The organism is Clostridium sp. AM34-9AC, assembly GCF_003480225.1.
In the GTDB taxonomy this organism is placed as follows: domain Bacteria; phylum Bacillota; class Clostridia; order Lachnospirales; family Lachnospiraceae; genus Acetatifactor; species Acetatifactor acetigignens.
Window position 1 is genome coordinate 1 of sequence record NZ_QUIU01000007.1, and the last position, 57,671, is coordinate 57,671.

General features: G+C 48.2%; 44 protein-coding genes (1 of these 44 running past the window's edge). 9 read left to right on the top strand and 35 right to left on the bottom strand.

Annotated features, from left to right (window positions below; translation table 11 throughout):
• Nucleotides 1-40: 40 nt before the first annotated feature.
• From DW835_RS05605 to DW835_RS05620, 3 genes are all read right to left on the bottom strand, one after another.
• Nucleotides 41-466 carry a hypothetical protein gene (locus DW835_RS05605; RefSeq protein ID WP_118668269.1) on the bottom strand — a complete coding sequence of 142 codons (426 nt, stop codon included), beginning with the start codon at nucleotides 464-466 and terminating at the stop codon, nucleotides 41-43.
• A 54-nt stretch (nucleotides 467-520) separates the two neighbouring features.
• A complete protein-coding gene (locus tag DW835_RS05610; RefSeq protein WP_118502844.1) occupies nucleotides 521-1,249 on the bottom strand; it encodes a 4Fe-4S binding protein in 729 nt (242 codons plus the stop codon).
• A 335-nt stretch (nucleotides 1,250-1,584) separates the two neighbouring features.
• Nucleotides 1,585-1,908: a cupin domain-containing protein gene (locus DW835_RS05620; RefSeq protein ID WP_118538123.1), complete on the bottom strand. Its 324-nt coding sequence runs from the start codon at nucleotides 1,906-1,908 to the stop codon at nucleotides 1,585-1,587.
• A gap of 141 nt (nucleotides 1,909-2,049) precedes the next feature.
• Between DW835_RS05620 and DW835_RS05625 the strand changes: the two genes are divergently transcribed.
• Nucleotides 2,050-2,697, top strand: coding sequence for a Crp/Fnr family transcriptional regulator (locus DW835_RS05625; RefSeq protein WP_118730814.1), 648 nt, complete (start codon nucleotides 2,050-2,052; stop codon nucleotides 2,695-2,697).
• Here the strand turns inward: DW835_RS05625 and DW835_RS05630 are convergent.
• The 3 genes from DW835_RS05630 to DW835_RS05640 form a co-directional block, all read right to left on the bottom strand.
• Entirely contained in the window at nucleotides 2,694-3,320 is a 627-nt protein-coding gene (locus tag DW835_RS05630) for a flavin reductase (RefSeq protein ID WP_117465071.1), read from the bottom strand. The two genes, DW835_RS05625 and DW835_RS05630, sit on opposite strands and share 4 nt — an antisense overlap.
• A 213-nt stretch (nucleotides 3,321-3,533) precedes the next feature.
• A complete protein-coding gene (locus DW835_RS05635) occupies nucleotides 3,534-5,192 on the bottom strand; it encodes a transglutaminase domain-containing protein (protein WP_118730815.1) in 1,659 nt (552 codons plus the stop codon).
• A 72-nt stretch (nucleotides 5,193-5,264) separates the two neighbouring features.
• The gene (locus DW835_RS05640; RefSeq protein WP_118502851.1) at nucleotides 5,265-6,545 is read right to left on the bottom strand and encodes a putative glycoside hydrolase; all 1,281 of its coding nucleotides are present in this window, start codon (nucleotides 6,543-6,545) and stop codon (nucleotides 5,265-5,267) included.
• A gap of 292 nt (nucleotides 6,546-6,837) precedes the next feature.
• Between DW835_RS05640 and DW835_RS05645 the strand changes: the two genes are divergently transcribed.
• Entirely contained in the window at nucleotides 6,838-7,569 is a 732-nt protein-coding gene (locus DW835_RS05645; protein ID WP_182427037.1) for an HAD family hydrolase, read from the top strand.
• 114 nt (nucleotides 7,570-7,683) lie between these two features.
• On the opposite strand, the gene DW835_RS05650 is transcribed toward DW835_RS05645, so the two are convergent.
• The 3 genes from DW835_RS05650 to DW835_RS05660 form a co-directional block, all read right to left on the bottom strand.
• On the bottom strand, nucleotides 7,684-8,670 hold the full coding sequence (locus tag DW835_RS05650; RefSeq protein ID WP_118730816.1) for a Gfo/Idh/MocA family oxidoreductase: 987 nt from the start codon (nucleotides 8,668-8,670) through the stop codon (nucleotides 7,684-7,686).
• A gap of 1 nt (nucleotide 8,671) precedes the next feature.
• On the bottom strand, nucleotides 8,672-9,823 hold the full coding sequence (locus tag DW835_RS05655) for a GGDEF domain-containing protein (protein ID WP_243037061.1): 1,152 nt from the start codon (nucleotides 9,821-9,823) through the stop codon (nucleotides 8,672-8,674).
• A 149-nt stretch (nucleotides 9,824-9,972) separates the two neighbouring features.
• Nucleotides 9,973-10,890, bottom strand: a complete 918-nt coding sequence (locus DW835_RS05660) for an AraC family transcriptional regulator (protein ID WP_182430254.1) — start codon at nucleotides 10,888-10,890, stop codon at nucleotides 9,973-9,975.
• 186 nt (nucleotides 10,891-11,076) lie between these two features.
• On the opposite strand from DW835_RS05660, the gene uxuA reads away from it, so the two are divergent.
• Together uxuA and DW835_RS05670 are read left to right on the top strand one after the other, a co-directional pair.
• Nucleotides 11,077-12,150: a mannonate dehydratase gene (gene uxuA / locus DW835_RS05665; RefSeq protein WP_022313440.1), complete on the top strand. Its 1,074-nt coding sequence runs from the start codon at nucleotides 11,077-11,079 to the stop codon at nucleotides 12,148-12,150.
• Between the two features lie 44 nt (nucleotides 12,151-12,194).
• On the top strand, nucleotides 12,195-13,826 hold the full coding sequence (locus tag DW835_RS05670; protein WP_118730817.1) for a mannitol dehydrogenase family protein: 1,632 nt from the start codon (nucleotides 12,195-12,197) through the stop codon (nucleotides 13,824-13,826).
• 9 nt (nucleotides 13,827-13,835) lie between these two features.
• Here DW835_RS05670 and DW835_RS05675 read toward each other — a convergent pair whose 3' ends face one another.
• The 9 genes from DW835_RS05675 to DW835_RS05715 all read right to left on the bottom strand — a co-directional run bounded on the left by DW835_RS05675 (nucleotide 13,836) and on the right by DW835_RS05715 (nucleotide 26,158).
• Nucleotides 13,836-14,108 (bottom strand): DUF6171 family protein, encoded by a 273-nt coding sequence (locus DW835_RS05675; RefSeq protein ID WP_022313442.1) that lies wholly within the window; start codon nucleotides 14,106-14,108, stop codon nucleotides 13,836-13,838.
• A 15-nt stretch (nucleotides 14,109-14,123) separates the two neighbouring features.
• A complete protein-coding gene (locus DW835_RS05680; protein WP_118730850.1) occupies nucleotides 14,124-15,632 on the bottom strand; it encodes an alpha-L-arabinofuranosidase C-terminal domain-containing protein in 1,509 nt (502 codons plus the stop codon).
• A gap of 519 nt (nucleotides 15,633-16,151) precedes the next feature.
• A complete protein-coding gene (locus DW835_RS05685; RefSeq protein ID WP_118502862.1) occupies nucleotides 16,152-17,462 on the bottom strand; it encodes a glycosyl hydrolase family 28 protein in 1,311 nt (436 codons plus the stop codon).
• A gap of 71 nt (nucleotides 17,463-17,533) precedes the next feature.
• Nucleotides 17,534-19,729: a 1,3-beta-galactosyl-N-acetylhexosamine phosphorylase gene (gnpA, locus tag DW835_RS05690; RefSeq protein ID WP_243037062.1), complete on the bottom strand. Its 2,196-nt coding sequence runs from the start codon at nucleotides 19,727-19,729 to the stop codon at nucleotides 17,534-17,536.
• A 37-nt stretch (nucleotides 19,730-19,766) separates the two neighbouring features.
• The gene (locus DW835_RS05695) at nucleotides 19,767-21,179 is read right to left on the bottom strand and encodes a rhamnogalacturonan acetylesterase (RefSeq protein WP_118730818.1); all 1,413 of its coding nucleotides are present in this window, start codon (nucleotides 21,177-21,179) and stop codon (nucleotides 19,767-19,769) included.
• Nucleotides 21,180-22,232 (bottom strand): glycoside hydrolase family 88 protein, encoded by a 1,053-nt coding sequence (locus DW835_RS05700; RefSeq protein ID WP_118502866.1) that lies wholly within the window; start codon nucleotides 22,230-22,232, stop codon nucleotides 21,180-21,182.
• 209 nt (nucleotides 22,233-22,441) lie between these two features.
• Complete coding sequence (locus tag DW835_RS05705) at nucleotides 22,442-24,169, bottom strand: sugar ABC transporter substrate-binding protein (RefSeq protein ID WP_118730819.1); 1,728 nt, start codon at nucleotides 24,167-24,169, stop codon at nucleotides 22,442-22,444.
• 93 nt (nucleotides 24,170-24,262) lie between these two features.
• Nucleotides 24,263-25,192 (bottom strand): carbohydrate ABC transporter permease, encoded by a 930-nt coding sequence (locus DW835_RS05710; RefSeq protein WP_117465061.1) that lies wholly within the window; start codon nucleotides 25,190-25,192, stop codon nucleotides 24,263-24,265.
• Between the two features lie 12 nt (nucleotides 25,193-25,204).
• Nucleotides 25,205-26,158 carry an ABC transporter permease subunit gene (locus tag DW835_RS05715; RefSeq protein WP_118502871.1) on the bottom strand — a complete coding sequence of 318 codons (954 nt, stop codon included), beginning with the start codon at nucleotides 26,156-26,158 and terminating at the stop codon, nucleotides 25,205-25,207.
• Between the two features lie 440 nt (nucleotides 26,159-26,598).
• On the opposite strand from DW835_RS05715, the gene DW835_RS05720 reads away from it, so the two are divergent.
• Nucleotides 26,599-27,597, top strand: coding sequence for a helix-turn-helix domain-containing protein (locus DW835_RS05720; RefSeq protein WP_118668251.1), 999 nt, complete (start codon nucleotides 26,599-26,601; stop codon nucleotides 27,595-27,597).
• A gap of 30 nt (nucleotides 27,598-27,627) precedes the next feature.
• On the opposite strand, the gene DW835_RS05725 is transcribed toward DW835_RS05720, so the two are convergent.
• The 4 genes from DW835_RS05725 to DW835_RS05740 form a co-directional block, all read right to left on the bottom strand.
• Nucleotides 27,628-28,962 (bottom strand): MATE family efflux transporter, encoded by a 1,335-nt coding sequence (locus DW835_RS05725; RefSeq protein ID WP_118730820.1) that lies wholly within the window; start codon nucleotides 28,960-28,962, stop codon nucleotides 27,628-27,630.
• Between the two features lie 61 nt (nucleotides 28,963-29,023).
• Nucleotides 29,024-31,045: a beta-galactosidase gene (locus DW835_RS05730; protein ID WP_118730821.1), complete on the bottom strand. Its 2,022-nt coding sequence runs from the start codon at nucleotides 31,043-31,045 to the stop codon at nucleotides 29,024-29,026.
• Nucleotides 31,046-31,095: 50 nt separating this feature from the next.
• On the bottom strand, nucleotides 31,096-34,425 hold the full coding sequence (locus DW835_RS05735; protein WP_118730822.1) for a DUF5107 domain-containing protein: 3,330 nt from the start codon (nucleotides 34,423-34,425) through the stop codon (nucleotides 31,096-31,098).
• A 52-nt stretch (nucleotides 34,426-34,477) separates the two neighbouring features.
• On the bottom strand, nucleotides 34,478-37,357 hold the full coding sequence (locus DW835_RS05740; protein WP_118730823.1) for a glycoside hydrolase family 2 TIM barrel-domain containing protein: 2,880 nt from the start codon (nucleotides 37,355-37,357) through the stop codon (nucleotides 34,478-34,480).
• 175 nt (nucleotides 37,358-37,532) lie between these two features.
• Between DW835_RS05740 and DW835_RS05745 the strand changes: the two genes are divergently transcribed.
• Nucleotides 37,533-38,351 carry an AraC family transcriptional regulator gene (locus tag DW835_RS05745; protein ID WP_118502883.1) on the top strand — a complete coding sequence of 273 codons (819 nt, stop codon included), beginning with the start codon at nucleotides 37,533-37,535 and terminating at the stop codon, nucleotides 38,349-38,351.
• Nucleotides 38,352-38,920: 569 nt separating this feature from the next.
• On the opposite strand, the gene DW835_RS05750 is transcribed toward DW835_RS05745, so the two are convergent.
• The 7 genes from DW835_RS05750 to DW835_RS05780 all read right to left on the bottom strand — a co-directional run bounded on the left by DW835_RS05750 (nucleotide 38,921) and on the right by DW835_RS05780 (nucleotide 48,815).
• Nucleotides 38,921-39,814, bottom strand: a complete 894-nt coding sequence (locus tag DW835_RS05750; RefSeq protein ID WP_118730824.1) for an ROK family protein — start codon at nucleotides 39,812-39,814, stop codon at nucleotides 38,921-38,923.
• Nucleotides 39,815-39,842: 28 nt separating this feature from the next.
• Complete coding sequence (locus DW835_RS05755) at nucleotides 39,843-41,021, bottom strand: MFS transporter (RefSeq protein ID WP_207665411.1); 1,179 nt, start codon at nucleotides 41,019-41,021, stop codon at nucleotides 39,843-39,845.
• Nucleotides 40,996-42,354 (bottom strand): glycosyl hydrolase family 28 protein, encoded by a 1,359-nt coding sequence (locus DW835_RS05760; protein ID WP_118730825.1) that lies wholly within the window; start codon nucleotides 42,352-42,354, stop codon nucleotides 40,996-40,998. The genes DW835_RS05755 and DW835_RS05760 overlap by 26 nt, the downstream gene beginning before the upstream one ends.
• A gap of 22 nt (nucleotides 42,355-42,376) precedes the next feature.
• Nucleotides 42,377-45,499, bottom strand: a complete 3,123-nt coding sequence (locus DW835_RS05765; RefSeq protein WP_118730826.1) for an alpha-mannosidase — start codon at nucleotides 45,497-45,499, stop codon at nucleotides 42,377-42,379.
• A gap of 76 nt (nucleotides 45,500-45,575) precedes the next feature.
• On the bottom strand, nucleotides 45,576-46,457 hold the full coding sequence (locus tag DW835_RS05770) for a carbohydrate ABC transporter permease (protein WP_227063484.1): 882 nt from the start codon (nucleotides 46,455-46,457) through the stop codon (nucleotides 45,576-45,578).
• Complete coding sequence (locus DW835_RS05775; protein WP_117465050.1) at nucleotides 46,441-47,355, bottom strand: sugar ABC transporter permease; 915 nt, start codon at nucleotides 47,353-47,355, stop codon at nucleotides 46,441-46,443. The genes DW835_RS05770 and DW835_RS05775 overlap by 17 nt, the downstream gene beginning before the upstream one ends.
• Before the next feature lie 125 nt (nucleotides 47,356-47,480).
• Complete coding sequence (locus DW835_RS05780; RefSeq protein WP_118668245.1) at nucleotides 47,481-48,815, bottom strand: ABC transporter substrate-binding protein; 1,335 nt, start codon at nucleotides 48,813-48,815, stop codon at nucleotides 47,481-47,483.
• 340 nt (nucleotides 48,816-49,155) lie between these two features.
• Here DW835_RS05780 and DW835_RS05785 point away from each other — a divergent pair, with 340 nt between their 5' ends.
• Together DW835_RS05785 and DW835_RS05790 are read left to right on the top strand one after the other, a co-directional pair.
• Nucleotides 49,156-50,946 (top strand): sensor histidine kinase, encoded by a 1,791-nt coding sequence (locus DW835_RS05785; RefSeq protein WP_118538095.1) that lies wholly within the window; start codon nucleotides 49,156-49,158, stop codon nucleotides 50,944-50,946.
• The gene (locus DW835_RS05790) at nucleotides 50,921-52,444 is read left to right on the top strand and encodes a response regulator (protein ID WP_182430255.1); all 1,524 of its coding nucleotides are present in this window, start codon (nucleotides 50,921-50,923) and stop codon (nucleotides 52,442-52,444) included. Before DW835_RS05785 ends, DW835_RS05790 begins: the two co-directional genes overlap by 26 nt.
• Before the next feature lie 25 nt (nucleotides 52,445-52,469).
• On the opposite strand, the gene DW835_RS05795 is transcribed toward DW835_RS05790, so the two are convergent.
• Both DW835_RS05795 and DW835_RS05800 read right to left on the bottom strand, forming a co-directional pair.
• Nucleotides 52,470-53,330, bottom strand: a complete 861-nt coding sequence (locus DW835_RS05795; RefSeq protein ID WP_117568627.1) for a sugar phosphate isomerase/epimerase family protein — start codon at nucleotides 53,328-53,330, stop codon at nucleotides 52,470-52,472.
• Between the two features lie 13 nt (nucleotides 53,331-53,343).
• A complete protein-coding gene (locus DW835_RS05800) occupies nucleotides 53,344-54,498 on the bottom strand; it encodes a Gfo/Idh/MocA family oxidoreductase (RefSeq protein WP_022311983.1) in 1,155 nt (384 codons plus the stop codon).
• Between the two features lie 125 nt (nucleotides 54,499-54,623).
• Between DW835_RS05800 and DW835_RS05805 the strand changes: the two genes are divergently transcribed.
• Nucleotides 54,624-55,526, top strand: coding sequence for an AraC family transcriptional regulator (locus tag DW835_RS05805; protein WP_022311982.1), 903 nt, complete (start codon nucleotides 54,624-54,626; stop codon nucleotides 55,524-55,526).
• Nucleotides 55,527-55,579: 53 nt separating this feature from the next.
• On the opposite strand, the gene DW835_RS18360 is transcribed toward DW835_RS05805, so the two are convergent.
• The 4 genes from DW835_RS18360 to DW835_RS05820 form a co-directional block, all read right to left on the bottom strand.
• The gene (locus DW835_RS18360) at nucleotides 55,580-55,750 is read right to left on the bottom strand and encodes a hypothetical protein (RefSeq protein WP_243037063.1); all 171 of its coding nucleotides are present in this window, start codon (nucleotides 55,748-55,750) and stop codon (nucleotides 55,580-55,582) included.
• The gene (locus DW835_RS18365; RefSeq protein WP_243037064.1) at nucleotides 55,722-56,015 is read right to left on the bottom strand and encodes a hypothetical protein; all 294 of its coding nucleotides are present in this window, start codon (nucleotides 56,013-56,015) and stop codon (nucleotides 55,722-55,724) included. The genes DW835_RS18360 and DW835_RS18365 overlap by 29 nt, the downstream gene beginning before the upstream one ends.
• A gap of 97 nt (nucleotides 56,016-56,112) precedes the next feature.
• On the bottom strand, nucleotides 56,113-56,400 hold the full coding sequence (locus DW835_RS05815; protein WP_243037065.1) for a hypothetical protein: 288 nt from the start codon (nucleotides 56,398-56,400) through the stop codon (nucleotides 56,113-56,115).
• 364 nt (nucleotides 56,401-56,764) lie between these two features.
• A protein-coding gene (locus DW835_RS05820) for an ATP-binding protein (protein WP_118730829.1) crosses the window boundary here: on the bottom strand, nucleotides 56,765-57,671 show its 3' portion. It continues 389 nt past the right edge of the window; only the last 907 of its 1,296 coding nucleotides appear in the window; its start codon lies off the right edge, out of view; it ends in the stop codon at nucleotides 56,765-56,767.

Sequence of the window (57,671 nt, forward strand, 5' to 3'; positions counted from 1 at the left end):
CCCTGCCAAGGGCTACGGGATTATTTCGCTAACTCTCAATTTATTGAATCAAATCATAGCACATAATCTTCTGCTGTATCTGCGCATAAGCCTTCGGCTCCAGATCATAGCCCAGATAGGCAATTCCCTGATACACTGTTTCCGGAATGAGCTCCGATGAACTCATTTTTTTACAAATAGCCTCAATCAGATCCCGCTTTGCCGCGATGATCTTCACATCTGCTGCGTAAAATTGCGCCATATCGTAATCTGAAGTATTGCCACAGGGGTTGAGACAGTTAGCGCAGTCCGGTGCAATGGCGAATTTCTCCGCATGAATCTTCTGGACTGTCTCTTCTTCGCTATCGCCGTCTGTCAACCGCAGAAATGCTTCCCGGACCACACTGTCCGTCCGCTCTGTTTTGCCATTATTAGACATGGCTCCCACCAGCCCGATCAGGGCGCTGATGATTCTGTCTCCCTGCATTTTCCTACAAACCTCCATTTTTCAGATGCCTGCTTTCCGTACAGGCAATCCTGATTATTCCATAATTTCTCCGTCAATGGAGATGGTCACTACCTGCCAGGGCAGGAACTTTCCGCTGTCCTGTATAGCCTTCTTTGCCGCCATTTCCAGTCCTCCGCAGCAGGGCACTTCCATGCGCACGATGGTCACGGACTGAATGTCGTTGTTCCGCAGAATCTCCGTCAGCTTCTCGCTGTAATTCACTGCATCCAGCTTCGGACAGCCGATCAGCGTCACTTTGCCGCGAATGAATTCCTTATGAAAATTCGCATATGCATAAGCGGTACAATCTGCCGCGATGAGCAGTTTTGCCCCGTCAAAATACGGTGCCTGCAAAGGTGCCAGTTTGATCTGGACCGGCCAGTTACACAACTGGGATTTCATTGTCGCACTACTCTCTGCCACAATTTCTGCGTTCTCCGTCCGGTTCATCTGACGCATTCTGCTTCCTGGGCATCCTCCATGGGGAATCTGCATACCTTCCCGTTGCATCTTTTCCTGTTGTTTCAGCTGCTGTGCCTGCTTTACTGCCGCCTCATCATAGGCCGGCGCCTCCCGCTCTTCGAAGGTGATGGCTCCCGTGGGACACCCCGGCAAGCAGTCACCGAAGCCGTCGCAGAAATGCTCCCTGACCAATTTTGCCTTGCCATCAATAATATCTATGGCACCTTCATGACATGCTGTGGCACAAATACCGCAGCCATTGCATTTTTCTTCATCAATATGAATGATTTTTCGAATCATGTTGCCTCCTTAATTTTGCTGTTCTCTTTGTCTCTTCGAATACCATAACAGACTTAAGCCGGTTGTTATGTTGTTTTTCCAACAAAATCATTATTTTCTTCGCATACAAAATCATCTTCTCCACCGCCCTGCGATTAATCGTAAGCAGCGCTTCTACTTCCAGCTTATGACCAATGGCCTCATAAAAAGAACCGATAGTGAACCAGTCCAACCTATGGGCACCATCATGTTCTCGCCTAGCTCCAGCGCTAAAATTCTGAACACAAAGGGCAAAAAAATACCGCCTGCATGAATATTAGTTCCACACAAGCGGTATATACAGCACGACTTATAATTTAGAAAGATACGGTCAGCTGCATCTTGAATCTCTCTTCACCGTATACTGCGTGAGGAATATCCTTGGGCATGATCAGTGTCTCGCCCTCTTCCACATAGAATACCTCATCGCCCACGGTAAATCTGCCCTTGCCTTCCAGAACGGTCACCATGGCATCTCCGCCTGCTGCATGGGTAGATATCTCCTCGCCCTTGTCAAAGGAAAAGATTGTCATGCTCACATAATCGTTCTGTACCAGAGTCTTGCTGACTACCTGGCCCTCCTGGTATTCCACCAGCTCCTTCAGAGTTAATTTGGTCTGCTTGTCGATATTTTTATACATCGTTGTCCATCCTTTCTTAAACACATCGTTATTGTGCCTGCCCGGCATGCTCCCACCAGAGCTCTCCTTGACTTTCTGAGGTGATTATACTAGAATCATCCCATCAAGTATGTTGATTTTCCAACAAAAGGAGAATTCATTATGACTAGCACTCTTTTTCAAAATATTTTACCCGAAGATATCCCTGTTATGCTGAAGCGTCTGAATGCCTATACAAAATCCTATCGTAAGGATGAATATATCAAACATGCCGGAGATCCCGCGGATTTTATCGGCATCATTGAGACTGGCTCCATCCATGTTTTGCAGGACGATTACTACGGCAACCGCAATATCACAGCCTCCATCTCCCGTGATTCTCTGTTCGGCGAGGCTTTTGCCTGTGCAGGAATTCCATATCTTCCCGTGGATATTGTGGCAGCAGAGGACTGTACAGTGATGTTCCTAAATGGGAAAACACTGTTAAACACCTGCGACAACAGCTGCACTTTCCATCATACCCTGATACGCAATCTCCTAGGAATCGTAGCGCAGAAAAATATGTATCTGAATCAGAAGATCAAATATATCTCCCGTAAGACCACCCGGGAAAAACTGATGGCCTATCTTATCGATCAGGCAAAATTGAAAAGGAGCAACGATTTTACCATCCCTTTCAACCGGCAGGAGCTGGCGGATTATCTCGGGGTAGAAAGAAGCGCCATGTCCGCAGAGCTGGGCAAGCTCACAAAGCTTGGCATCCTCCGGACACAGCGCAGTCATTTCACCTTATTAAAACCACTGGATTAATTTTTGATCACCTTTTCAAAATCGGAAGCTGGGTGTTTGCACAGCGGACAGATAAAATCTTCCGGCAGTTCCTCGCCCACGTATTCGTAACCGCAGATGGTGCAGCGCCATACCGTCTGGCCGTCTGCGGTTTTTCCCACTTCCTCCGGCTTCGGCTTTACCTCTTCTTGATAGTACTCATAGTTTGCCGATGGCTCCTCGCTTAACACTTCCATCTCTGTCACTTCACCAATGAACATGGTGTGGGATCCCAGATCCACGGTCTGACTGACCTTTACCGCCAGATAAGCATTTGTGCCTTCTATGATGTAGGGCACGCCATTCTCCGCATTTTTATACGCTGTGTAGTCTGCGAATTTGTCCACTTCCCGGCCGGATTGGAAACCAAAGCGCTGATATAGAGGGAATAGTGCTGTCTTACTAAGCACCGATACGTTGAACACGCCGGTCTTTAACACCATATCATGGGTATAATTTGCCTTATTGATGCATATGCAGAGCTGATTCGGAGTGGATGCCGCCTGAATCGCAGTATTGACGATACAACCGTTTGCTTTCTCTCCATCTTTCGTCGTTACGATATATAATCCATAACTTAATTTGTGCATTGCCTTCTTATTCATTATATTCTCTCCTTTTCTCCTTCAGCCTGTTTCGCTTCCTTTTTAGTATCTCTTATCTACCATATTTTATTTGCTTAACATTTCTTATTTTCTTTATCCTGATGATAACACAGTTGGAATTATCTGTCAATAATATTAGTAATGATTCTTATTTTTATTTCTATGATTTAAAAACACCGATACCTTTCGATACCAGTGTTTCTTATCTGTTTCCTAATAGGTCACAACGTTATGATACACTCTGTAATATCCGTCTCCGATATCCACCAGCTGCAGCTGTATTGCAAAATACTCCATACCGAGATTTTTCAACACATCCACCACATATCCCTGCTCGTAGGCTCCGGTATGATAGGATTGCTCAATGGTACTCCACAGGCTCTTAGGCACAACATTGTCAAAATGCTGGTCACCACTTCCCAGGCCGGTCAGCTGCTTCCTGCAGTCTTCATAATAGGAACTTAAATCCGTCAGCGCATCGGCTCTGGGCTCCGGCGTAGCGGCAGCTGTGGTATTGCCTGCAGAGCCTGCGGTATTGCCGGAGGGATAACGCAACGGCTCCTGAGGATCCGGATTGATATAATCACTGAGAGAGCTGCCAGGCTGCTCCGGTTCCTGCGTACCGTCTCCCTGCTGTCCGGGATCTGTAACGCTCCCGTCTGTCTGACCGCCGGAGGGCGTGGTGCCTGCGTCCGGATCCGGTGTGGCTCCGCCTGCTTCAGACGGCTGACCGGTACCCGCTGCCCCTGTGGTATTTTCCTGTCTGTAAGCGGTACCGTTGCAGGCCGGCAGATACACCGACAGATTCTGTCTTACATGGGTGGAGGCAAAATCTGCATCCGTCTTGTTAAAATAGTCATATCGGATGGCCGCTGCGTCATCCCAGGTCACATCCACATTGTAATAACCATCCTCCAGCTTTACGATATTCCAGGCATGATCCCCACCGGAATAACCGGTGCAGTAATAACAGGGAATTCCCAGCTGCTGTAACAGATACTGATAAGCTCTGGCATAACCGGCACACACGCTCTTCCCATTCACCAGTGCACTGTAAGCACTCTGGTTCATATCCGCTGTCAGATCATAGGTCACTGCCGATGCCAGTGCATCATGCACATATTTCTCTTTTTCATAATTGCTGTCAAGGGACGCTGCCCCGGTAATCAGATTCTGTGCCGCCGCATCAAATCTTTGCTTTGCGCTCTCCAGATCATCTGCCGTACTGTTATATTTTAAATCGATCTCCACGCATTGCCCGTTGGTCAGATATTTGCTGGAATAACCCGTCTCCAGCCAGAACATTTCCGGATGATCACCGATCACCGCCTCAAACGCTGTCTTTACATCACTGGCAGACACGGTCTTCTCCGGTGCAAACTTTTCCGTCAGGTTCTGTGCGTTGGCATAAATCTGCCGGTATACGGACTGCTGATTCTCCGACAACATCTGATAATACGGATACTCCTCTGCGGAAAATGACAGCCCCTCTCCCGTTTCTCCGGAACCTAATGTTTCCTTCAGATTCTGTGCTTCCTGATCCGGAATCTGCTGTTCTTCCGGCTGCACGGGAGTAAATCCTGTCCTGCCGCTGACATCCTCCGGAATCTGCATCTGATCCATGGACGGCGCCACGTAGCCGTTCATTTCCCCCGGCATACCATTAGGAAGCGTCACACTGATATTTCCATTCCCGGAAGTCTGTCCTTCCCCGGTCTCTTCGGTCCCAAGGGGTATATCCACTGTATTGCCATACAGTTTCTGCGCCAGAGAACTGGTCATATTGGGGTTCAATGCGAATACCAGGATTCCGCCACACAACAGCAGACACAACACTGCAATTCCTATCATGATCTTATTGACTACTTTCATCTTATGCTCCTATCAGACCGGGCTCCTGGCCTGTGCTCCTGCCCGGATTTGTTATAAAGCCAGCTTCTGCCGCTATTGCTTCTCTTCTCCTGCGGCAAGTAATCCATCCGGAGAATAGCGGTTCGTTGCATTCCACAAGATCCATTCTTCATATCCCGCATCGTAGACTGCCTGGATCTGTTCTCTGATCTGTGTTCCGTTGTAGGAAATATGTCCCGGAACCCAGGTTGCGGTAAATGCCTGCAGCCATGGCCGTACTACAGCCCTCTCCGCTTCCGGAATCTCCTGCAATTCTTCTGCAGACCCCTGCATGGCGGCCGATACCGTTTCGTAAGGATGGGCATCCGGCACCTTCAGACCAAACACACCGTTAGCATAATGAGAGGGATATACCATAGGGCTGATGGCATCCACTGTCTGTCCCAGTGCCGTGTAATCCTGCCCTACGGTCTGCACATCCGTCTCGCTGCCGATAATAGTGCCGAAGACATCTGCCGTGACCACACAGCCCTTTTCGTGAAGTCTGTCTCCCGCATAGGAGAGAAAATCCTGTATAGCCTGCCGCTTCGGATAGGCTTCCATATCCACACCGTAATCTGCCGCATCGGCATCCGAACCTACCGGGAATCGCACATAATCATACTGGATCTCATCAAAACCCAGATCTGCCGCCATCTCCGCAAGCTCTGTCAGATATTCCCAGACCTCCTGCCTGTAGGGATTTACCCAGGCCAGTCCATTGGCATCTGTCACCGGCTTACCGTCCGGCTTCGTCAGTGCCAGTTCCGGCTGTGCCGCCGCCAGAATGGGATCCTTAAAGCATACGATCCGCGCAATGGTATATATATTATGATCTTTCAATTCCTGCATCATTGTCTGAATGTCCCGGATGTAACGTATTCCGGCCTGCATTTCGGATATCCGGTCCAGCACGGGAATGTCCTGTGGAATCTCCTCATTAGTCAGCCGGAACGTCAAATTTCCCTCGTCGTTTTTCACGTCGATGACCATGGCATTCAGTTCCGTCTCATCCACCAGGCGGATCAGATCTTCCATTCCGCCACTGCCAGCCTTCGGGCCGGTGACGTAGATTCCCTTTACCTTCGTCCGTCCCGCCATGCGGTCCGCCGTAGTCTGCTCTGCATCTCCGGCGGCATCCCCATCCGTGACATCCGGTGCATTCTCCCCGGTGGCAGCCTCTTCTGTGAAATCCACCGTGGCCATTACTTCTATTCCTGTCTCTTCCGTCCCTGTCAGAGATAATTCATTGTCTGTTCCACAGCCGGTCATGCCTAGTATAAGTACAATCCCTGCTGCCAGAAGTCTCTTCCCCGGACCAGTATTTCGTATCATCGGTACTCTCCCTGCATACCGCCGGTCGCTCCTGTTTTCTTTATCCAGCGGTACAAAAGCTTCATAATTTCATGGTTCTGAATAGTTCCGTCGGAGTCAAAAGGTCTTTCACCCACTTATGAGCAAGCTCGTGTGAGCTTAGACCTTTTAACCCTGGTATCATTATATTTTTAATTGTTGAAAAATGCAAGAAATGCTATACTATATCTATCGGCTCTGCCTCCGCTTGAGAAAAGAGCCGTCCTGATTTTCCCTGGAATAAGGTTTTTCACCACAAGAAATGAGGTCTTCCATGTATCATAATTTTATCTTTGATCTCTACGGCACCTTAGTAGACATCCACACTAATGAAAATAAAACTTCCCTCTGGAAAAGGCTTGCGCTGTTCTATTCCTTCCAGGGTGCTTCCTATACGGGGAGGGAACTGAGGAACAGATATCGCCAGCTGGAAACGGCTGCCCGCAAGGTTCCCTCATCTTACACCTGTCCGGAGATCTGCGCCGCAGATATTTTTCGAACTCTTTATGTCGAAAAAGGGATCCAACCCACAGAGGCTCTTCTGACCGCTACCGGTCAGTTCTTCCGGATCGAATCCCTCAATATTTTACAATGCTATCCCGCCACGATCGGCACACTGCAGCAGCTCCATGCAAAAGGCTGTGGGATCTACCTCCTGTCCAATGCCCAGCGGATCTTCACCGAATACGAGCTGCGCTCGCTGGGACTCTGGGATCTGTTCGACGGTATCCTTATCTCCTCTGACGAGGGGTGCTGCAAGCCGGATCCCGCTTTTTTTCAGATCCTGTTTGACCGCTACGGATTAGATTTCACCACCTGTCTGATGACCGGCAACGAACGCACCAGTGATCTGGCAGGTGCTATAGCTGCGGGGATCGACTGCTGTTACCTGCACACCGCCACCTCTTCCGGTTCCGCAGATGAGCCACCAAAAAAAGCCCGCTTTACAGTTATGGATGGTGACTCTTATGCGCTGCAAAAACTTCTTCTAAGTTTAGCGAGATAAGATAAAGCACCCGGAAGTCAGCTTTCCCGGGTGTTTTTTCATCCATACAAAGGCTGCCACACAGATCACCACAGAGATCATGGAGCCTGTCAGGAACTGCATCAGGGCTGCTCCTCAGATTTTTTCCGTGGCATGCTCTTCCTCTGGATAAGTCAGTCCCCAGTCTTTTCGGATCCGGGTCATCATTTTCATAACATCCTCGGTAAGCTCAAGCTTCATTAATTCCGGATGTCCGGCGATGGCCTGTTCCATATCCTCCACCTCGTATCCCAGTGCGTCTGCCGTAGCTCCCGCCACAATTTCCTCGGTGTGTCCGTCTTCCGTGTACGTGATCACTGCTTTCTGCCCTCTGGGATACTCATACATTTCCACGTAAGCCTTGTCAAAAGAGATCATGCCCCGTTTGGGCTGCTTGGCATGCAGGGACAATGTGACCGTTGCCATCTCCTGCTCCCGGTTCATCAGAAGTATTCCCGCCTGCTCGTCCACACCGGTAGGTGCAATCTTCACCTGCGAAGTAATCTGATCCGGGCAGGAATTTAAGAACATTCTGACAAAGGAAAGGGCATACACACCGATGTCCAGCAGTGCTCCTCCGGCCAGATTCCGGTTGAAGAACCGGTTCTTCATATCGTATTCCTTATAACTTCCGAAATTCATCTGTATCACACGCAATTCTCCGAATTTTCCGGCATCCATGCGTTTTTTCAACTCCTTATAAATCGGCATATGATAGATAGTCATAGCTTCCGCCAGCACCACACCATGCTCCTTCGCCAGCTGCACTGCCTCTTCCAGTTCTTCGGAATTCAGCGTAATGGATTTTTCGCACAGCACATGCTTGCCGGCTGCCAGCGCTTTCCGCAGAAAGTGAATGTGAGTGTTATGAGGTGTGGAAATATAAATGATATCCACCGCAGGATCCGCACATACATCCTGAAAGCTCGTAAACACCTTCTGCACACCGTATTTTTCCGCAAAGGCCACTGCCTTCTCCTGTGTCCGGTTCACGACACCATACAGCTTCTGTCCTCTTTTTTCCATAGCCTGCGCCAGCTCATTTGCAATGACACCGCAGCCTGCACTTACCCAGTTTGCCATCCTATTTTCTGCATTCCTTTCCACGCGTCTTATTCTCATACATCTTTGCATCCGCTTCATTGATGATCTTACGGACATCCATACCACAGCCTTCTGCCCAGCCCACAGCACTGGAGAACGGCATCTCGCCCTGACTGTTTTTCTCCTGCAATGCAGCACTGACAGACTCTACCATTGACTCGATCTCTGTTTCTACCGGATTCTCTATCAGCATGACGAACTCATCTCCACCCACACGATAAACCTTCCTCCTGTCAGTGGATAATTCATATAATACGGAAGACAACGTCTGGATCAGCACATCCCCTGCAGCATGTCCATATTGGTCGTTAACATATTTCAGATTATTCACATCCCAGAAAATGGCAGCCAGTCTGTCAACCCCCAGATAATAGTCAGCAATCATTTCCTCATATTTGTTCTTATTATACACATGGGTTCCCAGATCAGTCTCCTTACGATATGTCAGGTCGGCAATCCTCTGTGCATCCTCGTGGCTGGTAATGCTGATATACCGCAAAATAAAGGTAAATGCCAGAAGGATCACTGCCCGTGGCAAGGCTCCGTAGAACAAAATGGTAAATACAGGATCAGGTTCCAGACTAAACTGCAGTGTTCCTGCCCCCCACTGCTCCATATACCAGTCTCTGGTATGATTACTGCCAAGCAGAAGATTCAGATCACAGATTCCATGATAAAACCCTGCCAGCATACTCAGTGTCATAGTCACATCATTCACGACATAAGTAACCCACAGTGTCATCCTTTCCCGGTACTGTACCGCCAAAAGCAACGGCAACACATAGATAAGCACCGCATGGAATGACAAAAATGCCGCAATGACTGCCGATATCATACAGATCAGTGTCAAAAACACATACTTTACCCAATGCTTTGACAGATCCACCTTTTTATAAATGTATAAAACAGGAATTCCCATCACCGCCGACACCCCTGCTGCCATGGTAAAGATTCTGGAATCCACAATAAAGATTCTCACTAATGTCAACAGCCAGAGGAGCAGAATAGTCACAAAAATCCAGAAAAAGCCTTTTAGTGTGTGTATATTTGAGTTGATCTCCTGCTGGTGTAATTCTTTTTTATACTTTTCCTGATAATTTTCCATCATAACATCCCTATGTTCTTCTATCATTTGTTCTCTTCATTCAGTGCTCAGCGCATAACAGATACAGTATAACATATTATGATATTTTTTGCATTAAATGAGCTTACTTAACATAATTAAAATCCTATTTTTCCACATTCTGTTTCATGCTGCCGGTGCCCCGGCAATCGACCTCTTTACTGGGAAATAATCAAGCTGCGGTTATTTTCCCGGTACTCTTTTGGGGAAATGCCATAGATTTTCCGGAAATTCCGCAGGAAAGAGGAGTAATCCGCAAAGCCGGTCTGCTGCCAGCTCTCAGTAATGTTCTTCCCCTCCGCCATGGCCTGGCAGGCGGAAATGATCCGCTTGTTCACAATAAAGTTATGCACCGTCATGCCGGTGATCTCCTTGAATTTCCGCAGAAAATGATACTTACTCATGTGCACGGCCTCCGCCACTTCCTCCACTGTGATCTCCTGGCTGAGATGGGTCTCGATGTAGCCGGTCACCTGCTCCACCAGAGGATGATCCACGATCTCCTGTGTGGAAGACAAATATTCCTCCCGTTTACACAACACATTCAGATACCCAAAAAACAGGCTCAAATTGCCTCTGTCCATGACCTTACGGATTCCGCAGTTCTGGACATCATCCCCCTCTAAGATCTCCGACATAGCAAGCTTTAGCAGAAATCCACGCAAAATTTCCTCATAATAAATGGGGAAATGATACAGTTTCGGCCCCGCTCCCCAGAAGCATTCTGCAAGAAACGGCTCTCCCGCCGCCAGCTCCCGCAGCATCTGATCACTGATCCACAAAATGATCCGGCGGGACGAATCCATTTTCTTCTCCGTGGGATGATATTTGTGCATGACATTTTTATCGATCAGCAGGAAATCTCCCTTCCGCATCCGCACCGCCCGGTCCTCGATCAGGGAAGAAAATTCCCCCTCTATAATATAGATCAGCTCATAAAAATCATGATAATGGAACGACACCGCTCCGACAGGCTCCCCTACCTTCTCATAGACCTCATAGTCACCGCTCAACATATATTGCCGTTCGTCCGCCGCATCCCGGCAGCGCAGGCTGCTTTTTCTGTTCACGACCATCCATTTTCTCTCCTGTATCATTCTGTTCAGTTTTTATTTTCCATGGTTTATATCCCCTGTCTTACTATATAGCAATTTTTGCACTATTTCAAGCAATTCATGCAGTTTTAATGCATTTACCATTCTGTTATGCTTAAGACAGCAAAAAACGAAACCAAAGCATTCCCTACAAGGAGGATTTCTATTATGCAAATGACATTACGCTGGTATGGCAGCAAGTACGACACGGTTACCTTAAAACAGATCCGTCAGATTCCCGGTGTCACCGGAGTCATCTCCACTCTCTACGGCACCGCTCCCGGAGAAGTCTGGGAAATGGATGACATCCTGGCCCTAAAGACTGAGATTGAAGCTGCCGGCTTACAACTGGCCGGTATCGAGAGTGTCAACATTCACGATGCCATCAAGATCGGTTCTCCCGACCGTGAACAATATATAGAGAATTATATCACTACCCTGGAGCGGCTCGGCCAGGCAGGCATCCATATGGTATGCTACAATTTCATGCCGGTCTTTGACTGGACACGCACCGAACTTGCCAGAATGCGTCCCGACGGTTCTACAGTCCTTGCTTACAACCAGGCTGCTGTAGACGCTATTGATCCGGCCAAAATGTTCGAATCCATTGCCGGCGATATGAACGGCACTGTAATGCCCGGCTGGGAGCCTGAGCGTATGGCTCATGTCAAAGAACTGTTCGAAATGTACAAAGATGTGGATGATGAAAAGCTTTTTGCCAACCTGAAATATTTTCTGGAGCGTATCATGCCCACCTGTGATAAATACAACATTAACATGGCGATCCACCCTGACGATCCTGCGTGGAGTGTTTTCGGACTGCCCCGTATCATCATCAACAAGCAGAATATCCTGCGTATGATGAAGATGGTGGATAACCCTCACAATGGCGTTACCTTTTGTTCCGGTTCCTACGGCACCAACCTGGAAAATGATCTGCCAGATATGATCCGCTCCCTGAAAGGCCGCATTCATTTCGCCCATGTCAGAAACCTGAAGTTCAACTCTCCTACTGATTTTGAGGAGGCTGCACATCTGTCCAGCGATGGAACCTTCGATATGTACGAGATCATGCTGGCTCTTTATGATATTGGTTTTGACGGTCCCATCCGTCCCGATCACGGACGTATGATCTGGGATGAAGTGGCCATGCCCGGATACGGACTGTACGACAGAGCTTTAGGCGCCACCTATTTAAACGGTCTGTGGGAAGCTATCGAGAAGTCCCATAAGCAGAAATAACCATCGCACCTGAAAACTCATAAATCAGTTTGGAGGAAACCATTATGGAACTTACCTTAAAAAGTCTTCATGACGACCGGGACGCATTTCTCGCTGCCGGTTATCATCTGCCGGAATTCGATTACGATACCGTTCATAAAAACACCGTGGAACATCCCCACTGGATCCACTTCGGTGCCGGCAATATCTTCCGTGCCTTTCAGGCCAACGTAGCACAGAATCTGTTAAACAGCGGCGTTCTGGATACCGGTCTCATCGCAGCGGAAGGCTATGACTACGAGATCATTGAAAAAAGCTACCGTCCCCACGACAATTTAAGCATTCTCGCCACCTTAAAGGCCGACAACACCGTGGAAAAGACCATCGTAGGCAGCATCATGGAGTCTCTAATCCTGGACAGTAAAAACGAAGCAGAATACGCACGTCTCCGGGAGATTTTTAAAAATCCTTCTCTCCAGATGGCCAGCTTTACCATCACTGAAAAAGGCTATGCTACCGCCAATGCCAAAGGAGAATTCTTCCCCGCAGTAGCCGCTGACTTCGAAAAAGGTCCCGAAGCCCCCGAAAGCTACCTGGGCAAGGTAGTCTCCCTGCTTTATACCAGATACACTCACGGAGCGCTCCCCATTGCCATGGTCAGCATGGACAACTGCTCCCATAACGGTGACAAATTATATGCCGCTGTCAATGCGTTCGCCAAGGCATGGACCGACAACGGACTGGTGGAAGCCGGCTTCTTAGGCTACGTCAATGACCAGACGAAAGTCACCTTCCCCTGGAGCATGATCGACAAGATCACCCCCAGACCTGATGCCAAAGTAGAAGCTATGCTGGCCGAGGATCATATCGGCGGTCTGGATGCCGTAGTTACTTCCAAAAACACCTATATCGCTCCCTTTGTCAATGCGGAAGAATGCGAATACCTGGTCATTGAAGATGCTTTTCCGAACGGTAAGCCCGCACTGGACAAAGGCGGCATCATCTTCACCGACAGAGCGACCGTAGACAAAGTGGAGAAAATGAAGGTATGTACCTGCCTGAATCCTCTGCACACCGCACTGGCCATCTATGGCTGCCTTTTGGGATATACCCTGATCTCCGAAGAGATGAAGAACCCGTTATTGAAAAATATGGTGGAAGTCATCGGTTACAAAGAAGGACTTCCCGTAGTGGTAAATCCCGGCATCCTGGATCCGAAGAAATTCATTGACGAAGTGGTGAATGTGAGGATCCCCAATCCCTTCCTGCCGGATTCTCCCCAGAGAATCGCTACCGATACCTCCCAGAAGCTTTCCATCCGCTTCGGCGAGACCATCAAAGCTTACGAAGCTTCTCCAGACCTGCATACGGAAGACCTGAAGCTGATTCCTCTGGTCTATGCCGGATGGCTCCGGTATCTCATGGGAATCGATGATGAGGGCAGAGAATTTACGCCCAGCTCCGACCCCCTGTTAGAGGAAGCCCGTCAGTACGTTGCAGACTACGAACTTAGTTTCTCTCCCAAGGATCTGTCAAAGCTGGACGCATTACTTGCCAATGAGAAAATATTCGGTGTGAACCTCCACGCCATCGGCATGGATACTCTGGTAAAACAGTATTTTGCAGAATTAAGCTCCGGTGTGGGGGCCGTGGCTACAGCCCTGAAAAAATATGTTCCTGAGAAGGTAACCCTTTGATCTTAGAAGTTACCACTTCTCATAAGGACACCGGTTGACGGCGATTACAGCCCTCAGTTCCACAAAGCAGCCACAGGCACCGCACAGGCCCTCATTCAGATATTTGCATTCCTTACATACAGCAAGGCGGTCTTCATAGACCGCCTTATCTGCTTTACTATCCTCTTCGATCCTGTCTATGTAGGCATACAGATTCTCCATATAGGCATTCTTGTCCATTTCCCGCAACAGACATTTCCGACAGGAATATTTTATTGTTTCTCTTATTTGTTCTTCTTCCATAACTGTTCTTATCGCTTATTTTATCCGGAACATAACGACACTGCATGCCGGCATGGTAAAGGTGATCCTGCCATCTGCGATCTTATACTCCGTAAATACTTCTTCGTGTACCTTATCGGGATCCTCAAAGGTGTTGTAAGCATGCATATCATTGGTTAGTATCGCAGCGGTCACGTGCTTTGGATCACACTCTGCGAAAGCGATCTCCACCTCTTCTGCCTTATCAATGGACAGGTTGTTCAGGGTGATGGTCACAACACCGTCCTTATCCACGGAAGCGGATTCCTGTAAATGGGGAACCTTGAACTTTTCATCTTCACCGATCTGTTCCACACCATCGATATAGCTTTCCACCAGATCCGCATCCTGATGGTATTTGTACATATGGAATACATGGTAAGTCGGGGTACGCAGCATCTTCGGTCCCTCGGTCAGGATCACTGCCTGCAGTACGTTGATAAGCTGTGCGATGTTTGCCATCTTCACACGGTCACAGTGCTTGTTGAAAATATTTAAAGACAGTCCGGCCACCAGAGCATCACGCATGGTACTCTGCTGGTATAAAAATCCGGGATTCGTGCCGGGCTCCACATCATACCAGGTGCCCCACTCATCGCAGATCAGTCCGATCTTCTTCTCAGGATCATATTTGTCCATGATCGTAGAATGCTTATGAATCAGTTCATCCAGCTTAAAAGCCTTTGCCAGCGTCTTATACCATGCTGCATCGTCGAAGTCCAGTGAACTTCCCTTGTGAGACCAGTCATCCTCCGGCAGTGTATAGTAATGCAGGGAAAGTCCGTCCATAAAGCCATGCATCCATTCCGGTGCATTTTCAAAACAGGTCTTCAGCACATTTTCAGTCCAATAAGTATCTCCCGCATTGGGGCCGCAACAGACTTTGAAAATCGGGTGCTTCTGATCATAATTTCTCACATAGGTCTGGTATCTGCGGTACAGATTGCCATAGTAGGATGGGGTCATATTGCCGCCGCATCCCCAGTTTTCGTTACCGACACCGAAGTAATCCACCTTCCATGCTTTCTCTCTGCCGTTTTTTCTACGCAGGTCTGCCATAGGAGATACCCCGTCGAAAGTCATGTACTCTACCCACTCGGACATCTCCTGTACGGTACCGCTTCCCACATTGCCATTGATGTAGGTCTTACAACCGATCTGTTCACACAGTTCGAAGAACTCATGGGTACCGAAGCTGTTGTCCTCGGTCACACCACCCCAATGAGTGTTTATCATTTTCTTGCGGTTCTCCTTCGGGCCGATGCCGTCCTTCCAATGGTATTCGTCTGCGAAGCACCCACCGGGCCAGCGCAGTACCGGAAGCTTCATCTCCTTCAGGGCTGCCACCACATCATTACGCATGCCTTTGGTATTGGGGATCTCGGAATCCTCTCCTACATACAGTCCCTCATAAATACATCTTCCCAGATGCTCAGAGAAATTGCCGTAAAGTTCCGGATTGATATGTCCCTTTTTGTTCTTTTCGTTAATATAAACCTTTGCCATATTGATCCTTTCTGTGGCAGGCATCCGTTTCCTACCACTGTTGCGGCATCACGCCATTCCGTCGCAGTGCGATTCCTGCAGAGCGTTCATTATAAAATATAAAAGATGCCAGGGTCAAAAGGTCTAAGCCCACATGAGCTTGCTCATAGGTGGGTGAAAGACCTTAGGACCCGCCCCGATATGAGCATAAAAGTGGGATGATAACCCCACGATATGCGAATATTGGGTAGGATTGTGGGAGTGCGTAGCACGGAACAATCCGTAGGCATCAAAGTCGGGGGCTTTTGACCCCGACATCATATAAAAGAGAATTGCATAAAGCAATCCACAACTGAGATTATTTTAGCAAAGAAGGTGATGCCTTCCAAGAGGAAAATGAAATTTATAAACATTTTTTGAAAAACGCCCCCGTGCAATCATACGATGTGGATAACTTTCTGAATTTTCAAAAAAGTGTTCAAAAAATATTTTTCCAAAATGGCAGGCACTAAAGTAAATTTACCTTTCGATGCTGGTTCATTATTGAAAGCCCTTCACTTCATGCCAGCTCTCCGCAGGCTCCGTACTTTCTTCCACCTGTACATTCTCATATACTACACTTCTTAACTTGTCTTCCGAAAAGTTATCCACTCTTGCCCTGATCCGCAGATCCTGCAGGGTAAAATCGGAAAGCAGATACTGGCTCTCATCCGGCATCACATCAAAAAAGGTATCACAGATGCAGTCACAGTCCTTCATCGTGATGTGATCTGCATAAGACAGCGGCCTGTCCTTCCGATCCTTCAGATCATAATACTGGGTCCAGGGATAAATCTTGAGGAACTCCTTTACCCGGCCTTCGATCTGCTCCACCGTGATATATTCATAGTGCTGCGGGGTGTCCGGCCGCATTTTCAGCCACAACAGTCTCGCTGCCCCCTTGATCTGAATCCTGCGCATGATGATATTGCGGTTATGTACTGATTCCGAACCACAGGTGAGACACCCATGGCAGAAGCCATAGACACAATCCTCCACCAGAATCCGCTCATTGGAGCCGTTCTCCGGCTGGCTGTCCGCCCAGGGGCCCTTACCGCCCTTCAGCACCACAGAGTCGTCATTGACTTCCATATAACAGCCTTTCACCAACACATCCGTACACGCATCGATATCAATGGCATCCGTACTGGGTGCCGCAACAGGACCTGCCGGGGAATAAATATGGCAGTTCAAGTATTTTACATGGTCACATTTATAAATATGTGTGGTCCAGAAATGGGAATTCTGTAAATTCAGACCGGCGATCCGCACATTTCTGCAGTTGGACAGATAGACCAGCCGGGGTCTCTGACCATCCTTGTTGGTGCCGTTACTCCATTTCCAGCGCAGCCAGCAGGCTTTCCAGGTCTTAAGTCCGTTACCGTCAATAGTGCCCGGTCCGCACATGGTAAATCCATTCAGACCGTCCGCATTGATCAGTGCCGTAAAATACAGGCAGGTCTCTCCCTCGATCCGGGTCTCGGCCAGATCATAATCCGAGATATCATCGCTGCCCTTTAACGTCGCACCGGCGGAAACATAGAGATTCACTCCCTGTTTGAAATAAAGTGCTCCCGTCAGATAGGTTCCCGGCGGCACCACCAGGACACCACCGCCCTCTTCTGCCGCCAGGTCGATCACCTTCTGGATCTCTTTGGTATAAACTTTTCCGTCGTCCCAGATCCCGTACTCTGTGAGGACATAGGGTCTGCCCAGTTCCTCAAGCTCCGGCATCCCTATATCATAAAACCAGTCATCTATGGGAGTTCCGTCCGGGAAATATTCCGTAGGTCTTTCTTTTTCGTTATGCATTCTCTGCCTCCTTTGCGTTCTGCTCCCTCAGAAAACGAACACAGGATTTCCGCCCTGATCGTTATCGTTGGTTATCTGATTTCTACAAAGGTAGTGTCGTAAGGTGCAATGGTTACCGTACATGCGCCCGCTTCCGTTGGGATAGTGGTGGTCTGCTCGGTGTCACTGTTGTTGATGACTACCAGTTTTTTACTCTCCGGGTAATAAGCACATTCTGTATACAGGTTATCCGTCATATAGCTGCCGGAGGTGCCTTCTCCACCGGCATAACGGATCAGCTGGTACAGCATTCTGGTATTCCACAGGTTCACCTGGAAGGAAGACAGATAGATTCCCAGTCCCTTGCCGAAATGATTCAGGGTGATCAGTGGCTTCCCGCCGTCTGCCAGAAGTACCTGTGCTTTTCCATCCGTCAGATACCGGTTCTCCTTCGCTTCCACACCTGCGCCCTCTGGGATCAGATGCTCCGGATCCGCTGTCTCAAAGGTCCATCTGCCGTGACAGACTCTTGCGCCGGTGTCCTCGTCAATTCCCAGCACATGTGCCATACGGAAATACGTATCATATCCTTCTACAGCGGAAGGCTCGTTCACACCGATAAAGCAGCCTCCCTCGTGTACCCACTTTGTAAGTGCAGTAACAAGCTCCTCATCCTTCCAGGCATCCCCGCCGCTCCAGGCGCTTCCGGCTCTGCCTGCATTGATTACGACATCTACGTCCTTCAGTATACCATTTTTTACATCCTCAAAGGAAATAAATTTCACATCCACAGGAAGTCCGGACAAAGCTTCGTTGATGTGGATCAGGTCATGCATATAAGTCTCATGAAAGTGTCCGGACAAGGTCCAGGAACGTAAGCTTCCCCAATAATGCAGCACTGCCACACGGGTCTTGATGTGGTAAGGTTCTCCCGCATCGTGGAAGCTGCGGATCAGACGGAACTCATCTGCCACTTTTTCAATATAATCACAGAAATCCGGGAAACCCTCCACCAGATGAAGGTATCCGCCGAGACCGATCCGGTCGATCTTCGCACGCAGCAGGGCACGTCTTACGCTGTTCCAGTATTTTTTCGCATCCAGGGCAGGATCTCCGCCCTCCATGAAAGTCGGAGCACCGCCCAACCCCACCGGGAACAGATAGGGGTGCAGACGCAGTTCATGTGTAGGCACATCCACGCCCGCACACAGTCTGGCTTCATAACCGGAGAATACACATTTGATCAGTCCGTCAAAACCAAACTCCTGAAATCTGCCATTATAAGGCTCCACGCCTACCCAGCTGTCGTCATAGAAGACATAAGCCTTTTTGCCGTAGGAATGCACCATATCGATCAGCTTCCTGCCAAAGGAAATAACGAAATCATTGATAAATGCCATCCAATCCGCCTTTTTCGCATTGCCAGGCATATGAGTCACATGCAGCTGTCCCTTATTGATAAAATCTTCCGCTGTCATGCGATATCCGTATTGTTTCTCGAACTCCTGTAAAGCAGGAACGCTCACAGTGAAATCATAGGAACCCCAGTCAGAGAACAGATTCCGGTTCCTCTCACTGCTGCCCCAGATCCATACGAAATTGTAGAACATGGAGGTAAAGCGCACCACCGTGGTATCCGGATGGGTCTCACACCAGTGCTTCATCCATCCCAGCAGATACTCCTGAGTCTCAGGATATCTGGGATCGATCTGCATCAGATGCTCCTTGTCCCAATGGTTCGTAGTATGATTGTACATAGAGATTTCTTCCCAGATACGATAGGCTAAGAAGCTTACTGTATACTTATGAAAAGGGATGATGCCGCTCAGGGACACGCTTCCCTTCTCTTTGTCATAGCTCCAGTCCGCATTGTCGATCTTCACATTGGTGGTTCTGTCATAAACCTCCCAATATTCCAGACTCTCTGCGCTATCATTGATCCGGAACTGCTCCGCAAAAAAGCTGTCCATCAGTCCGATGGTCAGGGTGTCACTCTCTGCTGCCTGGGGCGGTGTGCACAGGAAGGTCTGCTGTAATTTGTCCTGATTCTCCTTTGCCCAGGCATTGTGATCTCTGATAATACAAATGGTAGAATAGATTCCGTAACCGGCATGGGTGATTTCGTCGGAAAGCACGGTTCCATCACTGTCACGGATCACATCTGCTCCCCATTTTTCCGCCATTTTCAGAGTCAGTTCTTCATATCCTGATTCTCCCGGTAAGGTAAAACCACCTTTTCCCATTCTGAGTTCCTCCTCATATTCCTGCTTATTTTTCATTCCTGTCATTTCTTCACTTCTATTTTCCGGTACAATATCTGTCCTGTTACAGCAATTCCTCTTTCAGACACAGTCTGACCACACGTTCCAGCTGCTCTGCCTCAGACAACAGCACCTGATCTCCTGCAGGATCCGGAATGTCCTTGTAGATCTCCGGTTTCTTAGGAACATTGATTTGTCCCACAGGCTCCCATGCGCCGAAACCATCCGTCACGCACTCTGCCAGATAAGCGTAGGCTCTTTCAGAATGACCTTTGCATTTCTCCCGGATCTCCTGTGCCACATATCCTGCCATCTTATAAGCACCGAAGTCATTGGTATGAGTATAATCCCCTGGGAAAAAGATGGGTTTTGCGTCCTGCAATCCCTTTTCCAGAACGTATTCTTTACTGTGGGCATGAAGATCCAACACCGGAATACCGTACTGTGTTCCCAGTTCCAGACACACATCTGCAAATTCCTCCAGCAGATCCAGATACGTCTGATCCCGCAGTCGCCAGGTATTTCTTGCAATGGGTGTCACCAATACCGGATAGACCCCCTTTGCCTGATTTTCTTTGATATAGCGTTGCAGATTCGCCCGGTATCCGCCCTTTGCCTGCAGCCCGGGAAGCTTCTGATCATTATGCCCGAACTGGAAAAACACATAATCTCCCGGCTTGCTGTACTGAGAGATCACCGCATAATGCCCTTCCTTGCGGAAGCTATCGGTAGTCAGTCCGGAGTGGGAATGATTCGACACTGCCACACGTGTGTCAAAATATGCCGGAAGCATCTGTCCCCAGCCACAGTAACAGGTGCCTGGATAATAGGGATAATCTCCGGGCTGATCTGTCACTGTGGAATCACCCGCCAGATAAACCGTAGGACCGTTCACCTCTTCTACCGTAAGAGCACTGATCCTTGGTCTGTCCGCCAGTACTGCAATATCCACAGTCTTATCCGCAAAAATCCGGGAATAACCCACAGGTACAATATCGCAGACATTTGTAATCATTGTATAAGTGAACTCTCCGGCTCCCACTGTGCCATGAAAAGCCAGCCGTCTTCTTCCGGTGAAGATCAGTATCTCTCCCATTTCCTCTTCTGATCGGATGGTCAGGGTGATCCTGTAGTTCCCCTGTCTGGGTACATCTACCTTGAAGATCAGCGGAATCCTCCTGGGTGAGCCAGACATCGGTTCTCCCGACTGCCTCTCCAACGCTGCCACTTCTTCCGCAGAATCCAAATAGCAGCCGTTCTCATCTTCCTTCAGGAAGGACATCTGTTCGTTTTGATACCAGTACATCGTATCAAAAGAGGAATTCAGTTCCCGGATCTGCAGCAACTCCTGCTCTCTTCTGTTTTTTTCTGTTACAAAACCGTAACCTTGGCCCGGCTGATAGAGGTCTTCGCTGCCCACATCGATCAGATTGGCCGTTCCTCCATCCTTTCCGAACAGGAAATTCCTGCGAAACATCTATAACGCACCATCCTTCTCAATATCATCGGAAATTAACAAGGTTGCAAAGAAGGAAAGTGCCAGTCCCTGTCCCCATCCCTGAATATACGCCTTGGGAATGCCTCTGTATCCTTCCTTGTCTCTCATGACGGCAGTTCCGCCGGAGACATTCATCACCTTACCATCCTCGCTGACATTGGCAAGCAGGCCCTTGATGGCCTTGTTGATATATTTGCTGTGTAAAGGATTGCCTCTGGTCAGCATTGCTGCGGCAATTCCTGCAGATGCGGAAATCTCTTCATAAGATTCCGGATCATCCACTACGGTTCTCCACAATCCATTCTCCGTCTGGTATACCTTCAGGGCTGCCAACTGCTCATTTAAGGAGCCGGCCACATCGATATACTTCGGATACAGATAGCACTGAGGCAGAATACCGCCTACCTGCGACATGGTAAATGCTGCCCAGGCATTGGCTCTTCCCCAATAGATGCCGGACATATGATCTCCGGCAATATTGTCATAGCCGTGATACCAGAGTCCACTGCTGGGATTCTGTAAATATTTGATATGCCAGTAGTACTGGTTCAAGGCATCATCGATCAGTTCTTCATCGTGTTCCATCACGCCCACACGCAGCATCAGGAACGCTGCCATGAACAAAGTGTCACACCAGCACTGCTCCGGGAAATCGTTGTTGGCAGATACGGTATGCTGCAATACATGATCTCCGAAACGCAGGGCATCTTTTCTTAAATAAGTGATCTTACTCATAAGAATGTCATGATACTGCTGCTCTCCGGTGGCCTGGTATAAGGTGATCAGGCAATGTCCCATGGCACAGGCATTTACTGTCCATACCTTGGGCAGTCCCAGATCGATCAGTTCGTCGATACGATCCTTTAACAGATCCAGATATTCCTTCTTGCCTGTCTTTTCATAGGCATCGCTGATTCCGTAATATGCCACACCACAGGGCCAGTCCCAGGTGAGATCCATATTCATAGTCTTTTTGACGATCTTGTCAATGACTCCCTCTATTTCTTTCTTATCATATTCCAGTTTTAACATAGCTCCTCCATTTCTGCCTTTTGACTCTTTATATTCTTTTCCCACAGTTGTTTTTATTGTAAAACAGTCGGTCGGAAAAGGACATAAAGTATCTTCAACTATTCAGAACCCCATTCACAAAATCGCTCTGAATAGTTACATTTTTAATATAGCCCCCAAGCCATTCATGCCTGGGGGCTGTATGTACTTCCTGTAATAAAACTTTTTACTTACTGAAGTCTGGTGGTGTTACCTGCATCCAGAGCAGCCTGTCTCTCATCGATAACTTCCTGATAACCTGCATCCAGGTACTTCTGGCTCAGTTCTTCATACAGAGAATCGAACTGGTCCTTAGGGCACATGGTCAGCTTGTCACGGTACTCAGTATACAGATCATACAGCGTCTGGTTGTACTCAGTAACAGCATCGATAGCGGTTGCGAACAGACAGTCGGAGTTAGCCTTGCCTGCTTCATAGATAGCAACCTGTCCGTTGTAGTTAGCCAGGATCTGATCATAGAAGTCCTGAGGAATACCCTGAGGGGTAACTGCCTGGATATCTTTCTCGATAGATCCGAGGGTCTTAACTGCGGTTACTGCACACCAGTAGTCTACGTTGTTGTTGTGTCCCTGCTGCTCAGCCAGACCGGTCTGATCTGCTACTGCTACGGGATCGCCGTTATCATCATAATTGAAGTTCACGCCTTCGATACCCCACTGCATAGTGAACAGATTCTCGGGCTGGTTCAGCCACTCAAGGTACATCATAGCTGCCTTTACTTCATCCTCGGTAGCATCGTTAGCGAAGCCAACCATCATACCGAAGTTGGTTCCGGGTCTGTAAGAAGCGGAAGATCCCCAGGTCTCATCCTGTGTCCAGGTGGAAGGAGTCACTGCTACTGCCAGCTTGGCATCGGGGTTAGCATCATAGAAGGAGTTCAGTACGTTCATGCTGGAGGAGATATATCCGGTCCAGGTAAATGCTTCACCGTTGATGAAGTCTGCCTCTGCCTCGGAAGCATCTCTCATATAGTACTCAGGATTGTAGTAACCATCGTTGTACAGCTCGTTCTCCCATTTTAAGAATCTCTTCTGAGCCTCGGTGGACAGAGCGGGGATCTGGTAGTCACCGGTGGTTGCCCATGTGGTCTCATCCTGAGGATAATCTCTGTAACCATAGTTCTGGTCAATACCTGCGCCGCTTACTTTCTTACCGCTTAAAGGATACTGATGGCCGTTCTCAACCAGTTTTGCATACAGCTCTAACAGCTTGGTGTTGTCGCCAACAGGATACTCAGAGAAGCCAGCTTCTTCCAGCCAGTCCTGACGATAGAAAGTACACCAGGTATAAGTGGTGTTACCGTAAGGTCTGTAACCGAGTACCAGATAATCTTCATCATCCAGCTTGGTGTAAGCATCGTTGCCGTGCTCTACCATGGTCTCCCAGTAAGTAGGAGCGATCTGCTTGAACTCTTCTACATCGTAGGTCTGCAGATAGCCGTCTGCCTGCCAGCTTGCCAGCTTATCATAGTCATATTCCATACAGATGGTAGGAAGGCTCTGACTTGCTGCCAACATAGCGTAATCAGTCATAACGTCGCTACGGGTAATTCCTACATATTCTACCGTGATGTTGTACTTATCACCGAAGTTCTCCTGTACCCAGTTGGTCCAGTAGTTGTTCTCTACATCAGAGCATCCGTTTCCGGAAGAACCACGATCGTATACGGGGATCTGCAGAGTAACATTGTCTGCGAAAGCCTCCCATCCATCAATACCTGCTACTGCTGTGGATGCTCCTGCATCTGTGCTTGCTGCAGAACTCTCTGCTACAGATTCCTTTGTTCCGGCATCTGCGGTTGTGTTGTCCGCACTGCTGCCGCATCCGGTCAGAGTGCTCATTGCCATAGCACCAACAAGTGCTGTTGCCATTACCTTGTGAAGAGTATTCTTCTTCATAAATCAATCCTCCTTAAAAATTATACATAGTTTTATGTGTACCCCCGGTTTTGGGGAAAACTAACATGGTTGCTCTTGTTTCTTCGAACTCTTTTAACCCTTTACCGCTCCGATCATGGTTCCCTGTACGAAATACTTCTGCAGGAAAGGATAAATGATAATGATAGGAATGGTTACGAACATAATACTTGCTGCCTGCAGCACTTCGGGGGTGGACTGGATCGCGCTTCCGGTATCTGCCAGAGATGAAGTCTGTGCTTCCGCTGCGGATGCAACCAACTGATATAACTTATACTGGATCAGTTTCAGATCGGCGCTCTTGGTATAGTACATGTTGTCTGCGTAGGAATTCCAGCGGCCTACCGCATAGAACAGAGACAACGTTGCCAGGATCGGTTTGGACAGCGGTAATACGATACTGCTTAAGATCTGGAAATTACTTGCGCCATCCAGGAAAGCGGATTCCTCTAAGCTGTCGGGAATCGTACTCTGGAAGTAGTTCTTCATGATCAGCATGTTGTACGGGGAATAGATCAGAGGTAAGATCAACACCCACATGGTATCCAGCACATGCAGCTTCTGATATAACAGGTAGCTGGGAATGATGCCGGCACTGAAGTACATCGGTACCATCAGCAGGAAAGTCAGTAACTTTTTGCCCTTCAGTCTCTTCTTGGAAAGAGGATAAGCGGCACAAGTACATACCAGCATTCCCAGAGCGGTGAAGATCACGGTAACGATCACCGAGAAGATCATGGAGTAGGTCATGGAGTTATCTGCAAATACCTTCTTGTAAGCATCGAAGGTGATGTCTTTGGGCCAGAAGTAAACGCTCTTGGACATTACTGCGGTATTACCGGATATGGATTTTACTGCTACATGTAAGAACGGTAATACACAGCTGGCGCAGAGGATGACGATCACAGCCATCATGACGAAATCACTGATGCGGAATTTGTTGACCGCATGTGCTCCGCCTGCGGAGGTAGATTCTTCATTAATATTAACTTCTTTTTTCTTCATCTCTCTCACCTCCTACAGTAATCCGTCTTCGCCAAGCTTCTTTGCGAATTTATCAGATAACAGAACCAGGATCAATCCGATCAATGACTGGAACAGACCAACTGCGGTCGCCGCACTGAATTTTCCGGCTCCAATACCTTTGTTGTAAATGTAGACAGCCAGCTGATACTGGAAGTCCTTGACCTGTGAATTCTCCAATGCGGTCAGACGTTCCAAGTTACTTCCCATGACACGTCCGAGGTTCAGGATCAGTAGTGTTACTACTGTACTCTTGATACCGGGAAGTGTGATATGCCACATTCTCTTCCAGCGGTTCGCACCGTCGATCATGGCTGCTTCATACAGCTCTCCGTTGATACCGGTGATCGCCGCCAGGTAGAGGATCGTGCCCCATCCCATCGTCTGCCATACACCGATCAGCAGATATGTAACTGCCCAGTGCCATTTCTCATTCAGGAAAGGAATTCCTTCGGAGATCACTCCCAGGTTCGTCAGCAGGATATTCACCAGACCGGAGTTCGGACGAAACATTGTCATGGCTACGCTTCCGATGATAGCCCAGGAAAGGAAATGTGGCAGATACAGGATCGTCTGTGATACTTTCTTGAATCTGGGATATCTTAATTCATTCAGGATCAATGCCAGAATGATGGGCATCGGGAAACCAACTAGCAGGTCTGCCAGATTGAACACTACGGAGTTGCGGAGCGCTCTCATGAAATCGGCATCCTTAAATATTTTAATGAATGTCTTCATTCCCACCCATTCACTGCCTGCATATCCCTTCGCCGGCTTGTAATCCATGAAGGCCATCCGTAGTCCCGGGTATGCTCCGTAGCTGAATACAATTACCATGATCAACGGAAACAATAACAGCAGATACAACTGCCAGTCTCTTTTAAAAGCTTGTTTCCAAGTGGTTTTTGTTTTCACACCCACCACATTGGCTGCATTCTTCTTCGCCATGTCGAACCTCCTCAAGTGTCAACTATATTTTCTCGTCATTTTGTACACTTTTTGTAACCTTGTAAGCATATTATCATACATGTTGTCGTATTTTTCTAATCAATCAATATAGAAAACTATGCAAAAACAACCATTATAGATCATGGTCGTTTTTCGTAAGTATTGAAGTTTCGTTGCATTTTCGTAAAATCGTCATGGATTTTAGAGCTTATTTTCTGTAGAAGCCGCCATTTCACACAGTTTTTAGCCTTTTTTAATCTCTATTGTCGGAAGCGTTTCCGCCCCTGAAAAGTCATTTTGCAACATAATGGTTGATTTTGTCAACTTTAATTGTTATATATAATGTATAGACATTATTTCCACTGTATAGTTTCTTTTCATCACAGCATCATGCAGGATGCACAATGCCATTTGGGAAACTTTGAAACAGGAGGCATAACATGGCAAAATCCAAACGAGCAGTCACAGAATACCGAAGCTATTATCTGCCCATGCAGTTCCCCGTGCTGCTTCTGTCCGGTGATTATTGGAAGATCTCGGATATCCCCAGCGGAAGTCTTCATTTTCATAACTGTCTGGAGATCGGGATCTGTCATTCCGACAGCGGCACATTAGAGATCAATGGCGAAAAACAGACCTTCCATGCCGGTGATGTCACCGTATTGCCCCGTAATGTTCCACACACCACTTATAGTGCCCCGGGCACAAAAAGCCACTGGTCCTATCTGTTTCTGGATCCGAAGGAGTTGTTCCGCAATCTTCTCCCCGCTTCCTGGAAAAATCACGACCTCTCCACAGACGGCTTCCCGGGGTTCCGCTATATTTTCAGCAAAGAGTCTTTTCCCCACATCAACTATCTGGTATCTCATATCATCCACGAACTGGAAGAACAGAATCCCTGTTACCAGATCAGTGCCAGAAGCCTGTTGTGCTCCCTCTATATCGAGCTGTACAGGATTGAAAGTCTCGGCGGTGCCAACCCCGCCACTGCGAAACCGGGTTCTCCCGAGATCCTTGCCTTACAGGGGCGCAAAAAAGAGGGCGAGATCGTCGAAAACTCTCTGGTGATCTCACCCGCTCTGGATTATATCGAAGAAAATTATATGCAGCAGTTTACCATTGAATATCTGGCGGAACTGTGCCATTGGAGTCCGACGCACTTCCGCCGGGTCTTCCACGATATCATGGGCACCTCCCCGTTGGACTATGTGAACAATACCCGGATCTTGAAATCCTGTATCCTGCTGCGCAGTACAGAACACTCTATTCTGGACATCTCCGAGATGGTAGGCTTCCATTCCGTATCCAGCTTCAACCGCTACTTCATCAAGCTGATGCAGATGTCTCCCAGAGAATACCGCAAGCAGATGCAGCAAAGCGAGAAAAAAGCGGAGAACCAGTCCATTTTGGAATTCGCCGGCTGGATGCGACCGGAATAGCTGCTCTCTGCACTCCGGCAGTTCCGGGCATTAAGCCAGCCTTTTATGTTTCCATCTGCCGGAATAATAACGGATCACCGGGATCACACAGCCGCAGCTCCAGGACAGGGGTGTGGCGATCCAGATTCCTGTAACTCCCAGAATTCCGGACAGCAGATAAGCAAACACGATCCTGCCGGACAGTTCCGTTAATCCTGCTACCATGCAGGTATTCACATCTCCGGCGCCGCGGATCACATTCTGGTAGCTCTGCATCACACCGGCGATCACATAAGCCACGCCGATGATCGTCAGATACGTACAGCCGATGCCGATGGCTTCTCCCGATTCGTTCGCATCCAAAAACAGCGTCATTAACTGAACCCGGAAAATAAGTACCATGGAGGCAATAAAAATACTGGCTCCCACCATGACACCCAATGTCTTATAGAGAGCTTCCCGGATCCGGTCATACTGATTCTTCGCAATGTTCTGCCCAGTAAATACCGAAAGTGCCGTTCCAATAGAGACGATGACCTGGATCGCCACACTGTCCACACGATTTGCCGCCACGTAGGCCGCCATGGTGGACGAGCCGAAGGAATTCACCAGTCTCTGGACACTCATGCCGCCCAGTGCGATCATACAGGACTGGAACGCCGCCGGGAATCCGGTCTTCACTACCAACCGGATATAACCAGCCTCCGGCTTCCATTTCATCAGAGAGAGGCCAATCTCTTCTCTCCCCTTCATGACTTTTGCAAAACAGATTACTGCCGAAGTACACTGTGCCAGAATCGTCGCATAGGCTGCTCCCGCCACTCCCATCTTGCAGATAATGATTAAAAAAAGGTCAAACACAATATTCACGACAGAGGAAGCGATCACCGCCCGCAACGGAGTCTTCGAATCTCCCACACTGTTCAGGATTGCCGCACAGCCGTTGTATACCACGCTGCCGAATACAAAGGTGTAGATGATATGCAGATATTCTGCGGAATAACCGATGACATTCTCCGGTACACTCAACAACCGCAGGAAAAACTCCGCGCCGAAAATTCCGATGAGTGACATGATGCAGGTCAGCCCACCTGCCACCCAGACAAGTGCCGTCACAGTCTTCGCCAGTCTCTCTTTATTGCCACAGCCAAAGCACTGCGCCACCACCAGTCCGGCACCGTTACACATGCCACTGACGAGCGCCAGCAGAAAATAGGTCAGGGTTCCTGTACTTCCTACCCCCGCCAGAGCACTCTCGCCCAAAAATCTTCCCACGATCACTGTGTCCGCCACATTATATACCTGTTGGAATATGTTGCCGATCAGCATCGGTACGGCGAAGCCGATGATCAGTTTTAATGGTTTGCCCTGTGTCATATCTTTCATATAGGTGTCCTCTTTTTTATCCTTCTGTTTTCAAAACGAATCCCGCCAGACCGGATTCCGGTCAGTTCAGATGCAGCAGTCTCGCCCCTGCCAGACGGTTCTCCCGCTTCGGCGGCAGATCATAATAGACCTCCATTTTGAACGGATCCAGTTCCAGGGTCAGTTGTGTCGGGCAGCCGTAGCGTTTCAGAGCCACACGCCATAGTTCACCATTGGAGAACCAGTCGTCAATCAGTTTTCCGTCCTGATACAAGCGTGCGCAGTCTCCGCCAAAGTCCAGTTCCAGCCAGACATCGCCTGACAGTGCATCCGCCGGGTGATACTCATATTCCAAGGTTAATTCATAGACGTTTGGTTCTGTTTGACCATATACGTTCCAGATGCTTTCCACTGCCTGTCCGGCATCCGTGATCCGCACCTTACCAGCTTCCGCAAAGTGCAGATCCGGCAGCAGACTCACCTTGCCCTTTTCATCTGCCCCTTCCTGCGCATAACAAAAATGCTCCGCATCGTGTATGGTAAGGATCCTTACCGCTTCCGCATGATCATTGCCATCACTCCACTCGAAATAAATATCCTCCGGCTTCTCATCCGTATAGAAATAATAAGTTCCGCCAAAGTATCCCAGATAAGAGGCATTGGTTTCCCGAAGTCTGAACTGCTCTCCCCGTATCACCACCGGCAGATTATAAGGCAGCACCAGAATCGCATCCGTCCGCACATGAATCCGGTCGAAAATCATCTGCCTCTGTATTCCTTCAACATCTGTCACCGTAAACTGTAATGGCTTTTCCGGTGTGATCTGTTTCTCCGTCATTTTCCGTTTTCTCTGGTGATTATTGATAAATAAGAACCCGCAGTCCGCCGTTTTATTATAGCGGAACGCTGCCCGCAACGTCTCCATATCTTCTGCACCCATGGGCTCGGGAATATTATCCGGCAGATACACTTTCGCCGGTGCCAGCAGTTCTTCTGTATTTTTGATAAAAATATGGTGTTTGCGCAGTCGATAATAACTTTCTGACGGCAGACCGTTTTCCCGCAGGCACGTCTGAAAATCATAGCTTTTCACAGGAAGATCATTGGCATAGCCGGTTGCCTTCGACTCCTGCAGGGTGGTATATTGTCCGTCGGGGTTCACGCCGCCGTGGTACATATAATACCCGATCAGATTTGCCCCTGCTCCCAACATGCAGATCGTCTGTGCCTCGATATCCTCCGGGTAAGGGTAGGTGCGTCTGTGTGCCGTCACCTGCAGTCCCCCACCCAGCTCCGCCGTCAGGTAAGAGAATTTTGACGTATCAAAGGTAAAACCACTCTGTCCTTCGGCGAAATCCGATGCAATATTTGCATCGTCGTGAAAAGGCTGAAACAGGAAATTCTCGCTTGCCGCAAGTTCGTGGGTATGATTCGCCCACGGAGCATCCACATACCCGCCAAGCACCGGCAGGAAGTTTTCCGGTACATAAGCGCCTCCCCATCCGGTCGCTGAAAAATAGGGAGCGGTCAGTCCCTTTTTCTCCGCCATAGCTCTGAGTGTGCGCATATGCGCCATGCCCTCTTCCCTGTCGGAAGGGCCACCGGCATGCCCGTATTCATTCTCGATCTGAATGCCGATGACGGGACCATCGTCCTTATGCATATACCCATCCGCCTGCTCGGCAATCTTGGTAAAAAAGAGGTCCACATACTTGAGATACTGCGGATCATCTGTTCTAAGAGACAGTTTGCCCCGCTTTTCTTTCTCCACCAGCCAGTCTGGGAAACCGCCGTTCCTGCACTCTCCGTGTGCCCACGGACCGATACGGAGCCATACTTTCATCCCGGCTTCCTGACAGCAACTCAAAAACGCCTTCAGATTTCTTCTGCCGGAAAAATCCCACTCACCTTCCGCTTCCTCATGGTGGATCCAAAACACGTACGTAGCAACGATGTCTACACCGCCCTGTTGCATATTCTTAATTGCTGTTTTCCATTCCCCTTCCGGATAGCGGGAGAAATGGAATTCTCCCATGATGGGCAGGATCGGTCTGGCGTTGCAGGTTAAGCTTTCACTGTTATAACTATAGATTTCCTTTTTCATTTGAACGTCCTTTTCCAGTAAAATTCATCAAAATTTCTTTTTACGTGTGATTACAGGTCATGTACCCGGATTCCCTGATGGGCATTATCCATGGCAAGCAATTGCTGCGCACATTTTTCCGCTTCGTCTGTCCGTCCCAGTCCCTTAAGCCCCAGGCTCATCATAAACAGGCAATGCTTCCGGTTCCGCTCCTTCAGATCTTCTTCAAAAATCAGAAGATCCGGCAGGGATACCGCAAAATAATCTATCTTTATCTCATCGCCTATATGCTCTTTGCCATAGTCTACCAGTTTGCAGAATCTCTGTACTGCCTGTTCTTCGTCACCAAGCTTTCGGTACGCCAGCCCCTGATAATAGATCATTTCGGGCGGCTGATCGTTGTAATACATCATGCCCACTGGTTCTGACTCTCCATAGCAGGCTTTCGTAAGGTTCACGAAAGCTTCCTCTGTCTCTCCCATTTTTTCCTGCACCAGCCCCAGCAGATAGTACAGATTGTTTTCCTGTGCCGACTCCAGTTTTCCTTCTCCCAGATTGTGTGGATATTCGTCCACTGCCCGCAGAAGAAGTTCCTTTGCTTCCGCATAGTCCTCTTTTGCCACAGCCGCTTTGGCCAGTTGGTACAGGGCTGTAAGGTATTGGGCTGCCACCTTGCCTTCGCCGCCTTCCCACTGATGGAACTTCCTTACCATGATCAGATCAAGAGCCTTCGCATTTTCTCCCAGTGTGTTTAACAGCGTAACATACTCCAGATACAGATCATCCCTGCTTTCCACCAGGTCAAAATGTTTTTCCATGTCACTCCAGCGTTCTTTCACGGGAACATTCAGACGCTTCTTCAGCTGATCCAGTTCCAGATACACTCTGGCATCCGTCTCATCCAGTGCAAAAGCTTTCTCCATTTCCTCATACGCTCTCTGCGGCTGCTTTTTCACATTGTAATATGCCAGTGCCAGATTCCTGTGTACCGTCGGGAAATCCGGGTACCTGCGAGCCGCTTCTTCATAATCCGCTATGGCTTCGCCGTACACTCTCCTGTCATAGAGCAGGCATCCCAGATAATAGTAAGCCATGGCCAGATGATATTCTTCTGCCAGACTCTTTAACACGATATAATCTTCCGTTCTGTGAGGAAAACAGCCATCCGCTGCAGCATTTTCTCCCAATGTCACGTACATTGTCATGTAACAATTTGCCTGTTCCGTATTTTCTTTCCTATGCAGGTTCTGGTATCCGTAAGCAATATAATAATATACCAGCGGATAAATATCCTCTTGCCGTGATACGTTCTGTTGTTCCACCCATTTTTCGGCAAGGGTGATTCCCTGTGCGTAGTCTCCTGCCTCATAGAGATCGATCATCAGCTCCAGCAGGGTGTTATGGTTGATCTTCTCCGGCTGTCTGTCATAGAGCGGATTGATCTTCAGGCTCTCCTTATGTAATTCTTCCGCTTCCAGCACTCTGCCCATTTTTCTTAAAATATTTTCCTTCAATGCCCGGGCTTTCATGCACTGGTACTGTCTGAGAATAGACTCGTTTACATGCTCCAGAGCCTCTGCAAATCTTCCCGCTTTCGCATCCAGGCAGGCAAGTTCATAGAATCCGGGAGTCTGGAAACTGTCGCCCCAGATGGCTTTGTAAAAAGCATCGTAAGCTTCTTTTTCTTTCCCCTGATATTTCAGAGAAAGTCCCAGATTATAGTACGGCTCATAATCGTAAGGGTTCGGATTGGAACGAATAGCCTTCTCCACTGCCTTCCGAAAATACTTTTCCGCCCCGGTAAAATCACACTTTTTAAGCAGACATCTTCCATAGGCATTGTTCAGGCGGATATCGGTAGGATCCCTACGCAGCCCCTCCAGATAATAATCCTCGGGATGATAAGTGGCATGCCGGTATTGTTCCACATGTAAACCGTAGAGGAACAGATCCTCCGTGGTTTCACAGTCTTCAGGAAGTGGTGCTGCCTTCGCCGGTTCCGGCACTTCTGCTTCAATTTTTTTCGGAAAATGGTAAGAGACCAGTTCTCTCCCATCTGCGGCACAAACACATACCCGCAGACCGCAGAGTACCTCTGTGCCATTCTGCTCTCCCTCTGTATATGCCGGTATCTGTTGCAATTTTTCACGGTCAATCTTCACTTCATAAGTTTTCTCCGGTGACAGATCTGAGGTTTCCTCATACAGTACCTTTTCCTGTCTGCCGTTTTCTCCCGGCAATGTCAGCAGTATCCGTGCTCCTTTTTGCACGGAAGTGGTATAGGCCGATACCGTAAGCTGCCCCTTTGTCTCATCATATTCCGCATTTACCGCCGCATCGATCGTAGCATTTTTCACATAACCGATATTTTTATAGGGCATAAAATACTGTTTGAAGTTCTTGGTCTCCTGAGGCTGGATCCAGGTGAAATCCGGCTGATTATCCGTAAAGCATCCTGTCATCAGCTCGATATACGGACCGTCCTCGTCGGTCAGTGCTCTGTCCCATGCCTTGCCAAATTCTCCGCATCCCCAGGTCCACTGTTTTTTCCCGGGGGCAATGTGGTGATCTGCCACATGCAGAAGTCCTGCCTGTTTTCCGTAATCGTACTCCCCTATAAAATTGTAATCGGAACGATATGCCATATAGGAGGTGGGCACCGGAATATTTTTATACTGGGCAATATTCACATGGTCGTATTTATGCTTATAATAAGTTCCCTCCGCATAGGGGAAGCTGATAACATCCCGCTTGCCGTGGTCATAGACCGCCGTCACATCCTCCGGAAATACGGAGATGGTGTCATCATTTACCGCTACTGCAGGGTTCGCCCACCACAGGAAGGTCTGGGGCATTTTCGTCCGGTTATATAGCTTTGCAGACAATTCGATGTATGCCTTGTCGGGATACAGGGTCACGCCCAGCACTCCTTCGGTCCGGAACATGTTCTCGATCTCTCCCATCCAGGCCGTGGCGCTTCCATCCTCATTTTCCGCATAGGTATATTCCACCGGATCAAAGGTGCTGGGTCTGTGATGCTGGGGCCAGTTAAATTCAATGCCACCCGAGATCCAGGGACCCGCCAGCCCCACCAGTGCCGGTTTGATAACATGATTGTAATAGATAAAATCGTAGCCGTTGGTCTTGTCATAGGCTCTTTGTATCCTGCCGCCCAATTCCGGCAGCATCATTACTTTTAGATAATCGTTTTCCAGAAAAAGAGCTATATATTCCTTATCCACTTTCTCATCACTGATCTTTTCGATCACCGTGTGTGGATAGATCCTTCCCGAGCTTCCCTGATAGACACATTTCTCCAAAAACATCGGATTCTTATCCGGCTTTCCTGCTTCGTATGTGGGAATGATCACTTTTTCTTCCCAGACCTGAACCTTATTCATGGTTTCCTCCTTTTATCTCCGTGCAGCTTTCTTTCCGCCGCCCGATATTATTTTAACCTCGCACCAGCATGCTTAACTCTTCTTCCGTTATTTCCTCCGCCGGCTCAAAATTCTCTCCCGACAGATACGTATAAATTGACGCCTGCAGTGCCCTCACCTCCGGATACTGCTGACTCTTATGCAATTCCATGGTGGATAGCAATACTTTTCCCTTCAGGCATCGAAACTCTATCATCTGTGCCATGGGACGTAAGAATGCATAGCTGTCCATCTCCGTAATGATCGTCTTCATGGGATGCGGTAGAATCACCGCCCGCTTCGTTGTCATGATCCACCATTGCCAATCCGTGTGAAAATCCGTCGGAAATTCCTTAAAAATTGGATGCTCCGTATCGATCAGCTGCCCCATACCGCCTTCCTGATCTGCAAAAGTTCCCACCGACCAGAAATCCGTCGTAAACTGTGTTTTTATGGAATACGGCAGGCTCTCTTTATCTGCATCCGGAGACAGATAGACTCTCCCGCCGTTTTGCAGAACTGCTCTCGTCTGCTCATCAAATACTCTCGTTTCATATACATTTTTCGGACATTCTGGGCTTGTTTTTTTATAGACCCACACAGGATAGGTGCTGGTGCAGTCACCGATACTCACCGTCAGTATGAGTGCCGCCGATACTCCCTTGACCTTCAGAGGAATGTCCAGTCTTCCCAGTGAAGTATAAGTCCCCGGAGGACAGTTTTTTTGCCCGTCTGCCCGGCCGCATAGAAACTCCCCGCTTCCGGTATTCACGGCACAGTCCCGATACCCCAACGTCCAGACAAGCTCACCGCTGATGCTCTCTTTTCCAAAATTTGCCACTTCTACTTCCGCTGTCAGATATTCTCCCTCTTCATAGGTATAGCGGGGCATTTTCACAAAAATACGGCTCTCTGTGAAAAACTCCCTGAACCGCTCCGGTCTGGCAAAATCATAGGGCTTCGGTTCTAAATGGGAATTCATCATGCCTACCAGTGCCGTCCCCTGCCCCGGGAAATCCTGCAATCCCAATAGTGAAATGCCCGACAGCTCCATTGTGCGCATGGCGGCTTCAATTTCCTCCCGGTAGGCCAGCCGTGACAGTTCTCCGGTGGCTTCCACGTATTTTTCCCATGTGGGCAAAAGTCCCCGTTCCTCTACACGTTTTTTGATCAGTTTCAGATTCACCGGATCCGATATTCCATGAAAGCTTTCCAGCTCCTCAAAATCCGGCAGCACTTCGAACTGCCCCACTTCAAAACTGAATACCGGCTTCTGATACTCTTTTCGTATCTCTGCCATCGCCTCATCATAGGTTCGATCTGTGGAGGGATAGTTTTCATTGAGATACCCCCGCATGCCGGAGAATGTTCCGCGGATCACCACATCCTTGCAACTCTGCGATGTATAGAAATCGCTCTCTGGGTCACATCCTTCTTCACCATAAAAGGCATTGGATCCGTTCGCATACAGTCTGGTCGGATCCATCCTTTTCGCCGTTCTGACCAGTTCCCGCATCCGTTCTCTGCCTTCATCTTGTGCCTGCAATTCATTGCCCAGTGTCAGCATTACAAAAGAGGGATGATTGGCATAGGTTTTCAATAGGTCCACAAGTTCTGCCCGGTAATACCGATAGCTTTCCTCCGTTCCAAAGGCATCCTTCGGATCCCAGTGAGACAGCTCCGGCTGCAGAAGCATTCCCAGTTCATCCGCTGCCGCAAACGCAGCTTCCGGCTCACAGTGGGAATGGAATCTTACAAAGTTGATTCCATAACTGCGATATTTTAATAACATCTCTTTCCATTCCGGAATTGTCATGGGTGGATGCCCGGTCTCCGGGTATTCTGCGCAATTTGCCTCACCCCGCAGAAAAATTGCCCTGCCGTTCAGTGCCAGTCTGCCGCTGCCGTTATCACCAAAAGAGCGGATGCCGAAACGGATCCTGCACTCAGCAGTGCTACCGCCTTTATCTTCTGCTGAGATACCGTTGTCCAGGGTTACAGCCATCTCATAGAGATTGCCCTCATCTTCGTCCCACAGTTTCACATTCTCCCGCAGAGGCAGATCACGGAACCAGATTTCCATTGTTTTCGGATTCTCCTCTTTATCTGTTCCGGCTTCCGTTAATCCCTCCCCGGAACAGCTGATAATTTCCGTCAATGTCTGTGTGTCTTCTAACTCTCCTACCGCCAGAGCCTCTGACTGTAATATGATTTTCGCATCTTTATAGACTTTCTTTGCGCCAGGTGCCAGTTCCACACATACATCCAGCACATATCCGCCTGCTTTATTTTTCTCTTCCTTTTTCACCGCTCTCGGATATACCCGGAGGCTGTCTATAAAATTCTGCGGTCTGGTATACATGCTGCATTCGCCAAGTATCCCGTTCCAGTTTGTCTGTGTCTCATCCGTCGCTGCGGAAGAATAACAGATGGCAGCTTTGGGCATTCCCGGATAGCTGTTATCCGAAAGAAACGTAAATTCATGTTCTCCCGGTGCCGCCCCGGTGAGTTCAAAAATATAAGGTGTACTTAGTGTCCCCTGCCGGAACACCGCACACGCTTCTCCATCCACCAGCAGCCGGAGTGCCCGTGCCCGCTCCGCCAGTACGAACAGCCTGTCGGTTCCGTAATCCGGTACCGTTATCTTACGACTGATCCTGGCTTCTCCCTCATAGGTATGCCGCCTGGTAAATCTCGTAGCGATCGGTGCATCTTTGTCTATCTCTCCCGCCGCATTCCCCAGTACCGCATCCGGATGCCACTGATTCGCCCCCACATCTCTATGTCCGATCCCGTTCTCATCCAACGTCCCCGGCAGATCCATCTGTCCCGTGGTTCCGTCCTCCAGTACTACATGCCATTTTCCATTCAACAATATTCTCATATAAGCTCCATCCCACAGACCCTTTTCCATACAGAAAATCCCCTAGCAGATCCATAGTAAATTTTCTGATGTTTTCTCCTTGATCACGGAATCATTATATAGCTTAACTTTAGTGTTTTAAATTCACTATCATGAACTGTTTTTTATATTCATTGCATTATTCTGAACCTTTTTGATATAATATGCGTGAAGGAGTGAATCAGAAATGACAGATAGAAGAACTTTTTTATGCGAAGATTTTGAAATTTCCTATGAAGATACAAAAAAAGGATGGTCCATGCCCTATTCGCATCACCACACCAACTATGAAATCTATATTCTGCTCTCCGGGGAGCGTCTGGTTACCATCGGCGATATCACCTACCGGGTAAAAGCCGGCATGGCAAGCCTGTTTGAGAGCAATATCTCTCACCGAAGCGTCGGTGACACGGATTATACCGGGATCTGCATCCATTTTTCAAAAGTCTATCTTGAAAAATACTTTTTACCTGCCGTAGTATCTTCCTACCTGACCTGTTTCAAGGCACCGATTATTTTCATTCCCGAGGATTACAGACAAAAGCTCGTCGACTGGAACGCAGCTTCCTGCTGCAAATCTCCCACTGCCTACCTGTTGCTTGCACAGATTCTTACAGATCTGGCAGCTTTTCGCTATCAGTATCCTCTTGAAAATGAAATTTCTGTCAGTGAGAATAAAGCTTCCGGTTTTCAGCGGATCATTAATTATATTAACGCAAACTATACAACGCTTCAGACCGTCCGGGATATCGCCGAATCCTGCGGTGTGTCCGAAAGCTATGTCCACCGGGCTGTCCGGCGGACAGAATCCCTCACCGTAAAAGAATATATTAATAAGCTTCGCCTCCGTCATGCCATACACCAGGTGGAACAGGGCGGCAATTCTCTCTCTGTCATCAGCAAGACCTGCGGTTTCCAGAGCGTGTCCTATTTTTACCGGGTTTTCAAAAAATACTACGGCATGACACCTACACAATATTTCTCCAAAAAAGAACCCCATTACTGATATTTCTATCAGTAATGGGGTTCTCATCATATTCTCATATACCCTAATTATTGCTTACACAATACCCTCTCAGATTGTCTGGCCGACTTTCCTTACCTACCCGCAATAGCAGCCTTTGCTACTGTGCCCCTTCAGAGGAAAGTTCTGTTTGGGTTACTGTATAATCATTTTGTTCTGCATTATCGTACCATAACCATATCATATAGATAAATTCATGTTATGAAAAGCAACCTGCTGTTGCCATACTCTATGCCTGTCATACACCAAAATATTTTCGGCACTTTTCGCTTTTAGTGCCAAAAGTGTATTGACAAAATTATGATTATTTATTACATAATTTCAAATCTTTGTTACACGTTTTCATCTCCGCAATCTTGGAACTGCCCAGCAACGTTCCACACACCACTTACATTCCCCGACGTCTCGGCGGTACCAACCCCGACACGACGAAACCGGATTCTCCCGAGATCCTTGCCTTACAGGACCGCAAAAAAGAGGGCGAGATCGCCGAAAACTCTCTGGTGATCTCACCCTCTCTGGATTATCAACCGCTACTTCATCAAGCCTCCTCACAGATTCTTCCCGCATTCCATCAGGTATGCATCCATTCCCAGACACATTGCACCGATGATTCCGGGGTTCTCGCCCAGTGCAGGAGCCACCACATACTGTGACATATCCTTCGGCAGGCTGGTCTCCGGCAGATAGCCATTCAGAAACTCCACCGCATTCTGTCTCACCATGTCGAAAACCTTCTCCTGGTGCATCACACCGCCCCAGAGAATGATCTTCTCCGGTGAGTAAGTCAGCATGTAATCTGCCACAGCCTGTCCGATGTAGTAACTTTCCAGTTCCCAGACATCCTCTCTTCCGGCCAGTTCAGCTCCCTTTCTGCCATACCTGCCCTGAATCGCAGGACCGGAAGCCAGTCCTTCCAGACAGGCACCGTGATAAGGACAGCAGCCTTCATAGGTATCCTCCGGGTGCTTGCGCAGGAAGATATGTCCGCCCTCGGGATGCATCAGGCCATGCAGCAGTCTGCCGTTAATATATGCCCCTACACCTACTCCCGTACCAATGGTGATATAGAGCGCATTCTCACACCCCTTGGCTGCGCCGAAGCGTACCTCGCCAAGCACTGCTCCATTGACATCTGTATCAAAACCTACAGGGACTTTCAGTGCTTCCCGGAACGCTCCCGCAAAATCATAAAATCTCCATGCCAGCTTCGGAGTGCTGGTAATATAGCCGTAGGTTGCCGATTTTTTATTCAGATCCACCGGGCCGAAACAGCCGATCCCCAGTGCCTCGATTCCTTTATCCTGAAAATATGCTATCATTTTCGGCACCGTACTCTCCGGTGTCTCCGTAGGGAATACTGCCCTGTCGAAAATATTTCCCTGCTCATCTCCTATGGCACATACCATCTTTGTGCCGCCGGCTTCAATTCCGCCTAATTTCATTCTAACATCCTCCCAATACAACTTTTTACTATGCCTGTTCCCTGTTCAGGATCCGCTTATGGAACACCAGCACAAACAACAGAGTAAAGAGTATCATTGCTGCCGGCATGATCAGAAAGCTCCTGCCATATCCTGTTTTTTCAGCAATGTCTCCGTAAATATAGTTAAATCCAATATCAAACAGGGATGCTACACTGATGATCAATCCGGACATCGTGGACACCTGCGACGGATCATAAAGTCTCCCGATGGCCATAACCAGTGTCGGATAAATGATCGAGCAGAACAGTCCGGCCAGACTCAGCATCCAGAGTGCCCCACTGAAGATCCCTGCCGCATAAAGCACTGCAGAAATCACAGAAAACAAGGCAATGCTCGGGAATACCTTCAGCCGGTCAACCAACGGAGAAAAGACCAGTCTTCCCACCGTCATTCCGCCAAAAAACAACGCCATATAATTGGCAGCCTTTCCCTGCTCCAGTCCCAGCGCATTGGTTCCGTAGATCACAAACCAGTTCAGCATTCCATGTTCTGCAATAAAGTATACACCAAAGATCACCACCATGACAATCCAAAGGTAGTTTCCCTTCATTTTCCTTCCCTGCTGATCCTTTTCTGCCTTCTTCACTTCTCCGCTGTCCGGGATCTGCAGTTTTAAAATGATCAGAAACGCCAGAACGCCGATGGCAAAAAGAACCCCTGTCACAGCTTTCCAGCCGCCAAAATCGTCAGCCAGATTTCCGATCAGACTCTGTCCTCCGCTGGTACCGATTCCCTGCGTAAAGAACAATACATTGACGATCATGGCCGGTGATGTGGCAAAAATGAACGGTGTGATCAGTGTAATGGACGTATTCAACAGCGTAGAAGCTCCCATTGCCAGGAACATTCCCACCAGCAATGCATAATAGTTATCTGTAAGCAGGAATACCAGCATTGCACACATCCATACTGCGAGAAATCCCAAAAAAGCCTTTTTGCGGTCGATCCTATCCATGATTCTGCCTCCGGCCAGCAGGAAACACAGATTTCCCGCATAGCTTACGGCTATGATCGTGGACAGCCCCTTTGCCGTCAATGCAAAATGCGTCTGAAAAATGCCGGAGAAAATACCTCTCAGGCTGTCACTGATTCCCAGGCCGACCATCAGGATTGCAAATCCGATGAGAGCGATCCTTCTATTACTCTTCTCCATTCTGGCTCCCATCTTCCGGCTCTTCTACATCGATCCGTACATTTTCTACATTTCTCAGTGTCACGTCCTCCTCGTAAAAAGGCAGGATTCCTTCTTTCTTCGTGATCTGAATATCATGGAAGGAGACATTCTTCACATAATCCGCATAGATTCCGGAAATCTTTGTGTGGATCTCTCCCTCTCCCTGGCAGGGTCTCTTATCGTAGCCGTTGATCTCCCACTTGGATTTCTTATCCAGTGTCAGCCGAATGCCTTCAAAGGTCACATCTTCAATATAATTGTCTTCACTGCCCAGCAGGAAAATGCCGTTTTCTCCCTCGCAGGTAATATTCTGGAAGCGGATATTGCGGATCTTACCGGCCTTAACTCCGGGTTTGCGATCCAGCGCAGTCAGGCAGACAGCCTCCGCTCTTCCCCACCATTCATAAGAGAACCTTCTGGTCTCCATAATGATGTTGGAAAAGATTACATTTTCCACGTTGCCATTATCTCTGATCTGAATGGAAATTCCACGGTTACTTCTGGAAATACAGCAATTTTCCACCAGAATATTCCGAAAGTCAGACTCTCCCTCCGTGCCGAATTTGATGGCAGCACTGGTGGATACCAGGGTACAATTGGTGACCACGATATTTTCACAGGGACCGTATTTCTTATAATCCCCGGAATTTTTCAATACGATGGCGTCATCTCCACATTCAATGTGACAGTTACTGATCCGGACATTCTGACAGTGATCCGGATCGATGCCATCGGAATTCGCCATCTTCAGATTATTCAGCAGGCGGATACCGTCGATCAGCACATCCTTACAGCCTACCAGATGCACTGTCCAGAAGGCACAGTTCGTCAGGCGGACTTCCTTGATGGTCAGATGCTTTACATCCTCCAATAGCAGGAGCGGAACTCTGGGATAATAGGAACCCTCGATATGATAACCCGAGTCATCTCCGTAAAAGACAGATTCATTGCCATCAATGGTACCCTGTCCGGAGATCGTCACATTTTCCTGTCCCAGCGCATAGATAAAGGCATGGAACGGGCGTCCTGCATATTCACTGTTCAGGAAAGAAGGCAGGCCGGATTCATGGGCTGTGATTTTACCATTGTTGCGCAGCGGGTAATAATCTTCTAAATTGCTGCTGGCTTTCCAGACAGCGCCCGGCTCCAGATGTACCTCCACATTGGATTTCAACAGCACATATCCGGAAGAATATGTCCTACCGCCGGGGAAGAGGACTACGCCTCCTCCCTGTTCTGCACACGTATCGATTGCTTTCTGAATGACAGGGGCATCATTGGTCTGTCCATCGCCCACTGCACCGTATTCTAATATATTGATCATAATTTTCTCCTTCGTAACCCTCTTACTTTTTTTCATTCACAATACGCAGGGTCTTGATTTCATAAGGCTTCATAGTAAAGCTCCATCCATCCTGTACACGGGTCATATCCGCATTCTCCACCCCGGAAAAATTCTCCATGCAGTCACAGACTGTTACCTGTGCATCCGGAGCAAGTGGGAAGTTCACATGCACTTTGGTACGCATTCCCCAAGTCTCATAGATACGTACGATGATGCCATTGCCGTCCTCTGCTGCTTTCACAGTATCTGCCATCACATTTTCCTCTGCTATCTGCAGCATTGAGAAGCTGTCTTCATAGATACCCTGTACCTTCTCCCAAGCCATCGGGCAGTTCAGATCGTAAGCTTCTCTTACCACACTTCCCTTGCGGAAATCTCCCTGATGAGGGAACAATGCGTAGGTAAATTCATGCTGTCCCTGATCTGCATCGGGATTGGGGAAAATACCTGACTTGATCAATGTCAGTCCCATCACACCCTCATGGACATCATAACCGTATTTGCAGTCATTCATCAGTGCCACACCATAACCGGGCTCGGAAAGATCTGCCCATTTGTGTGCGCATACCTCGAATCTTGCACGATCCCAGGATGTGTTCTTGTGTGTCGGCCGCTTTACATTGCCGAACTGGATCTCATAATCCGCTTCATGTGCCAGAATATCCACAGGAAAGGATACTCTGAGCAGCTGTTGATGTTCCTGCCAGTCCACTCTGGTCTGAAAATCGATCCTTGCGGTGTGCCGGTAGAAACGAATGGTCTGTTCGATCATGGAATCCTGGAACCGTCTGCGCACATGTAATGCCGCCGTCTCCGGTCCGTTCTCCAATACTTTGAATTCTTCCACATCAATGACATCCCAGGATTTCTCCAGATATCCCTCGTCAATATTCCAGGCATCGAATTCTGCCGGCCGATCCTCATATACGGTGAGACGGTTACCCATCCTGCCCTTTTGGATCAGTTCCCGGTCCTCCCTGATATCCACCAGGCTTGTGATCTCAGCATTGGCATCAAATCTTACGGTAAAATAGGGCGTTTTGAAGCTTACCGGTCGTCCGTTTTCCTCCATTACAAGCTCAGTGAAACAGTTGTCCTCTCCGGAGTTCACCGCTCTGCACACAGTAACACCGCTGGGTCCTGCTGTTATTTTCTGCCAACTGCCCTCTGCATTCCGGATCAGTGCCGTACGTGCAAAGCTCAAAGGATTCCATACTGCGCAGACCTCCTCATTCTTCTCCGCACGATACCGGAACAGCTTTTCCCGGATGCTCTTCTTCGCCGTTTTCATCATTTCTTCATCCGCAGCAAAAATCTCTTCATACTGTGCGGCGGAATCCTCATACACTTCCTTAATAGAGGAACCGGGCAGAATATCGTGGAACTGGTTCAGCAAAAGCAGTTTCCAGCTGTGTTCCAGTTGTTCCTGTGGATAGAGATACTTTTGATCCAGAAGTGATGCCATTGCTGCATACAGCTCGGTTTCGCCGTTTTTGAACTCAGCCTTACGATTATATTTTTTATTCTGTGCCATGGAAGTATAAGTACCACGGTGGAATTCCAGATATAGTTCACCATCCCATACCGCCAGACGCTTTTTGTCCATTTTGTCTTCCAGAATATGAAAGAATTCCTTCACCCCTGTCTGTCTTGCTGCAGGACATTCCACGATGCTGTGCTCCAGCCTTCTGCTCTGCTCCAGCATCTCTTCTGTGGGGCCTCCACCGCCATCACCATAGCCGTAACAGGTCAGCACCTCAGTGCTCACATCCTTATCCTGATACCGCTGCCAGGTACCCATGAGCTGGGAGGCATTCTGCAGACCATTATAAGTGGTGGAATGGTTTCCCACCATCTTCAGGTCACCCGGCTTCTGATAGTTTCTGGTAGAAATCAGATGTGTCAACACTTCCGTTCCGTCAATGCCCTTCCAGAGAAAGGTGTCGTGAGGAAACCGGTTGAACTCATTCCATCCGATTTTCGTGGTCATAAAATAAGGAATCCCGGATTTCTGCAGGATCTGCGGCAGCGCCGCACTGTAACCAAAGACATCCGGCAGCCACAATACTTCATTTTTCTCCGCGCCGAGCTCTTGTTCAAAAAATCTGCGGCCATAGATGATATGCCGGATCAGGGATTCTCCGGAGGAAATGTTGCAGTCCGGCTCCAGCCACATGGCTCCTTCCGCTTCCCATCTGCCCTCTTTGATCCGTTCCCTGATTCTGGCAAATACCCCTGGAGCATCTTCCTTCACAAACTCATAGAGCTGTGGCTGGCTGGACATAAAACGGTATTCCGGATATCTGTCCATCAGGTTCAGTACCGTCTCAAAGCTGCGCACTGCCTTTTGTCTGGTCTGACGCAGGGGCCATTTCCATGCCACATCAATATGGGTATGGCCGATACTGTGCACCGTCACCGGATTCGGTCTTCTGTCGGCATAATAAGTACCTTCCAGCTCCTGCGCCGCCATTTTCATGCTCTCAAAGCATTCTGCGGATCCGGGTCTGCGCAGATCCAACAGATTTATGCATCTTTCCAGTGCTTTAAAGCCCTCGATCCTGGATAGATTGTCCTCCGGCAGAAGATCCGCAGCTTCATAGACAGCCTGCATGTCATAATAGAGTCCCGCCGCCTCTTCCCGGTAGACTGCCAGCTCCAGGCGGAAGAAATTCGTACCGGTAAACGTGCCTGCATACGCACTGGAATACGCATAAAAAGCCAGTTCGTAAGTCTCTCCTGCTTTGGCATGCTCCGACAGAATGATAAACTGATGGTTCATATCCAGCGTGGCTGCAAATCTGCCGTTCACATAAGCCATGATCTGGGGATTGTCCGTATTCCAGATATCTGTGGCTCCGGTGTTCAGCACGGCACGGACTGTATGCCCCTCCATCTGCTCCGGGATCGCCACATCTGCCAGGAAGAAATAATGCTGATCCAGCTCTCCCCAGGTCTCATTGCGGCCGAAATCCCGGAAATCTTTTCCTTCTCTGTGGAATTCCTCCTCAAAATGGTAATCCGCTTTGGCGATCTTCACGGAAATTACCGCTTGTCTGTCACTATATATCATCTGCTCTACGGCTTCGAGAACAGCTTTGATTCGATTTCTAACAGTGTCCATATTACACTCTCCTCTGATTTTTATCTGAAAACAAGAAAAGCGGGGAGAACCGGAACAGTCTCCCCGCCGAACAGCTTTAGCCCTTGATACCGGTGGATGCAATTCCTTCTACCAGATATTTCTGCATAGTCAGGAAAATAACAAATATAGGAATCAGGGACAAGGTTGCCATTGCAAACATAGCACCCCAGTCAGAACCTGCGGTAGGATCCGAGAACATCTTCAGAGCGTAACTCACCGGATATTTCAGAGGATCGCTTAAGTATAACAGTGCTGCCAGGAAATCATCCCATCTCCACATAAAGGAGAAGATCGCACTGGTTACCAGTGAAGGTTTGATCAGAGGAAGGATGATACGGAAGAAGATCGTATAGGTAGAACATCCGTCCATTCTGGCCGCCTCATCCAGATCCATGGGAATCCCCTTGATGAACTGGATATTCAGGAAAATGAAGAATCCCTGACCGAACCACTGGGGAACAATGATAGGAAGGTAAGAACCGACCCAGCCTAATTTATTAAAAATTATGTACTGCGGGATCATTACTACCTGGAACGGAAGCATCATGGACAACAGCATGCAGGCGAACCAGAATCCCTTGAATTTGAAGTTAATTCTTGCGAAGCCGTATCCGATCACAGCAGAGGAAGCCACTGCTCCGATGGTGGATAAACCTGCGATCACAAAAGAGTTTTTGAAGAAGGTTCCGAAATTGTATCCGGCAAATCCCTGCCAGCCTACCTTGTAGTTCTCCAGAGAGAAGTGTCTCGGGATCAATTCCGATGCCGTTCTTATAATCTCATTGGTATCCTTAAAAGAACTAAGTACCATCCATACTAACGGATATATCATCACGCAGGCAAAACAGAAGGTGAAGATATGATAAATCACTCCGATAGCAAATCTTTTTTCTTTATATCCTTTTTTCATACGCTCACCATCAACCTTCTGATTCATAATATACCCACTTGTTCTGGGTCTTGAACAAGATCAGTGTCAAAATTCCTACTACCAGAATCATAAACCATGCAAGTGCACATCCATAGCCAAGTTTGTTATAGGTAAATGCGTTCTGGTACATATATACAGTATAGAAAAGGGTGGTATCCCTTGGTTTTCCCTGTGTAATAATGTAGCTCTGTGTAAATGCCATAAAGCCGTTGATCAACTGGTTGATCAGATTGAAGAAAATCGTGGGGGTCAGCATGGGGAGTGTGATCTTGAAGAACTTATGGACACCGCCAGCTCCATCCATGGTGGCTGCCTCATATAAGCTTACGGGAATCTGCTTTAATCCTGACAGGAAGATCAGCATGGAGGATCCGAACTGCCATACTGCCAGAATGATCAGTGTCCAGATCGCAGTATCGGAACGTCCCAGCCATGCGATATCCAGTCCGAACAGACCGTTGATCACACCGTCACTGGCGAACATTCTTTTCCACAGAATGGCAACCGCCACACTGGAACCGATAATGGAAGGAAGGTAATACACTGCTCTGTAAAAGCCGGACAGCTTGGTGCTCTTCACCAGAAGCATTGCTACGATCAATGCCATGATCAGACGAAGAGGTACGGAAAATACCACGTAATACATGGTGACACCGAATACCTTCCAGAATTTCGGATCATCCGTGAACATGGTAATGTAGTTTTCCAGCCCAATGAATGTCGGGGACTGTAAAATATTGTATCTTGTAAATGAAAATGCAAAAGATAAAAGCATGGGAACCATCATGAATGCCAGAAATCCGATAATGAACGGTCCGACAAACACATATCCGGATACGTTAGGACTATCCAGCCACTGGCCCAATGTTCTTTTTCTCTTTGGGGAAGTCTTTTCTTTGCTCATTTTTCCTCTCCTTCTGCCGTTTCTATAACAAGCGCCCGGCTCCCGCCCGATGCCGGATGGGATCCAGGCGCCCTTTGATTACAATTTGTTATAACGGTCTTACTTCAGAAGTCTTACTTCTCGTCTTACTTTGCCGCCTCGCTCAGAATCTTCTGAGATGTGGTTACGAATTCTTCTGCTGCTCCCGCTGCATCTGTATCTCCATAACGCAGGTTCTCAACAATGGTCTTGGCCTGTGCTTCTACTTCACCCTTACCGGAGGGATCGGGATCATCAATAGGAGTTGCGATCTTGGATACTTCTGCGATATAGTCAAATACCTTCTGGGAATTCTCATCCACATTAGGTTTGATCGCTTCTGCCACATCACTGTTCACAGGGATGCCTCTCTCTGCCAGCAGGATATTGTTGCACTCAACGCTGTTGGTGAACCAGTCCAGGAATTTTGCAGCTTCCTCTTTATTCTGAGAAGTCTCGGCGATAGAAAAGAACTGGCTGGGCTTTAAGAACATCGGTTGGGTGGTTGCATCGCTGGTAGTAGGATACATGGTGATTCCCAGATCTCTACCGGCTGTGTTGGCAATACTGATGTACTGGTTGGAATAAGAAAAGTCATTCCAGGTAGTTCCGTCAATGATAGGCTTGGTCTCTACTACATCCGGGTTCTTCTCTGCCAGAAGATCAGGAGAAATAGCGGATTCTGCCTTGTTGAACTTATCCACATTAGCGAAATGGGTTTCGCAAGCAGTCTTGGTACCTGCTGCCAGCTCATCAAACAGGTGGGAGCCCTGTGTTCTTGCGATAACCTGCATCATGTTGATGCCGCCATCGTAGTAGGTCTTCACACCGGTCTTCTCGTAAATGGTCTGTCCGATATCATACAGTTCTTCGATGGTCAGCTGCTCGGGAATCTCTACACCGGCCTGTTCTACGATTTCTTTGTCATATACCATCATAGGAGCATTACTGCCAAGGCTTAATGCATAACAGGTTCCATCAATAGATCCACTATCGATAACGCTGTCTGCAATCTTGCTTGTGTCAATGACACCGCTGTCAATGAACTGGCTCAGATCAGCAAGCTGTCCGCTCTGCTGATACTGTTGCAGATAGGAGTAATCCATCTGGATAATATCGGGAAGGTTGCCGCCTGCTGCCATTGCAGAAAGCTTATCCCAGTAGCCGGACCAGTCGGTAAACTCTACCTTGATCTCTACATTGGGGTTCTGTTCCATGTAAAGGTCAACTGCCTTCTTGGTTACATCATTTCTCGTCTGGTTGCCCCACCAGCAAAGGCTCAGGGTTACTTTGTCACCACTGGCTGCCTGTGCTGCGCTGTTATCACCTGTGGCAGCGGAGCCTGTGCCAGATGCATCAGAACTGCCTGCGCTGCTTCCACATGCAGCCAGAGACATGGTCATCAATACAGCCATAAGACCTGCAATCATTCTTTTCTTCATTTGTTATACCTCCCATACAATCTGTCGGGTATGTGTCCTGCACATCCCTCGTTGTTGTTTTGATGAATTTATTTTATGTCCATTTTGCATAATGGTAAAGTTAAATAACGGTTCTGTCGATGCAAAAAAATGGCTTTTTTAACCATAATCTTACATTTTTTTCGTCACATTTTCATACTTTTTCAGTTTTTTTCATATTTCATATGGCATTTTGCATAATTTCGTGTTCAAAAAAAGGTTTCTGAATGTTCAAAAAACGGCTTTTTGTTTTCTTCCCACGGATGAAAATTGAACTTCCCATATTTTTACTATATAATAACCATGATACGGAGGTTTTTCCATGAGCAATTTATCACAGCGTTTTAATAATCTGTCTTTATATAAGAAAATACTACTGATCCTGTCAACGACATTGCTTTTTGTGTTCTTTGCTTTTGTTGTGGGCATTCAGCTTCTTTCCCAGTATTATGCCCGTGAGCTGTATACTTCCAATGCACAGTCTCTGAATTATGTATCTTCCTTCGTCTCTGCAAGAATGGAGACCGTGGAATCCGGTTCTGCCCGGATCCTGTCCGATACCATCATTCAGACGAATCTCACCGATATCATGGATGCTCCCACCAGTATCCGTAATGCCCAGAGAAAGCAGACGATATATCAGGCTCTCTATCCTTATATTTTTGATGACGACTATATCAAATCCATCAGTCTGGTACTTCCTGACGACACACTGATCTGTATGGGAAATACTTCCGATCTGGATGCTTTTCCTCTGGAGGAACTGGCAGAAAATGCAGCAGCCTGCCAGGGGCGTGCCAGCTGGAGTGCACCGGCTTCCCCCGGGAATACCATCGTGCTTTACCGGGATATCCGGCAGCTTCGCCATCTGACCCTGGATCATCTGGCTTACCTGTACATAGTGATCGACCTGGACCAGCTGATCAGTGATGCCCTGGAGAATGCCGGATATTCTCTCTCCACGCATTCCCGTTTTATCCTGTTTGCAGGAAATGCGCAGTTTTACCCACAGGAGACTTACCATCCGGAACAGTATTCCAGCCTGCTGCAGTCGCTGAATCATGGCAGCAGCCATTATTCTATTCTTTCCATAGATAAACGAAAGACCTTTGTCATCCAGGGAGATTTTCCACGTACCGGATGGAATTATCTGTATTTTCAGGATTACGATCCGCTCTTTTCTGCGATCCATACCGTTCTGATCCGGATGATCCTGTTCTCCGCCGTGGTCGTGATGATCGCTCTGTTTCTGGCACTGTTGCTTCTGCGCAGGATACTGCACCATCTGGATCTTCTGGTAGAGAAGATCCGCCGCTTCGGACAGGGACTCCCGGATCCGGAGGACACCGCTCACTACGATTACAGTCTCCGCACCGATGAGATCGGGCAGCTGCATGTCAGCTTTGACGAAATGAAATCCAATGTAAAGACTTTGCGGGATAAAAACTATGAAAAGCAGCTGTTGCTCCGGGATACCAATATCAAGATGCTGCAGCAGCAGATCAACCCGCATTTTCTCTACAATACCCTGGATACCATCAACTGGATGGCGCAAAAATACGGTGCCGATGACATCTCCACCATGGTCCGTTCCCTGGGGAATCTGTTCCGCGCTGCTGTCAACAGCAAAGAAGACCTGATCCCTTTAAAAAAGGAACTGGACGTTTTAAAGGATTATATCCGGATCCAGCAGATCCGTTTCGGAGACCGGCTGGACTTCCAGCTGCATGTGCCGGATGACATTTCCCATATTTATGTCCCGACACTTTGTATCCAGCCTCTGGTAGAGAACGCATTAAAATATGCTCTGGAATTCAGTGACGATGTCTGTCATATCACCGTCACCATTTCCGAAAAAGACACCGTCTACCAGATTACCGTAGCAAATACCGGTTCCCATTTCGAGGATGATCTCATCTGGAAGCTGGAACACAGGCAGGTCACTCCCCAGGGTTCCGGTGTGGGACTGGTGAATATCAACTCCCGCCTGAAGCTGCTCTTCGGCGACCGGTATGGCTTATCTATATACAATGAAGACGGAATGGCCATTGTACTGCTGTCCATTCCCAAAGAAAGAGAGGATTCTTATGCTCAGATTGATGATTGTAGATGATGAACAGATCATACGTGAAGCACTTTCTTCCATGATCGATTATACCTCCCTCGGCTACGAGGTGATTGCTACCGCCAAAAACGGAATGGAAGCCTATGACCGGATCCGTGATGACTATCCCGATGTTGTGATCACAGATATCAAGATGCCTATTTTGAACGGTCTGGAACTGATCGAACGTGCCTCCCGCATCGACTCCCGGATCACTTTTATCCTGTTATCCGGTTACGGTGAATTCGAATATGCCAAGCAGGCCATGAAATACGGGGTCCGCTACTATCTCTTAAAACCCACGGACAAGCAGGAGCTGATCAACTGTCTGGATACGATCCGTGAAGAAAAAAAGCAAAAAGAGGTACAGCAGAAGGCGGAGCAGGCACTTCTGCTGAAGGATATGCAGTCGCCATTAGAACAGGGGCTGCTTATGGAAGCATTGGATCAGCCTGATAATTTTCCCCAGGTATTCAAAAAGTATCAGGGACTTCTGTCCTTTCCCGAAAAGGGACTATATGCCTGTATCTGTTCCTTTGTAGAAGAAACCTATCTGAAAAGCTTTCTAAAGGATATCGTGCGGATTCTGCTTTCCTGCGGAGCAGAAAGTGTCTTTTCTGTTATTTATGTAAAAAACAGTGCGCTTCTGGTCCTGTCCTCTCCCACCCTGGTCCATCAGGAAACGATCCGCCAGTCTTTGGAGGAGTTGCATTATCCGCAACAGTGTGTAACCTTTGAAGCCTCTTTTCTCCACGGTGACACTTCGGAAGATTTGTTTGCGCAGATCATATCCAAGATATCCCGCTATGAACGGATCCTGCTGATCCGCCCAGAAACCGGAGAAACCAGAGACTTCCATAACAACATGGCCGCTCCCTGGCGGATTTCCAAGCTGCGTGAGGCATTTACCGCTTCCCCGGCCGAAACGGATATTCCATCTCTGCTGGATTCCGTCTTCACTCCTTCCATGACACCGGATGTTGCGAAGAATATCGCCCTGGGACTTTTCCTGAATCCCGATAACTCCGGACAAGAGCCGCCGCTCGATATTGCCTGTGACTTTTTCCGCCGCCTGTATTCCTGTACCCAGACCTCCGAAATCCGGAAGCTGGCGGAGATCGTACTGCTGCAGGAGAAGGACGAGGCTGCCTCCTCTAAGGGCGGTGCCAACATCAGCCTCTTAAAATCTTACGTGGAAGCCCACCTGGACTGTGAGACCCTGTCTTTAAAATGGCTGGCAGAGAACTATCTCTTTGTCAGTGTCGGCTACCTGAGCAAACAATTTGTAAAGGAGGAAGGCATCCGGTTTTCCGATTACCTGAACAAAAAGCGGATGGAACAAGCCATCCGCCTTATGGTGTACTATCATAATGACAATATCAAAACTATTGCCAGGTCTGTGGGATTCGGCAATAATCCACAGTATTTCAGCCAGGTATTTAAAAAATATACCGGCTATACTCCCACAGAGTATATTGAGAAGGCGGGTGCCTCTGCGCCCTCCTGATGCAGTCTCCCTCATCGTAAGGGAATTACATGCAGTTGTCCAGAAGCTTCATCAAAGCATCATGCGCTATGGTAAATGTCTCAAGACCGCTGAGTACCTTCTTTTCTTTGACAGCAATGCTCCTGCCGTCCTTTTCCAGTGCATGGAAACCCTCAAACTCAAACAGGTGCGGTTCCAGTGACAGGAATCCATCAAATCCGGAGGCTGACAGACGCTTCAGGATCACCGCCACATTTCCGTCACCATAGCCTGCCGGAACTACACTCTGGTCTGACTTCAGTGCATCCTTTACATGGATATAGGCAATATAGGACTTTAACATCTCATAGGCTTCCAGCGTATCCTGTCCGCACTGTACAAAGTTGGCAAAGTCAAAAATAGCTTTAAAATGATCCCCGTAAAAGGTATCCATGAGTTTTTTGCATTCCGGAGCCATTGCTCCATAGATATCTTTTTCATTTTCATGCAGGAGCAGTGTATCATTCGCAGAGGCATAGTCCACGAATTTACCGATCCTGTCGAAGACTTCGCCCTCATAGGCTGCCGGATCACTCTCCTGCGGAAGATAGAAGCTGAACATCCGGATCGTCGGGCATTCCATCTTATGGCTGATCTCCACTGCCCTCTTGAACTCTTCAAAATGGGGAGTGAAATCATCCGTGATCAGAATCTTACCCAAGGGAGATCCCAGGGCAGAAAGCCGGATTCCATTATCATCCAGTGTCTTCTTGATCTGCTCCACTTTTTCATCCGTGTGATAGATCAGATTTTCTCCATCCACTCCACGCATCTCCACATAAGACATTCCCAGTCCTTTCAGTCCTGCGATCTGAGCTGTCAGTTCCGGTGCGATTTCATCTGCAAAACCTGTGATTTTTACTGTCATTCTTTTGTCCTCCTTAATAAGTGCCTGTCGTATCAAATACAATATCAGTGTCTTCCTTTTTTCTGGAAGTGGCACGTTTTTTGTTCAATTCTCGTAAAAACAATTCTTCATCCAACGGCAGTTCCACGGTGCGGTCCAGCCAGCTGGACAGATGCATGGCATTGGACAGGGTCAGCCCCCGGATTCCCTCCGTTCCCTCTGCCACCAATGGAGTTCCTCTTAAAATATGACCTGCGAACGCTTTCAATACACCAATATGCTGCTCGTTTTGTCCATCCGTCTCAATCTCAATTCTGGAATATTCCGGCTTTTTAAATCCTTCCTTCTCCGTTTTGCAGAAATCGCTCACATTGGTGGACAGTTTATCAAAAAACAGTCTGCCTTCCTCGCACACGATTTTTCCCATCTCGAAGGTCAGCTCCAGCCGGTTGGTTCCTGGAGCATCTGCCGTGGTAGTCACGAAGACACCGGTGGCTCCGTTTTCAAATTCCATATAAGCCGTCACATCATCCTCGACCTCGATATCATGCCATTTTCCTTCGTGGCAGAAGGCTCTCACCTTCACAGGCATGCCGCACAGCCATTGCAGCAGATCCAGCTGGTGCGGACACTGGTTCAACAGCACGCCGCCACCTTCTCCGTCCCAGGTTGCCTTCCAGCCCGCCGCATCATAATAGCTCTGATTACGATACCAGTCGGTGATGATCCAGTTGACACGTCGCAGCTGCCCAAGTTCGCCGCTCTGGATCATTTCGTGAAGTTTTCTGTATACACAGTTGGTTCTCTGATTTAACATGATGGCAAAGGATCTGTCAGACCTTTCCGCTGCCTCATTCATCTCCCGTACCTGTTTCGTGTAGACTCCTGCCGGTTTTTCGCTGATCGCATGCAGTCCATGCTCCAATGCATAGATGACGAATTCCGGATGCAGATAATGTGGTGTTGCCACCAGAACGGCATCACAGCTTCCCGAATCAATCATTTTCCTGCCATCATCAAATACCTTGACCGTCTCCGGAAGATTGTTCCTTGCCCAGTCCAGGCGGCTCTGCCGGATATCCGCTACGGCGGTCAGTTCCATATCCGGCACCATCCCTTTCAACACATTGCCTGCATGACCGGTTCCCATACTCCCAATACCAATAATGCCCAGTCTTACCTTTTCCATTTAGACACCTTTCCTTTCATTCTCTGATGTATTTCTTTGATGTTCTTATTGTAACTTCTCTACGATTGTAATAATATGTATATAAAATACTAATTTTATACAAAATAACGACCTTTGGAGTGCCTATGAAAACCCAAATGACTATTCCCTATTTTACAATTGATGCACCCTATGAACTGGCTTACCGCAACAACGGAACCTCTTCTCCCGCCAGACCGCATACGCACAACGCTCTGGAAATATATCTTACAATGTCCGATCTCCCGGATGTCCTCTTAGACGACACTGTCTCCAGTGTTTCGAAAGGATCTCTGATCATCATTCCGCCTCACCATGTGCATCAGCTGTTCAATCAGAAGCTGACCATCTATGAGCGCTACGTCCTGAATATTAACAGCGACTGGCTGTATACTGTCCTTGGAGCCGGTTCCGGACTCATGCCTTATGCAGATCCGGCTTTCTCTCCTGCGATCCTCCGGCTTTCTCCCACCGGGCTTACCGGGCTCTGCAGTCAGCTGGATCACTATTTGCAGCTGCATCCTCAGCCCTCCCTTTCTGCCTATGCGGATTTTTTCTCTCTGCTAAGTATACTGGATAGCCGGATCCAGCACGGCCTACAGGCATCTTCTACCGGACAGCGTTCTATTTCCCAGTCCCAGAAAAACATCAATGAGGTCATGGCCTTTATCAACCGGCATCTGACAGAGCCACTGACCCTGGAAAGCATTGCTGCAGAATTCTACCTGAACAAGGACTATCTCGGGCGCCTGTTCAAGGAACATACCCATGCCACCATCGGGCATTATATCTCCGTGCAGCGGGCTAACCTCGCCCAGACGATGCTGGCAGAGGGCCGGACCGTCACCGAGGTACAGGAACTTCTCGGCTTCTCCAGCTATGCCTATTTCTTTAAATTTTTCAAAAAAATGACCGGGATCTCTCCCAGTCAATATCGTAAAGATAACACTATGCCTCTGTCGCATTCTCCGTCTCCACATTCCAAAAAAGGAACTGCAGCCTGTGTATAAACACACATTGCAGTTCCTTTTGCTTTTACCTGTCTACTTCACAAGCTATCTTATTATTTAGTCAGCAGCATCATAATGTCATTGCTTCTTGCCACGAACTTGGTCATGGCATCGGCAGACAGAGGTACGTGCTGAAGCTTTGCCAGATCGTACAGCTGCTCGCAGATCATTTCTGCATTCTCACCATCCTGGTGCTCAGTAATGTACCAGAGGATGGCTGGCATTCAGGATCATGGTCTCTCCCTCACCGCCGAAGGCACTCATGTCCATACCGGGCATGGAATACATCTTCATCATATCCTGCATACGTCTGCTCTCTTCGGACAGAGTGATCATGGAAGAGATCTTCTTGTTCTTCAGCTCCTCTACCTTGACAGTGATCTTGTCGTTCTTCAGAGCTTTCTTCATCAGCTTGCTGATGCTCTCCGCCTGCTCTTCCATCTCTTTCTCGGCCTTCTTGGAAGTCTTGGACTTCAGGGCATCGGTCATATCCGCATCAATACGCTGGAACTTGATTCCCTCGTTCTTTTTCTTCCGCAGAAAGAGTGCTCACACAAGTTCCGTTGGCAATGGCGGTCTGTCTGGACTATTCCTCTCTGTCTTTCCAGAGTAATCTTTCATATTCCGCAGACTCTCTGGCACATCCCCGCAGGATTTCCCGGTCCAATCCCCTCCACATATGCTCCGAATCTCTGTACAGATACGACAATTGCAGTACATTCATCTCCGGTGCCTGTTCCGCGATCTGCGACAGGGAAACTCTTGCAAAAGCAATGCCGCCGTATTTGATCTGTTCCAGTACTTCGCTTTCCGAACCCAGTTTTGCTTCACTCTCCACGATGATGTGGATCCGTCCTCCGGTACGCTCCTGCACCAGTTCTGCAAAACCTCAGCGTTACCCAGCGCCGCATCCGGGTGCCATTGATTCGCTCCGACGTCTCTGTGACCGATGCCGCTCTCGTCCAAAGTTCCCGGCAGATGCATCTGCGCTGCCGTTCCATCCGTCAATATTACCTTCCACGTTCCCTCCAGTGAAATCCCCATCGCAATCCCTCTGTTCTTATATAATTTTTTATATTTTTCAGTCAGTCATCACGAAATATAGTTAGCTTCATTATAGACTTCACCTCAAATCCAATGCAACGGATTCTCCTTCATGTTCTATGCAAAAAAGAACCACATTACCGATATTTCTATCAGTAATACGGTTCTTGAATTCTTATCAGTATGCCAACGGTTCAAATACAAAACGCCGCATAAAGCGGAACCACCTTTTTGTTGTCCTCAAACGCAAAGTTTTTCGCGGAAAGTTTGATCGCGTAAGCCGGCTTATAGGTATCCATATAGACCTTTAAGCTTTTGGCTCTGGTATTATCGGCGGATTTCACCTCAATCGGGATCAGCTGACCATCCCGCTGGATAACGAAATCTATTTCAGCCCCACGCTCGGATTCCCAGTAGTAAGTGTTATAACCATTGATGGCAAGCTGTACATTGACATAATTTTCTGTCATGCCACCTTTAAAATCATTCAGTTCCTCCACCATATAGAGAATATCGTTTGCAGCCAAATCCTTCTTGGCGCAAAGCAGCCCCAGATCCGAAACGTAAATCTTAAACGCATCAATATCCCGATAATTTTCCAAAGGCTTCTTGATCTGCTCTACCCTATAGACCTGTGACGCAATTCCCGACAGACAGAGCCATTCAATCGCATTTTCAAATTCAGAAGCACGTCCACCCTTTTTGATCAGCTTATATTGAAAGCGGGTATTTTTCTTGGAAAGCTGAACCGTAATATTATCATAGGCAAGTCTGGTTTTCTTAATTGCATTCAGATTATTGTATTTGCTCATATCATTCAGATAACTTGTCAGAATGGTATCCTGCGTATGGCGGATCAGGATATAATCCCCTGTCTGGACAAACTGCATCACACACTCCGGCATACCGCCTACCACAAGATACTGACGGTAAAGCTGCATGGCTGCATCATGGAGTGCGGATGGCATCGGCCGATTCGTTTCAAAACATTTTTTAATCTGCTCTACAAGTTCATCCTCTCCCACAGCAATCATAAATTCTTCCATATCCATCGGATACAGCGTTTTCATATCAACCTTACCAACGGGAAATGAAAATTTT

Coding starts and splice junctions, on each gene's coding strand:
- DW835_RS05605 (WP_118668269.1), bottom strand. CDS start 466: ATGCAGGGAGACAGAATCATCAGCGCCCTGATCGGGCTGGTGGGAGCC.
- DW835_RS05610 (WP_118502844.1), bottom strand. CDS start 1,249: ATGATTCGAAAAATCATTCATATTGATGAAGAAAAATGCAATGGCTGC.
- DW835_RS05620 (WP_118538123.1), bottom strand. CDS start 1,908: ATGTATAAAAATATCGACAAGCAGACCAAATTAACTCTGAAGGAGCTG.
- DW835_RS05625 (WP_118730814.1), top strand. CDS start 2,050: ATGACTAGCACTCTTTTTCAAAATATTTTACCCGAAGATATCCCTGTT.
- DW835_RS05630 (WP_117465071.1), bottom strand. CDS start 3,320: ATGAATAAGAAGGCAATGCACAAATTAAGTTATGGATTATATATCGTA.
- DW835_RS05635 (WP_118730815.1), bottom strand. CDS start 5,192: ATGAAAGTAGTCAATAAGATCATGATAGGAATTGCAGTGTTGTGTCTG.
- DW835_RS05640 (WP_118502851.1), bottom strand. CDS start 6,545: ATGATACGAAATACTGGTCCGGGGAAGAGACTTCTGGCAGCAGGGATT.
- DW835_RS05645 (WP_182427037.1), top strand. CDS start 6,838: ATGTATCATAATTTTATCTTTGATCTCTACGGCACCTTAGTAGACATC.
- DW835_RS05650 (WP_118730816.1), bottom strand. CDS start 8,670: ATGGCAAACTGGGTAAGTGCAGGCTGCGGTGTCATTGCAAATGAGCTG.
- DW835_RS05655 (WP_243037061.1), bottom strand. CDS start 9,823: ATGATAGAAGAACATAGGGATGTTATGATGGAAAATTATCAGGAAAAG.
- DW835_RS05660 (WP_182430254.1), bottom strand. CDS start 10,890: ATGGTCGTGAACAGAAAAAGCAGCCTGCGCTGCCGGGATGCGGCGGAC.
- uxuA (WP_022313440.1), top strand. CDS start 11,077: ATGCAAATGACATTACGCTGGTATGGCAGCAAGTACGACACGGTTACC.
- DW835_RS05670 (WP_118730817.1), top strand. CDS start 12,195: ATGGAACTTACCTTAAAAAGTCTTCATGACGACCGGGACGCATTTCTC.
- DW835_RS05675 (WP_022313442.1), bottom strand. CDS start 14,108: ATGGAAGAAGAACAAATAAGAGAAACAATAAAATATTCCTGTCGGAAA.
- DW835_RS05680 (WP_118730850.1), bottom strand. CDS start 15,632: ATGGCAAAGGTTTATATTAACGAAAAGAACAAAAAGGGACATATCAAT.
- DW835_RS05685 (WP_118502862.1), bottom strand. CDS start 17,462: ATGCATAACGAAAAAGAAAGACCTACGGAATATTTCCCGGACGGAACT.
- gnpA (WP_243037062.1), bottom strand. CDS start 19,729: ATGACAGGAATGAAAAATAAGCAGGAATATGAGGAGGAACTCAGAATG.
- DW835_RS05695 (WP_118730818.1), bottom strand. CDS start 21,179: ATGTTTCGCAGGAATTTCCTGTTCGGAAAGGATGGAGGAACGGCCAAT.
- DW835_RS05700 (WP_118502866.1), bottom strand. CDS start 22,232: ATGTTAAAACTGGAATATGATAAGAAAGAAATAGAGGGAGTCATTGAC.
- DW835_RS05705 (WP_118730819.1), bottom strand. CDS start 24,169: ATGAAGAAGAATACTCTTCACAAGGTAATGGCAACAGCACTTGTTGGT.
- DW835_RS05710 (WP_117465061.1), bottom strand. CDS start 25,192: ATGAAGAAAAAAGAAGTTAATATTAATGAAGAATCTACCTCCGCAGGC.
- DW835_RS05715 (WP_118502871.1), bottom strand. CDS start 26,158: ATGGCGAAGAAGAATGCAGCCAATGTGGTGGGTGTGAAAACAAAAACC.
- DW835_RS05720 (WP_118668251.1), top strand. CDS start 26,599: ATGGCAAAATCCAAACGAGCAGTCACAGAATACCGAAGCTATTATCTG.
- DW835_RS05725 (WP_118730820.1), bottom strand. CDS start 28,962: ATGAAAGATATGACACAGGGCAAACCATTAAAACTGATCATCGGCTTC.
- DW835_RS05730 (WP_118730821.1), bottom strand. CDS start 31,045: ATGAAAAAGGAAATCTATAGTTATAACAGTGAAAGCTTAACCTGCAAC.
- DW835_RS05735 (WP_118730822.1), bottom strand. CDS start 34,425: ATGAATAAGGTTCAGGTCTGGGAAGAAAAAGTGATCATTCCCACATAC.
- DW835_RS05740 (WP_118730823.1), bottom strand. CDS start 37,357: ATGGAAAAGGGTCTGTGGGATGGAGCTTATATGAGAATATTGTTGAAT.
- DW835_RS05745 (WP_118502883.1), top strand. CDS start 37,533: ATGACAGATAGAAGAACTTTTTTATGCGAAGATTTTGAAATTTCCTAT.
- DW835_RS05750 (WP_118730824.1), bottom strand. CDS start 39,814: ATGAAATTAGGCGGAATTGAAGCCGGCGGCACAAAGATGGTATGTGCC.
- DW835_RS05755 (WP_207665411.1), bottom strand. CDS start 41,021: ATGGGAGCCAGAATGGAGAAGAGTAATAGAAGGATCGCTCTCATCGGA.
- DW835_RS05760 (WP_118730825.1), bottom strand. CDS start 42,354: ATGATCAATATATTAGAATACGGTGCAGTGGGCGATGGACAGACCAAT.
- DW835_RS05765 (WP_118730826.1), bottom strand. CDS start 45,499: ATGGACACTGTTAGAAATCGAATCAAAGCTGTTCTCGAAGCCGTAGAG.
- DW835_RS05770 (WP_227063484.1), bottom strand. CDS start 46,457: ATGAATCAGAAGGTTGATGGTGAGCGTATGAAAAAAGGATATAAAGAA.
- DW835_RS05775 (WP_117465050.1), bottom strand. CDS start 47,355: ATGAGCAAAGAAAAGACTTCCCCAAAGAGAAAAAGAACATTGGGCCAG.
- DW835_RS05780 (WP_118668245.1), bottom strand. CDS start 48,815: ATGAAGAAAAGAATGATTGCAGGTCTTATGGCTGTATTGATGACCATG.
- DW835_RS05785 (WP_118538095.1), top strand. CDS start 49,156: ATGAGCAATTTATCACAGCGTTTTAATAATCTGTCTTTATATAAGAAA.
- DW835_RS05790 (WP_182430255.1), top strand. CDS start 50,921: ATGCTCAGATTGATGATTGTAGATGATGAACAGATCATACGTGAAGCA.
- DW835_RS05795 (WP_117568627.1), bottom strand. CDS start 53,330: ATGACAGTAAAAATCACAGGTTTTGCAGATGAAATCGCACCGGAACTG.
- DW835_RS05800 (WP_022311983.1), bottom strand. CDS start 54,498: ATGGAAAAGGTAAGACTGGGCATTATTGGTATTGGGAGTATGGGAACC.
- DW835_RS05805 (WP_022311982.1), top strand. CDS start 54,624: ATGAAAACCCAAATGACTATTCCCTATTTTACAATTGATGCACCCTAT.
- DW835_RS18360 (WP_243037063.1), bottom strand. CDS start 55,750: ATGCCAGCCATCCTCTGGTACATTACTGAGCACCAGGATGGTGAGAAT.
- DW835_RS18365 (WP_243037064.1), bottom strand. CDS start 56,015: ATGACCGATGCCCTGAAGTCCAAGACTTCCAAGAAGGCCGAGAAAGAG.